Source organism: Halovenus amylolytica (assembly GCA_004015825.1).
GTDB lineage: Archaea > Halobacteriota > Halobacteria > Halobacteriales > Haloarculaceae > Halovenus > Halovenus amylolytica.
In genome coordinates, this window is record SAYS01000016.1 from 55,149 (window position 1) to 110,431 (window position 55,283).

Below are 55,283 nucleotides of genomic sequence, written 5' to 3' on the forward strand. Positions count from 1 at the left end.
TTCCACTATACACTACCAGCCATCAAATCCGATTCCGGCATCTGTATACCGGACAACACGATCCGGGGGCTAGATATCTAAATCATCGTCCGCCTGGTCGTCATCGAACACAACGCCCAGTATCTTCTGTTCGCCTTTCCGGATGTGTCGGCTCGCCGTCGGCTGTGAAATACCCAGCCGTTCGGCGATCTCCTGGCCGGTCTGTTCCCGCGGCCACTCGAAGAACCCGCTGAAGTAGGCTGTCTTCAGTACCTCTTCTTGCCGGGGGGTCAGTATGTCCTTGTATATCGCCTGGAGCTGTTCGCGGGTCTGGACCGGTCGGTTGTACTCCTGTCGGTTGAGCAACTCTGCCCCGGTGTAGGTATCGATGAACATCTGGATGAACGACTGGATATCACCGCTTCTGGGCAGTTCGACGGTGACATGGGCTTCGTCTGCCGATGCAGACAACTCTCTGGGATAGGCTCCGTAGGAGAGCAGTTGTCCGAGAAAGCCCGACTCACTGATCACGCCCTCGAATCTGACACCGTTCTCGTGTTCACTGACCAGAGAGAGGTCCTGGACAGAGCCGACGATGTCACTGTACTCGAAGACGTTCTCCGGATCGACGCCGGTCATTGTAAAGAATACACGGTACCCCCCGTCGGTCTGTTCGAGTATCTCTTCGAAGGTGAACTGCCCGCCCAGTTCCTGTGCGAACCGGACTGCGGGAACATCTGGATCGGTCAGTGCAAACTCCAGAGCCACAGTCACGTCGCTCACCAGCATCTTTTTCTGTTCCATCGCGTTGATCGCGTACCCCACCATCCTGCCGAGTTCCTCGAGCACTGTCACCTCCATCTCACCGAACAGCCCCGGCTCGACAGTGTAGATGTTCAACACACCGTACATTTTTTCGCCGTACACGAGCGGGATGACGATACTCGACTGGAAGTCGCGTTCCAGAGCCGCGACTTCTAGCGGGTCGAAGGGTGGCTCTGCCCGGCGCAGTTCCTGAACCTGGACAGTTCGTTCACGGAATGCCTGGCCGACGGGACCGTCCGTCATCGGCGTTCCACGGCTGTCCGGGGCTGACACCGCGTCGAGATAGCCCTCACCCTCGCCCGCTGCGGTCCGAAAGACCATCTCGTTGCTGTCGACAGATCGTCGCTCCGCGATTACGCTGAACGTGTACGGTCCCCGCTCGGCCAGTTCTTGACAGACCGTCGCTCCGATCTCGTCTCGTGACCTCGCGTAGGGGAGTGACTGAATGACACTCCGAATAACTCGATTGATCCGTTCGACACGTTCGAGCGCTGTATTCTTCTCCTGTAGCCTCTGTTTTTGCGACCGGAGCGTCTGTTCCCGGTCGACGCGGTCGAGCGCTGCCTGCGCATTCGATACGAGTATCTGTGCGACCGTCAACTCGGTCTCATCGAACGCCGCCGGTGTCGTGGCCCCACTGACGAAGACACCGTGTGTGCCGATCGGGAGCATCATCACGCTTGCGACCGGTCGGTTCGCGTCACCTCGATCTACAACGTCAGACAGATCGTCGATCACGCGACCGTCGTTCGCGGCGTACACCTGCCAGGAGAGATCCTGGTCCGGTCCCAGTAACGGCCCATCTCCGAGGAGTTCCCGGACGGCTTCTGTCTGTGCCGCACGGTCGAGGGATCCGGATTCGCTGTCGTACAGGTCGACAGTTGTCAGGGGAAATCCGAGCGATTCCGCGGTTGCGTCGACGACAGTCTCGGCGACTTCCCCCGGTGTCTCGGCGGCCGTCAGCGTCTGTGCCACTTCGTTCAGCGCGGCGATTCTGTTCTCGCGTTCCCGCCGCTCTGTGATATCGGTCGCCAGTCCGATCAGACGCTCCGGGCTCCCGTCGGAACCGAACTTGGTGTACGCTTCCGAGTGGAGCCATCGGGTGTCTCCCCGATCGGGGTGAGACCGAAAATCGTAGTCGAGATGCCAGTCTTCCTCTTCGAGTGTCTCGATGCGCTCGAACTCGCGGACACGCGCCAGATCCTCGGGGTGGATGATGGCTGGCAGTACCTCTTCACTGCTGTCCAGTTCCCCGAGGTCGACGCCGAACAGGCGCTCGTAGGGGCCGTGGTGGACTTCTTCCTGGCTCTGGAGGTCGACGTCATAAATCATCGAATCGGTCGCGTCGAGTGCGAACTCCGTCCGTTCGCGCATCGCTTCGAGTTGCTTTTCGTGTCGCTTGCGCTCGGTTATCTCGTTGCCTTCGGCGAGCAGCAGTGTCACATCCTCTCGCTCGTCGGTGATCGGACGGACCGAGAAGTCGATGATGCGGTCCCTGCTCGTGCTCTCTATCTGGATCTCGTCTCGGAACGGCTCACCGTCGCGGGCCCGATCGACTGCGTCCCGGACCGTCGCCCGAACCTCGTCGGTCGGCCCTGCCCACCCGGTGTTCCAGAGCCGTGTTCCGACCACCTCTTCCCGGTCGAGCCCACCGATCGACAGCGCGGTGTCGTTGACTTCGAGAAGGGTTCCGTCCGGATCTAGCAACGCGATGAACGTGTGGGTGTTTCTGGTGATCGCTTCCAGCCGTCGCTTCTGTTCTCGCCGCTCGGTGACGTCCTGAAACTGGGAGAACACAGCGACGACGTCGCCGTCTGCGTCGGTCACGACGCGGTTGTGCCACTCACAGAGGATTCGCTCGCCGTCGTCGCGCACGTTCTCGTTGATGCTGTGGTAGCCGCCCTTGTTCTCGAGCAGCTCTGCGACGACAGCCGCAACCTCGTCTCTGTCGGACTCGGGGACGATGACATCCCAACCGTCCCCCGCCAGTTCCCCTTCGGAGTAGCCGAGAATCTCCGTTGCTGCGTCGTTCATCCGCTCGAGCTCGAACTGGTCGTCCCACTCGATGACACCGAGCGGGGACTGCTCGAAAAACAGATTGAGACGCTTCTCGCGGTCGCTGAGTTCTGCCTGTGTGCGGTACTTCTTTACTGCGTTCCTGATCCGGTTGGCGAGGACAGTGTACTGACTGGGTCCCGTTTCTTTCTGGAGGTAGTCGGTGACGCCTGCAGATATCGCGTCGCTGGCGACTTCCTCGCTGCCTTTCCCGGTAAAGAAGATGAATGGGAGGTCGGGGTACTCCGCTCGAACGGCTTCGAGGAATTCGATGCCGTTCTGTCCCGGAAGTTCGTGATCCGAGACGACACAGTCGAACTCCTCGTCAGCAAGTCGGTCCAGAGCCTCGCTTGCCCCTCCTGCGATCTCGACGTCGAACCGGTCGTCTTCGCGTCGGACGAACTCTGCAGCGGTCTCCGCAAGCTCCTGATCGTCGTCGACGTGCAGGATGCGGAACGGACCGTCGAACGTCCGAGTTCTCTGTTCACCCATTATATCATCTCTATCCAGAATGATAATAAATTATAGGTCGACATTGGTCACAGGCAGACAGAGCTACGGGTATCTTAATTCTGTCACTACAGTGGTCGTGAACTGGATGTCACGTCGTCTGAACTCCCATTCTCGTTGTATCGGATACGTTCGCTCAGTTGGATGCTTACTGTCTCGGTCGGGATACTCACCGGTCTACGACGCGACCCTCGACGCAACCGACAACTGGTGGGGCCACGCGAGCGGCCCTGGCGGGCCGGACGGACGGTGGAACCCCGCCGGCAGAGAGGTCGGCAGAGGCGACGATATCGAAGGCGATGTCGCGTTCGACCCGTGGCTCCGGCGACCGATCGACAGTCCGTCCCGGTGAGTGCTACGGCAAGCAGTCGTAGACTGCTTCCCGCAGCGCTCGCTCGCGAGGGTCGTCTCTGAGCCGGAATCCCATTCTGTTCGGCGCGTAGGCGAAGCCAATTTCCATCTCGGGGTCCGCGAACGCGAAGGAGCCACCAGCACCCGGCGCACCGAAGGCAGTCGGGCCACTGCCGAACTGGAATCCCGGCAGTGGTTTCGAGTAGCCAAGCGAGTAGGCCGCGTCGAGTTTGAGGATTTCGTCCCTGGAACCGCCCGGCGGTTCGGTAGCCGGCGCGGTGAGTTCCTCCCGTGTGCTGTGGTCGATCCCGAGTCCGGATCCGCTCGTTGCGAGTTTGCCGTATGCTTTCGCGATGTCCCGGACACACCCGATTCCGTTTCCGCCTGGGATTTCCACGCGGCGGTACTCGGGGGAGGCGAGTTCGGCCGGTGAGTCGGTGTCGAAACAGTCGAGTGAGCGTCTGGTCAGCGAACGGGGGTTCAGGAGTGCGCGGTAGAACTGCCACGGGAGCTCGCGAGCCTCGAACAGGAGTTTGAGTGGGCCGAAGCTGTCTATTTCTGCGATCCGCTCGTCGGGAATACCGGTCGGAACGCCGATGTGAAACTCGATCTCGTTGGGGTCTGCGATCTCCGCTTCGAAATACTCCCCGAGCGTTCTCCCCATCGGATCCGTCCGGCGGATGAGTTCACTCTCGTACCAGCCGAGTGTGAACGCGTGATAGCCGTGTCGGTGTCCCGGAGTCCACTCGGGCTCCAGCTCGGCGAGGGAGTCGGCGAGTTCCTCCGTCGCGGCGACGTCGGCAGCACTCAGTTCGTGGGCGGGCGCAGGGAGGCCCGCCTGGTGGGCGAGTAACTCCCGGATCGTCACACCCGATTTCCCGTGTGCCCCGAATGCCGGCCAGTATCTCGCCACACGGTCGTCGTAGTCGAACAACCCTGCCGACCGGGCGTGAGCGACAGCCATCGCTGCCATGCCTTTTGTCGTCGAGAAGACGAGCACCATCGTGTCCTCCTCCCACGGCTCGGTTCGCTCACGATCCCGGTATCCACCCCAGAGATCGACGACTTTCTCTCCCCGGTGGTAGACAGCACAGGCCCCACCGCGCTCACCGCGCTCGGCGAAGTTCTCGACGAACACGTCGCCGACGGCTTCGAACTCTGGTGCGACCGTCCCGCGAATCGGGATGTCTCCCGCGTCCGGTGTCATACTAGACAACTGCCATGGGAACGAATATCTATCTTGGGTGTTCCTACGTCGGGGGTGTTCCTGCAGAGCCTCGTGCGCGCGCACGCGTGCGACCTATAAGGCTACAGCCCCTTCTTACTGGTATGAGTGAAACAGATGCCGCCAGTCCGGCGTACGACCGAGTCGACGTCTCGGTGCTCGTGATCGGTGCTGGGGCTGCAGGTGCCCGGGCCGCCATCGAACTCGCCGAACGCGATGTCGAGGACCTGCTCGTCATCGGAAAGCGCAGCCACGGCGACGCCCACACGACGTGGGCTCGCGGCGGTATCAACGGTGCACTCGGCACACACGACCCCGACGATAGCTGGGAAATCCACGCTGCAGACACCCTCAACGAGGGCCACTTCCTCAACGACCCGGAGAAAGTCGAGACTGTCGCGAAGCAGATGCCCGACAGACTCCGCGAACTCGACGACTGGGGGATGGAGTTTTCGCGGACCGAGGACGGCGAGATCGACCAGCGCTTTTTCGGCGCACAGTCCTTTCGCCGGACTGCCTTCGCGGGCGACCACACTGGCGAGTCGATGTTGAACGCGCTCGTCGACCGCGCCCAGGAACTGGAGATCCCCTACCGCGAGAACGTGATGATCACGAAGCTCCTCTCGGATGGGGTCTCGGTGTACGGGGCCGTCGGATTCGATATGGAGACCGGTGACTTTGTCCTGTTCAACGCTGGGACGGTGGTGCTGGCCGCTGGTGGCCACGCAGCGATCTACAACCGTCACACCTCCCGTGACGACGAGAACAACGGTGACGGCCCTGCACTGGCCTACGACGCCGGTGCCAGCCTGATGGATATGGAGTTCGTCCAGTTCCACCCGACCGGGATGGCCGTCGACGAGAGCGATCCGGAGTGGGAACCGTGGAGCGGCCGCCTCGTCACCGAGGCCGTCCGCGGTGAGGGTGGCCACCTCTACAACTCCGAGGTCCCCGAGTCGGCCGACTCGGGGGCTCGGGAGACGACGTCTCCCGGTGGCGAGCGGTTCATGGAGCGGTACTCGCCGGACCAGATGGAACTCGATGCCCGGGATGTCGTCGCCCGCGCCATCGCACAGGAGATCGCCGAGGGCCGCGGCACCGAAAACGGCGGTGTCTATCTCGATCTCTCGCACAAAAGCGGGGAGTTCATCCAGGAGCGACTGCCGCGGATGTACGAGCGATTCGTGGATCTCGGCGTCGATATGGCCAGCGAGCCAGTCGAGGTCGCGCCGACTGCTCACTACGGGATGGGTGGCGTCGCCGTCGACGAGTACGGCGAGACAGACGTCAACGGACTGTTCGCCATCGGCGAGACGATGGCCGGCGTCCACGGCGCAAACCGCCTGGGTGGCAACTCACTCGCCGAGACGGTCGCTTTCGGTGTCGTCGCCGGCGAACGCATCGCCGAGCGCGTCGATGGCCCAGGCGAGGTGCCCGAGGCTCTCGTCGAGGAGATCGCCGAACCGCAGTTCGCGGACCTCGAATCGCTTGCTGGCCGAGACGGCGAGTACGACGTCATGGCCGTCTACACCGAACTACAGAATCTCATGTGGGAACACGCGGGGATTCTTCGCGATGGCGAGTCCCTGCAGACAGGGCTCGACGAACTCGCAACTCTGCGTAAAAAGGCTGCAGATATGGACGTCGGCCCGGTCACCAGCGACTCCTTCGAGTTCGCACTGGACGTTGGCTTCATGCTGACCGCTGGTGAGGCTGTCCTCCGTGGGGCACTCGAACGGACAGAATCCCGTGGTGCACACTACCGGACCGACTACCCGGAGACTGACCCCGACTGGCAGCGAAACATCTACTTCCAGCGGGCCGACATCGGTGGGATGACAAGCTTCACCGAGCCCGTCGACACGCCGAGCGAGGCCGTGCAGGACGCCCTCGACGAGGGCCACGAACTGGATTACCACCAGCTGGAGTGACCGACCCCGTCTTCGACACGTAGGCGAGAGTCGGGATGGCTGTCGTTTTTTGGCAAACCGTACCTCGGATATATCCCATAGAAATGTCAATGGGTATGTATGCACCATCCTGGTCCACCCCGGGTACTGGCGGTTGGAGAGACGCAGGAACTCGCCCCCAGAGACCCCGACCCTGACGGGACGTACAGCTGGCACGTCGCCGAGGCACCCGAGAGGAGTGCAGTCTCGTTCGGCGACGACCCAGTCGAATCGTTCACACCGGACAGACCGGGCGTCTACACCGTCGCGCTCGACGCACCGGACGGACGCCACGAACTCACACTCCGGGTGTTCCCGTCGGAGATGGCGGTCGCGGCAGGTGGCGGCGCCAGCGGACAGAGCGGCCGGAGCGGGATGAGTGGCCCCGGCGAAAGCGGGGTGAGCGGCAAAAGCGGCTCCGGTCTCGGCTCTGCGCGCGAGGATCCCGTCTCCGGCGGGGGCCGACCCCGACTTACGCTCACTGGCGAGCGTGCGGGTGACGAGGTCGTGCTGACTGCGCACGCACAGACCGCTCCGAACGGCGACGAGGAAGACGAGAGTCTCGACGTCGAATTTTACGTCGACGACCGCGACGAACTGACCGAGTACGAGGTCGACGGCCGCGAGCTCCACATCCCCCTCGACGTGCTCGACGCCCCGGTGCGCATCCATGCCGTTGCCTTCGGGACCCAGTACAGTGTCCCCGATACGGTGCGGGTCCATTCCGGCGGCGACGTCGAACTCCTGAACGAGCCGCCCGAGTGGGGCAAGGAGATGACGCTCTACGAGATCTACGTCCGGGGCTACATCGATCCCGACGAGGGCCAGTCGACGTTCGACGCCATCGCCGAGAACCTCGACCACATCCAGCGCCTCGGCATCAACACGCTGTGGCTGACCCCTGTCCTCCAGAACGACGACTTCGATCACGGCTACAACACCACGGACTTCTTCTCGATCGCCGACGACCTCGGCGGCGAGGAGGCGTTCCGAAACTTCGTCCAGGAGGTCCACGACAGGGACATGCGTATCCTGTTCGACCTCGTGTTGAACCACTCGGCACGGGACCACGAATTCTTCCAGAAGGCCGTCGAGGGTCACGAGAAGTACATCGAGTGGTACGACTGGCAGGACCGCGAGAACCGCCAGCCCGAGACCTACTTCGACTGGCCGTACATCGCGAATTTCAACTACCGCAACCTCGAGGTCCGCCGACACCTGCTCGACGCCGTCGAGAAGTGGGCCGACCTCGTCGACGGCTTCCGGTGTGATATGGCCTGGGCGGTCCCGAAGCCGTTCTGGCAGGAGGTTCGCTCGGTCGTCAAGGACCACGACAGCGAGTTCCTGCTGATGGACGAGACGATCCCCTACGTCGCGGACTTCCACAACCTGTGTTTCGACATCCACTTCGACGCCGGCCTCTACTTCGATCTCATCCAGATCGGCGGCGGCGAGAAACCGGCCGAGCAGCTATATCAGTCCCTCGAAAACCGGTACCGGATCGGCTTCCCGAACCACGCCGGGTTTCTGACCTACATCGAGAACCACGACGAGGACCGATACGTCGAAACGCCCGGCCGCCACGCCGTCGAAGCAGCCGCTACAGCGTCGCTCACGCTGCCCGGCGCGCCGATGATATACGCCGGCCAGGAGATCGGCGAACACTGGGGGCGCGGGAAAATCCACTGGGACGATGCCGACGAGGATCTGCTGGCGTTCTATCAACAGCTCGGTCGGGTGCGCGAGGAGTTCGACGCGCTCGGTTATCGAGCCGACTTCGAGGAAGTACAGGTGGAGTCCACCTCCGAGAACGTCGTAGCCTACGCCCGAGAGAACGACGACGAGCGGGTCGTCGTCGTGTTGAATTTCGGCCACGAACCCGAGGAGGTCGGACTGTCCGGGGAGCGTATCCAGGCGACTGACCGACTCAGCGGTGAGAACGTCGCTGCGGAGGAGGGTGTCTATGTAGAAAACGCGGTCATTCTGCCCGCGGAGCGGACCGTGGCACCTGACCGACTCGGCGGCGAGAGCGTCGCTGCGGGAGGCGGTGTCTCCGTGGACAAGGCGGCCAGTTTGCCCACGGCGGAGCTGGAATCGCGGACTGGCGCTTTCGAATACTCGATACCTAACGAGGACGCGATCCAAGATGGAATGGAAGGCTACATGCAGGCCTACAAGATCTGGATGGACGCCGCAGCGGAGATGTACGAACGGGCGAGCGATGCGGTACAGGGCGAGGACGTCGAGCCCGAAGCGTTCCGCGATATCTGGCTCCGATCGGCGAACGAGGCCTTCTCCGGGGTCATGTCGACGAGTGGCCTCGCCGCCACGAACGGCCAGCTGGTCGAGCAGATCAGGGAGATGCAACAGGAAATCGACGAGATGACACAGGATTGGCTGGCCCAGATCGGGATGGCGACACGCGACGACGTCGGCGAGATCGGCCAACGCATCAGCGAACTCGAACGGCGCCAGCGCACGGTCGAAGACGAACTCGACCGACTCATCGACACTGTCGAAAATCAGTAACCAGATTATCCAACTCCTTCTCTCCAGCACTGAACACACACGCAGACGCGATCGAGCGCATGTGGTTTGCCTAAAAAATATTCCGAGTAAGCCCCGCAATTAGTAGATCAAATTTAATTTCATATCTAAACTATCGAAACATATATTCCGCTCCCGATAGTGATGTTTGTATGTCCAGTAATGATGACAGTAGGACGCAGGGTGTGGAGTTTGGATCACTCGCGGACGATCTAGAGGCAGAAGAGTATCCATTGGACACGGACGAACTTCTCGACGAGTACGGACCTCACCAGATTGAGCTTGGAGAAGATAGTGAATCCCTCCAGGAGATTCTCGGTCAGGTTGGAGAGACGACATACGATTCTGCCGAGGAGGTGATGGATACGATCGTCAGCATGGTCAGTGACGACGCGATCGGGCGAGAGGGGTACTCTGACAGGGGTGAAGAGTTGAACGAGGAACAGCGGGAAGAAGAATCAATCTAATCGATAGAGATCAGGGAGTCTTGTCACCGGCGACAACGTGTCGCTGTAGGATAGCCCGTCAGACGAACTCTTCCGTGAACCGATGAAAGACTCAGCGATGATCTCCGCTAGAGGGGTTCTACGTCTCCCGGTGTGGCTCGTACCGAACCCAACGCCGGGGGCGTAGTCAAGTATAATTCGATAGAATGACACGATGCCACTACAGATACAATGATACAACTCAGTGCAGTTACGCCAGAATCGGACGAAGAATCGAAGAGTAGCCAGTCTAGCGCCGTAGACACTCTCAAAAAACGGACCACGGACGGATCAATTCCGCTTGCTGTGGGCGCGATATTGTTAGTGCGCGCACTCGGGTCGAGCCGACAAACGGAGAAAATCGACGGACAGGTACTCGTTGCAACGGCGCTTGTCGGTCTCGGTCTTCGTCAGCGACGCCGCCACAGTATGACCGGTTCAGATACCGCAGACGAAAGCAACCACCATACCGGCACTGGGACATCGGAACAGCGCGCAGATAGCCACCAGGGCGACAGTAATCCACGGGGAATTGTGGGTGAACCCACGACCGAATCCGACTCTGACACAGAGTCCATTCAGTTTCACGAGGGGCAGATCGATGAAAATCCGTCAGCAGAGGCTGGCGCCAAGTCCACTGGAGATCCACGGATCGACGACGAGACCACCGAAGTCGATCTTTCCGAGGCCTCTCTGGCCGACGAGGCCAGTGAAGCAGCAGGACCCAGCAGTGTCCAATCACAGCCGACACAGACTGACGAAATCGAACCTGAAGAGACACCCGAGGAGGACTCCGCCCGCGAGGGGGCAGACGCCCCCGAAGACAACGAGACGGTGGCTGACGACAAAACGTCGCCCTGATGCTCGACAAAACAAAGCTTACTCGTTGTCCAGTGGGTGTGAAAATAAAAGCCGATCCGTTTCGATACGCCCCTCTGTTTCACTATCATGATATACTCCCAGACAGATTTCCAGGGAACGTCGCTCATTTCTCCAGAAGCGGTAACTCTATCTTATTAATTTCAGATAATAATTCACTCTAAATAACAATGTCTATGGCGTGTCAATATCTAGGTGCGATGCAACGAACAACAATGACTGCCGACGACGAAGGAAAGCCTGTCGTGAACTCAGCGGGCGACGAGATCGGAATCGTGAGTGACGTTCGGAACGGCAATGCACACGTGAAACCAGATCCGAGTCTCACGGACAAAATCAAATCCAAACTCGGCTGGGACCAGGCAGACGAGGAAAGTTACCGCCTGGAAGATGAACGAGTCGATTCGGTCACTGACGACGAGATTCGACTCAAAAACTAGTGTGGGCCCGGGTTGTCGAAGATTCCGACAGATTCTCGCATTTTTGACTTCGGCTGGCGTGCAATCAGTGTTCAGCGCTCATCGTGCCCCGAGAGCGCCGACTCCGTGTGAGATCGCTTCTGGTCACCGCCCCGCCCAAGCAGAATTTTCGGGAACAGACACACTCTTACCCAGATTTTTGTGCTGTACTGTTTTTCATGTTCCTGAATTTGTGAACCGCCCCGTAGAGAATCTGTGTGAACTGGTCGGGGAACCGGCGGACCCTCTGAAAGTCCGTCCGTCCGTCCTCGATGGCATTCACGACCGATTCGGGAGTGAGTTCGTTGGCGTCGAGTTCGGTGATTACCCGCCCGATTTCGAACGCGAAGTGTGCATCGCTTCCGCCTACGATCGGTAGCTGTCGGTCTCTGGCGAGTTCTTCGACCAGCTCTGCAGTCTGTGGGTGCTTTCCGTTCACCTCGACTGCGTCGACAGAGATATCTGCGTCTTTGACCGTGCCTGATCGGAAGGGGTGGGCCATCACTGTCGCACAGTCTCTCCGGTTGGCAAGCTCGACTGTGTCTTCGGGTGAGAGTTTTCCGGGCTGGGTTCGGGCAGGTGGATCCGGCCCCACAACCAGTAGATGCCCCTCGTCGGTAGAGATTTCGACACCAGGAATGATCTCTATCCCACTCGTGTCGACACCGAAGGACGTGAAATAATCGTGATTCGTGACAGCAATCCCATCGAGGTCTCGGGCGCGTGCAACTGCGACGTTCAACTGGAAGCCGACCTTATCGAAGGCTGTCGGTTGTCCCGCAAACGAGTGAAAGAATCGCGAGTGTGTATGCAGGTCAACATCGTACATTGTGGTGGCTCCACCCCCTGTCCTCGTCGGGGAATCCGACACGGTCGGTCACGGAGGTTTCCTCACACGACGAAATTCCAAACGTATTCATGAAATTGTCTCTTTAATCAATACGTCTCCGAGGTACAATAAAAGCCGGACTATCCTAAACGAAAAGCAGCGCGAGTTCCCCGCCTTTCCGAAAACCGCAGGTTTTCGGCTTTCGCAAATCTTCGATTTGCGTCAACACTGTGGGCGGGGGTGAAGCGCGTGCGCTCTGCTGCGTCCCTGTTTTTAACTATCCGGACGCCATACGACAGTTTGGAACCCACGCAATCGGCCTCGCAAAATCCACGCACCCACTTCGGGGTAAGACGCGGTGCGCCGGGCCTGTGTCGCGCCCTCGTGAAGGGGCGGACGCTCACGGACATACCCGCCACGGCAGCAACAGACGACCTCTGTTGCGGTGGCACCTCCGGTGTGTTCGGGTGTTACTGGTTCCACGCGAGTCCCCGCAGGGACGAGCGCGGGCGGAATTAAATTCGCCATCAGTCGTTCAGCTGGCTCCACGCCAGAGACCACGGCGAAGCCACGGGCCACCGCGCCCGTGGTACTTCACACCTGCCGTTTTAATCGTTCGCTCCCTTAGGGTTAGAAGCTTCCGTCTACACCAATGAGCCATGACAGAGACAGAGACTGGAGACTCCGAGACCGTCGTGGTATTGAACCCGAAAAGCGGGAGTGGAGACCACACAGGACTCGTCCGTGACTGGGCCGCCCTCAAAGGGCATACTGTCCGAACGACACAGCGAGAACAGCACGCAATTCAACTCGCCCAGCAGGCAGCAGGGAACGGGGCGTCAGAGATTATCGCCGTGGGCGGGGATGGAACGCTCAACGAGGTCGTGAAAGGGATCCACGCTGCTGGGAAAATCGAAACGGTCACAGTGGGTGTGATACCAGCTGGGACCGGAAACGACTTCGCTACGAATATCGGTATCCCTGGGATCGAACGGGCTTTCGACGTGCTGGAATCCGGCGAGCGACGGCAGCTAGATCTCGGGATGGCTGGCGATGTCCCGTTTTTGAACTCCTGTGTTGCGGGCATCACTGCCGATGCGAGTCAGGAAACGTCTGCCGAGGACAAAACCCGTGTCGGTGTGCTGGCGTACGTTCTCACGACGCTCCGGATGGCGTCAGAGTTCTCGGGGCTCGAACTCACCGCGTCGGTGACCGAGGGGGCAGAGTCTCAGACGGTCTGGGACGGCACTGCGAGCGTCGTCCTGGTGGGAAACGGCCGTCGGTTTTCGATGGCAGGAACCGAACAGGCAGATCTCGAAGATGGGTTGCTGGACGTCACGATCATCAAGGATGCCGCGTCGATCGACCTGGCGACCGACCACCTCTGGGAGCGACTCGTGCAGACCGAGGGTGAGAACCTAGAGCGGTTGTTCGCCTCGTCGATCGAACTGACTGTCGACTCCGAGAAACCCACTGTGTTTAGCCTCGACGGGGAAATACTCGAACTCGATTCGGTTACAGTGACGACCAACCCGAACGTTCTAGAGATGTACGTCGGCGAAGAGTACGAACCACAACCGAACGGTGAGTGACACTGCCGGCTGTACAAAACTGATGAAGTGCGCCACCCCGGGGTAGCGCATCTCTTTACGAATTTACAGCCGGCAGTATCAGTAAACGTTCCGCAGTTGGTGCAGTAAAACCCGAGGTGTTCCTCGCGATCGGTCTGTTCGTAGACGTGCAAGAACTTCGCCTCATCCCCGGAGATGGACTCTTCGGCATCGAGAAACCGCATCTGGCCTTCCACAGTTATCTGTTCGCCCTCTGGAACTGTCTATTCGTCCTCGTCTTTCGGTTCGATGTGCTCGTTGCGGTACAGTTCAACAGTGAGTGTCCGCTCGTCGAACTCGCGGTCGACTGTCTCCTGTGATTCGAATTCGAACTGCTGGAAGAACTCTCCGCCTTCCTGATTATCTGCCAGTACAGTGGCGTGGATTTCGTCGACCATTCGTTCGCGTAGGGCAGTGAGCACTCGTTCGAACAGCTCGGTCCCCACTCCGTAGCCGCGCTCTGTCGGTGCAACGTGTAACCATCTGATCTCTCCGCATCCTTCGTCGGTGACCACCCCCTCGACGAATCCCAGTATGGCTCCGTCGTCCCCTTCCGCAACGAGGATCAGCCCGTCGTCCAGGCGTGAGCCGATCCGGTCGGACGTGAATTCGAGTTGTATAATGCCTTCGATATCTAGCGGACTCAGGGCGTACGAGGCCTGAAACGACTGCTCTGCGATCTCCCTGATGCGGTCGCTATCGCCTGCTGACGCTTGGCGCACATTCATATTATTCCATTGATCAGTCTCGCTGATAAATAGTCGGGTCCCAAACTACAACGTGCTTACGACGGAGTATACTGACGCTCACAAACTGTGATGGAATCCTCCTCACCCCATCGAAAACACTCCTTCCGCGTTCGTGCGTTGTGCCACGGTCGAGAGTCGGAGCATGAACGACGTCAGGACGATATAGGGGAGTAGTGCGATCGCAAACACTGTCGACACTAAACTATGAAGCGGTGGCAGGCCGAGGATCCACCACTCCGGGAACAGATCCGCACTAATCGCGAGGATTGCCGATGCAGTGATCAGGATCGCTGGGAGTGACACGACCAGCAGGACACGGGACAGGCGCGAAACTTCGGCCGTGTAGTACATCGTCTTGAAATACTCCCGCCCGACCGCGAACAACTGAAAGGCCTCGACGAGGGAGTCGAGCGATTCATCGAACGACTCGGAATCGTACTGTTCGTTCCGGCTTCGAAGTCCATGTGTTCGGTCGAGAAGTGGTCCGTACTCGATTTCCAGTGCCATCCAGAGCAACGCGAAATCCCCGCCCTGAATATTATCTATCTCTTCGAGGTGATCGAGGCTTCCAGTAACAGATTCACTATACTGGTTGGCCAGTTCGTCGAAATCGCTCTCTAGATCAGCAGCTTCGTCGGCAATCTGGTCCGCGTGGCGCTGGATTACGGCTGTCATTGATTCGAGAAAGGCCCGAATGTCGGTGGTTCCCTTGTTGGTCTCGGTCAGGTCGTCGACATCTTGCCAGAAATCACCGACACCACGGATACGATCTTCCTGTTTCTCGATCGACGTCATATCCTGGGAGAGGACAATAGAGTTGATCGAGACCACTATGGAGACGAGTAAAATAATCCCACTCAGGAACGTATCGAGGATATTTTCCACGGTCTGGGTCTCAGTGAGAAGGACCCGCATCTCGAACGACCAGAAGGTCCCAATGAACATCAATACGGCATATACGAACGTCAGCAATGCACCGGCGACTGCAATCCGGTTCCCCTCCAGAAGTAACCACCGCCCAACCCTGGGTCTACCATCCATCGTTGGGACGGGAAACCAGTTCCGGAAACGCTGGAGTTGTCTCAAAATCCCCATAGCCAGCCCCGAACGAAACAGTGCTCGCTGTTTGAATGCCAACAAATCATCACGATTGTACATGGTATCGCCCCTACACATAAAGTATTGTCCCGAATTTCAGTAAACCTCTGTAAATCACGCTTATCAGTGACTAAACTGTGGTATAGCTCTCGTCGAAATCAGAACCTGCCCCGACTTTGGGCGGTGAATAGCTGATCTAAATCCGTAGAGCGGGTCGATACAGTGCTGTTGTAGAGATCTCGATCAAGGTAGATGGCCGTGACGCTCGGGTCGTCGAGGAGTTCGAGACACCCGCCGAGGACATCGCTGGTGGTTTCGCCAGCGTATACCGCCTGAGTAGTGTTCATCGACCCTGACAGTGAGGTACTATCGGCTATGGCTCGAAAAAATACCCCTCTCAGATTATCTCGTTGTATATCTGATCTACCGGAATCGTCCGAGAGAACGCTCTTCGCTCGATTTTCACTACAACTATCTCAGAGATACAACGTGAAACACCGAGTTATACAGGCTGGTCGGTGCTGGGGCTCTTGCCGCGTGTCCCCAACGTTCGAAGTTCTAGAAATATTATCGAAGTTAGCTGAACATCTTGTGTATATTCCGGCACATGAGTAATAATAATATGATAACAAACCGGTTATTGCGAGAAACTCAACTCAATATTCGACAATCCGACTGGTAGCACGCGCTTCTCACAAATACGAAACGAGCTGATTTGCCGTCTCGCGTGGCAGACAGGGGCGCGCAGTGACGAAATAAGTCGAATGCAACTCGATAATTTGAATCGAGACGTAAGAGAGATCAAGATCCGATCGTCGAAACTTAACCAGGATGATCACGAGGATCTATATTACCGTTACGTTTTTTACGAGAAATAGATGGATTTAGCGCTTGCTGAATACCTACAGGAGCGCAGTCAAAAAGACCCTGAGCAAGAGTGGCCGTACTTGCTTATGGGGTCGAAAGGCGGGCAGCTAGACTCCGCATGTATCAAAAATAATTAAAAAGAGCGCGTATGAAGCCAATATTCAGCAACCGTTAGTAAGAGACAATGACGGAAGTGTAAGGGGTTGTTATATATGGCACACAGAATGCGCTACGCCCGCATAACCCATTAAGACGGACATGAATTTAAATGTGGTCCGAATGATCCCAGGGCACGCGTCAATGGACACGACACTCTCGTCCATCCAACCAGATTGGGACGAGGCCTGTACGGAGTTTCGTGACGCGGTAGAGGGATTCGTAACTCTGCTAAAATCTAATTCACCAGACTCTCTCTGTAAGAAAACAGCTGTTGCTGAGACGCGTGTGTCACTCACTCAACTGCTGAAACACATGACATTTACCAGTCCGTGTTTCGAGGTTACTCCTCCCGGGTATAGATCACAACACCGCCGATATCGGGATCCTCTGTAAAATTGTACGCCCGGGCGCGACAGTCGACGCTCTGTCCGTTTTTGTGGACAGCCTCAAAGTGGATGTCTGTCGGTGTGTCAGGGTCGCTGAGCCGCTTTTCGAACTGTTCCGTAATGTGATCGCGGTGGTCTTCGTGGACGAGCGCAAACGGCCCGAGTTCCTCGACTTCGTCCGGCGTGTAGCCGAGAATCCGTTCGACCGATCCGGAGACAAATACGATGTCTCCGGTCTCCGAAACGACTGCAATCATGTCTGTGGCATGTTCGAGCACTTTTTCCAAGAACCGCTGTGTTCGAGCAGCCTCTTTCGTCGCCCGATACCGCTCAACACTGTTCTTGATGCGGTTTGCTAGAACTGTGTACTGATCGGTGCCACCCTTTTTCTGGAGGTAGTCTGTCACCCCCTTTGAGATTGCCTTGGCTGCGATCTCTTCTGACCCTTTGCCGGTGAAGAGAATAAACGGGAGGCCGGGGTGTTCTGCTCGGATTTCAGCGAGCAGTTCAAGTCCGTTCATGCCGGGCATATCGTAGTCGCTCACGATACAATCGCAGTCGCTGTCAGCAGCTTCAGGATCCACGTCACGGAGTCGGGCTAGCGCATCCGCCGCTTTAGTCTCTGTCACGACCGAGAACGCCTCGTCTTCCCGCTCAAGCGCAGTAGCGGTCAGTTCGGCGAAACCGGGATCATCATCAACAGTAAGTACACCGATCTTCTGCATGTACTGTCAGAAGGTGTAACAGAACATAACTATTTATTTCAAAATTATAAAAATGTATACTTTGCTTTCGAGAGACCGTGCTTTCGGTGTCTCATAGTGATTGTTGCGGTTATTTTCGCGACCACGTCACAAATATCGATGTTTCACGGCGCCTATCTGACATTTTCTTTCACTGTGGCGGTACAGACTCGCAACAATCACTATCAGCGGATACGCTGCCGCCAATACTGACAGTATGGGATTTCTCACCCGACATCTCTTACGTCTCGACTGTGTAACCTTTGAGCAATGAGCAGATATTCATGACCGCTATCAATGATATTATCACCGTTCTCTATATCGACGACGGCTCGGGGGTGACTGACAGGACTGTCGCCTCGCTTGAACGGGAGGACGAACGCATCACTGTTCGCACTGCCACGAACGCAAAGGAAGGACTTGATCTACTGGCTACCAGTACTGTCGATTGTATCGTCTCGGAGTATGACCTGCCGATGACGAACGGCATCGAGTTCCTCAAAACCGTCCGTAAGGAGTCTCCGGACCTTCCGTTCATCCTGTATACCGAGCATGGTTCAGAGGAAGTTGCCAGTCAAGCGATCTCAGCGGGCGTGACTGAATACCTCGAAAAAGAGAAGCCGGGTCAGGAGAGCGTACTGGTAGACCGGATTCACCATGCCGTGTCAGATCGAGGCCCGGCGATCGATCGTGAGCAACGGAGTAATCGTCTCGAACAAATCCTGAAAACTGTTCCGTCGTGTGTCGTCCAGCTCGATCGAGATGGGCGGTTCATCTTTGCTAACGACCGTGCTGTCGAGGTGCTTGGATTGCAACAAACGGAACTGATGGATCGAGCGTACAACGATCCAGAATGGGAAATCTCTGATCTGGATGGGAATCCAATACCGGACGACCAACTCCCGTTTCGACAGGTTCGTGATACCGGTCAATCACTTCACGGATTCCGACACAAAATACGGTGGCCGGATGAGACCGAAAAGATTCTCTCAGTAAACGGTGCACCATTATTTGACGACGATAGGAGTATCGAGAGCGTTGTTTGTTCGTTAACCGACATCACTGACCGAGTCGAACGTCAATCACGTATCAAAGAAACTACCGCACGTCTCGAAGCGCTGTTCGAGAACTCGCCCGACATGATCAATGTCCACGATACTGCGGGACAGATTACCGAAGTGAATTCGCAACTCTGTGAAGCAACGGGCTACAGCCAGTCGGAGCTCACTGGAATGAAGGTATGGGAACTTGATCAAACAGTCGATCCAGCGGCTATTACGAACCGGTGGGGCGAAATGGCGGTTGGTGATCGACATAGACTTGAGGGGGTCTATCAACGGAAAGATGGAACGACATTTCCAGTGGAAGTTCATCTCAGACGGCTCGATCTGGCGGGTGATGATCGGTTCGTCGTGATCAGTCGGGACATCTCGGCTCGGAAGGAAAGCGAACAGCAACGCCAGCGCGAACACGATCGGTTCCAGGCGGTATTCGAAGACTCGTTCGATGCGATGGTCATTACAGACGACGATGGACAGTACGTCGATGCAAACGAGAGCGCAACCGAGCTGTTCGGCCTCGCAAAAAAAGAATTATTGGGGCGGTCAATCGACGACTTTGCACCCGAGAACTTTGACTTCGAGACTGCGTGGCGTGAGTTCCAACAGGCAGAAAACGACCGTGGAATCTTTCCACTCGTCCGGCCTGATGGAACGGAACGGATCGTCGAATACGCCGCGACAAGAGATATTATGCCTGGCCAGCACCTGTCGGTGATCCGGGACATTACCGAACGGGAGGAGCGCGAACGGGAACTCGAACGGATGCGTGAATTGCTCGAACAGACCGAGCGAATTGCTGACATTGGGGGATGGGAGATCGATACAGAGACGATGGATGTCTTTTGGTCGAAACCGCTGTTCGATCTGCTTGGGATTTATGCCGACGAGGAACCGCCACTGGACAAAGCCCTTGATGTGTACCACAAGGACGACCGTCCGATCGTCGAAGAGGCCGTCGAGACAGCACTGGAGTCGGGCGAGCCATTTGATGTAGAAGCACGATTCCGACGGCCCGACGGAGAGATCCGCTGGCTTCGAGTCCAAGGAACACCCACAATCGAAGACGGTGAGGTCGTCACTCTTCGTGGAACAGTCCATGATATTACCGAACGGAAGGAACGGGAAGAACAACTGGAAGCACAGAATCAACGGTTGTCAGAGTTCGCTGACATCGTCAGTCATGACCTGCGGAATCCGCTCACCACCGCGCAAGGTCGGTTAGAACTGGCCCGGGCCGACTGTGATAGCGCGCACTTGGAATCAATTGAAGATCTTCACGAGCGAATGTGGACATTGATCGATGATCTGCTTGCGCTTGCTCGGACGGATACCACTGTGACTGATTGCAAACCGGTGGATCTCGCAGCAGTCGCGTCGGATTGCTGGACAACCGTCGAGACAGGTGACGCCACTCTCGTTACCAATAGTCACCACACTGTGCAGGCGGATAAAAGCCGATTGAAACAACTGTTCGAAAACCTCATTCGGAATGCAATTGAGCACGGCGGCGAAGACGTCACGGTAACGATCGGTGATCTGGCTGACGGCTTCTACGTTGCGGATGACGGATCTGGTATTCCGGTAGACCAACAAGATGAGGTGTTCGAAACGGGCTATTCGACGAACCCTTACGGAACTGGCTTCGGATTGAGCATCGTTCAACAAGTGGTTGAGGCACACGATTGGATCATCACTGTAACTGACGGATCGGACGAAGGCGGCGCACGATTCGAAATCACTGGTGTCGTTATTCAAGAATAAATCGAAATATTGCCTGAAGAATTTTAACGACTTGTCAGCTGAATTGGGTTTTAGAGACAGTCACCCAACTTATACCTGATACACACGATAATATTATCATATTTCACTATTATTATTAACACATATAGTTCTAAATATATCCTTGTTCGATTTTACAGATGTATTCAATCTTGGCTCTGGTAACTAGCGAAACACGTTTATCATGGCAAAGTCACTAACATACCATGACTGATAAATCAAAACAGAACGTGTTATTCGTCGATGATGTCCCCGAAGATGCCAGTCTCTATGCGGATTATTTCGATCAGGATTCAACGATCCAACCGATAACGGCACTATCGGCCGACGAAGGCCTCACCAGATTAGCACAGTCAGAAATCGATTGTGTCGTCAGTGACAGCGTACACACCGAAGAAGGGGATCCATTGGTCGCTGTCGCCAAACAGCGCTATCCAGATATCCCCGTTCTCCTCCACTCGGGACGATCAGCCGATATGCTCCCGACCGAAATCGTCGATAAATTCCTGCAGAAAGGGACCAGAACAGATGACTCGACAGCACTCGAAATATTGAGTGATAGCATCCGTGAACTTGTCGCCGAAGAGCATCAGCCCACAGCACCAAGGCAAAATGATTCTGATCAGCGGTGGCATTCGCTCGGCACGTTTGATTGGAGCAGGCAGAATAGCCTTGTCGTGACGGTGCTCGAAGCGCTCGCCGCGGAAACAGGGTCGGATATAGAGGATTTGGGGCCGCTGTACGATAGTATCGATCCAGACGCACTGACTGTCCTCATGACTCATGCTGCAACGAAAGGAACAAACAGCACCGCTGAAGTACAATTCGAGATGTCGGGATACACTGTTCGGGTACGCTCGGACGGAACCGTCGAATACAGCGAAGATACCGACCGATAGTGTCCTGTCTAAGGCTGAAGAACTGTACCATCTGAACGATACATCTTCCTACGAATTGCTTTGACCGTTTTGTCGTCTTTGGAGTCCTTCCTCGCGTACTTTAACTCAAGAACGTCCCGATAGACCCCGAAGAGAGTCGTTCCCGTCGAGCAAGTCATAGTGATTGTTGCGAGTCTGTACCGCTCTAGCGACGCAAATTCTGTGTTACACGCCGTGACACGTCGATATCCGTGACTCGGTCACGAAAATAACCGCAACAATCACTATCAGTCGGTCTCTGCGTTTGCACCAAATAGTACACGAGTGCCACGGCCCCGCAGAATCGTCCTTCGTTCGAAGAGCTATGCAAACACATGGATACGGTACCGTTGGCGCTATTCGACCGTCTCTATTTTTCGTTCTTGGAAAATGGCGTCAGTGTGAGCGGATGAATATTGATATGAACAAGAACTGACCGTTACTGCAGTGATTCGGCGTACTTCAAAACGATTGGCGTGGTAATAACCACCAGCGCGATGAGTGCGAAAAACCCCGCCAAATCCAGTAGAGCCATCGGGTTATCTACCAGAGCAAGCCCGATGTTCTCTAACCAGTGGATCCCGTATACATTAGACAATACACTCATGACGAACTGGCAGTCCAAGAGTCAGTACCAGGCCCCTCTCCGAACGACAATAAATGAGGAAGACTGGTCGCAATGGCTTGCTCACCTCCTTCGGATGTCGTCCGGTCCATTCGGACTCGAAACGCCGGAACGGCCACCCTCCAGCGTTCGACGTGAAGTTGTGTTATTCGTCTTCGGATCCTGTCACCCGTCGCCCGAGCAGGTATGCCATGCCTCCAATACCTGCGACTGAGCTCCCGATTCCAAATCCAGGACCAGAGTCATCGGTACTTTCAGATGGACTGGTAGTCGCTGTGTCGTCAGATGCACTAGTACCATCATCTTGTACGACGACCTGTTGAGTCGTCTCGACAGTTGTGCCCTGGTCACTGACAACAGTGAGTGTGACCTGGTATGTCCCTGTCTCCTCATACCTGTGCGTGGTTGTCTCGCCAGCAGCGGTCTGCCCATCCCCAAAGTCCCACGTATAACTCACAAGCGTTCCCACGTTGGGACTGGATCCACCCGCATCGAACTCGATTTGTTCACCCGAACGTGGCTCAGTGGGAGCCAATCGGAAATCTGCGATGACGCCGAGTTGGTCGCCGAAATCACTAATATCTTTCCCATTGATACTGCGTCGATGGAATTCGACGAGTTCGTCATTCTCTGCCGGTCGATGGCCACGGCCCGTATAGATTTTAAATTGTGCGTCAATCCCGGCAGCCTCGTATGCCCTCTGACACTCCGGGAATCGGTCCTCAATCATATCCTCTCCGTAGACGTTCAACGCGAGCTCACGCAGTTCGTCGTTCCACGCATCGTCGTACGGGATCGTGTCGTTCGTGTCTTCACTCCCCATATAGAGCAACTGGTTGACTTCGTTTAGCTGGTCAACATCTATCTGTTTCCCTGTTAACGATCCAAGATCCCCGATCCCAACGTGGTAGTCTAGCGTGTGACCATTCCACTCTTCATGGGGAAGCAGTGCCATTCCGTTTAATCCACCTGCAGTGACGGAGAGCACATGCTCGGGATGCAAAACTGTGAAGCGATCAGCAAAATTCCCCGAGGCTGAAAATCCATTGAGGATGATTTTCTCCCTGAATGTATATGCATCACCGGACAGCCGATCCTTTGCATCCTCGATCATCCGGAGAAGCTGTCGGTCAATGCGCTCAAGATCGTTCCCCTCGATCTCCAATGTTTGACGATCCAGCTGGTGCGTGTAATGTGTCCCGTCAACTGGTTCCCGCATCGGCCGTGGGAACACAGGAATGAGCAGTGGAATCCCGAGTTCCTCACTGATTGGACGCGATGGTCCATTAGCGAGATTGAATTCGGCCCGTGACTTGTGTTGTTCAAAATCATCGGTGGCGGTCCCGGTGTTGTTCGGTTCAACGAGAAGCGGGATTTGACCGTCATTCCGGTCAGTTGGGCTAAAAAGATAATACGGATAATTGAAGCCAGCCTCCGGATCAGCCTCAACAAACGTTTTCCCAAGTGTTGCATCGATATCTTCATTAACAGCGACAATCGCTTGCTGGACAGTAATGACATCCGACGAGTGGACATCTCCGTCCCACAGCCACACTTCGATTACTTGTGTTTCTTCGATCGGCTGGTCTAACTCGACTGTGAGGTTCTGTTCGTTCGTTCCTGCTGGCAGTTCTTTCGTGTCGAATATCGTATTGTTTTGCTCGACTTGATCCTGAATCATTAGCGTCCCCTCGGTATTTACCGAAACCGAGGCGATGACGATCGAATCGCCATCAGATTCCTGCTGTTCAAAAACAAGTGCGTCTGATTGTGCAGTGGTTTCTGTGCTCAGAGAAAAGAGACCAACTGACCCAATCAGCCCCATTCCAGCCGTCTGCATCAACTGACGTCGTCTCAGTTCCGAGAATTCGTCTGACACACTCAGCACCCCTCGGTTTACGGTTATAAAACTAACTGGCAAGTAATCAAAATCGATAAACAACTACCGAACAGTACGACGTCCTTGGCGGACCAATAATCACACCCACACATATTGTGTGAAGTAGATCACTCGGTTGGATCTGATGGAGAATGGATAGATCTCGACGATAAATATCGACAGTCAGCGAAACGGCAGTCAAGAGGTTTGAAACGGATCAGCGAAACCACTGATCGACGAGGTCTCGGAATATCTCAGATTCAGTGAGTGTAAGGTCAATTTTTTTGGATTGGCTCTCTGCCTGAAATTGGTGACTGCAGCGACGATTCGAAGACACAGCGCAATGTCATCCAGCAGTAACCGCCAATTTTCATGATTGATACGTTCAGCGCAACGGTTATATTAACAGTCAAACGAGAAATCAATCACTCAATTATGGATAATCCTGCAGATACCATTTACATTCGTCATGTTGACGACGCACTGGAGTTCACAGACTTGGTGGTTGCATATCTAGAACGCAAGGGCGACCACGTCAGCGTTCAGACCGCATTGAACGGGCGAGTTTGAGACTAGATTAACTAGGCAATCACAAACAATGAACCGACGGACATTATTGAGCGTTGCTGGCGGCGGTATCGCTCTGACGGTCGCAGGATCCACTAACTCCTTCGTTACGAACACCCCACGTTACTCAGACTACGTAGACATCCCTGAGAGGAATATCTCAAACCCATATGGAAAACAAAAACTTACTGTACAACTCTCCCAACAGTCAGAATCGCAATACGATGCATTTGTATTGACTCGTCAAGCGTTAGATTATTGGGAAGAATACAGTGAGAAGTTCGCTGGCTACCCTATTATCTATAATCTCAGCCATAATCACGACACCCCCGATGTTCTCATTCGCTTTGTCGACTCAATTGAGGAATGTGGAAGTGACTCCACAGACAACAAAAACATAACTGGGTGTGCAGATCTTGTAAAAGATGTCGATCTAATAATAACACCAGTTACAGCGCATGTTATAACCGGCCGGGGACGCGATGAGACCCTTCGGACTCTGATACACGAGATCGGGCATACACTCGGGCTCACCCACCATGACGAACCAGCTAACTTCATGAGTAACGACGCCAGTTCCGTCTAATTTGGTACTCAATTTCCGATATTTTGTCACAACTAAACCACAGCGGTACCCGTCACTCAACTACGGGAGAATCTAGTCGAGCTCAACCAGTACTAAATATTTACCGAACTGTGATCGAAATCGAACCTATGGACCGAAACATCGCGGAGATTCAAGAGCACGACCTTCGATCTGTGTGGTAGAACGAAGAGAGGGATTTTACCCGCTGGTTGAGGGAACACATCGAATTGCTAGCAGTTATCAGCGATTGGCATTCAAAATGGTGTTTTGCTCTTCCGGAACTGTGGGGAGTGATCTCGGATGGGCCGGGCATGGATGGGTTCGAATTCTTGCGGGTCGTCCGAGAGGAGTATCCTGACCTCCCGTTTATCCTCTTACCGGCAAGGGAAGCGAGGCCGTTGCCAGCGACGCTATCTCCGCGGGTGTCACTGACTATCTCCAGAAGTGCAGCGGGACCGAACAGTACGAACTCCTGGCAAACCGGATCCGTAACGCCGTCCAGGCCAGGCGCGAAGCACAACTGGCCGACAGACAGGAAGAACTGATGCGTCTAACCGAGTTCGCCGGTGATACGGGTGGCTTCGAGTTAGACGTTGAGACCGGCGACATTCTGCATACTGACGGAGTTCGTCGAATCCAGATGCTTCCAGAAGAACCAGACCTCACGTTTGAAACCGGCATCAAAGAGTTCCATCCGGATGACCAACCGGACATCCAACAAACTATCGACCGCGCACTCCGGACAGGCAAACAGACACACGCACCTGGCGGTACCGGCCCACCGGCGGTGAGGAACGACACCTAGAGATGACGTCACTTCTACGATGGCCAACAGGGACACGACGACAATCCAGGGAGCCATCCACGATGTCACCGACCGCCGGGAGCGCCAGCAGGAACTCAAATCGGAACGTCGGTTCAGTGAGCAGGCACTCAATGCACTGGACGACCTGTTCTACGTCATCAACGCAGACGGCAGCCTTCGACGGTGGAACTGCCGGGTTCCTGTAATCACGGGCTATCCCGAGTCGGAACTCGACGACATGCGAGTGACTGATAGTGTTTGTTGCGGTAATTTTCGTGACCACGTTACAAATATCGGTGTTTCACGCCATGTAACCGATGTCTTGTTACACGACGGCGGTAAAGACTCGCAACAAACACTATGAGGTATTCCCCGAAGACGCACGCGAGACAGTTACCAAGGCGGTTGAAACAGTCCTGGCAGAGGGCCAAAGCACGATTGAAGTAGACCTACTCACCGCTGACGGTGAGCGGATCCCCTACGAGTTCACCGGGGCACGTCCGACCGACCCTGACGGACAGAGGACTGGACTGGTTGGGATCGGACGGAACCTGACTGCCCGCAGACAGCGTGAACATCGGTTTCAAGCACTCGTGGAAGAATCCAACGATCTCATCTCGGTTATTGACGCTGACGGCGTATTCGAATATCAGAGTCCCCGGTCTGCTTATAGGCGGCTGTACAGTGTCCATCCGATGGCCGAGACCGCGACGATGATCCCAATAGCTGCAGGAATAGTGTTCTCAGAGCCGGTGAACGACCAGCCGAAAATCAGATAGCCGACGACCGCAATCAGCGCGACGATCGCTCCGATGGCTCTGACCGCTGCTGACTCCGAGCGACCTGCTCCGGGCATATATAAGCGGAACCCGCATACGATATTAAATCTACGGCCAAAGTTGCGAGTGCTGAAACGTTGTCTGTCTGATTTTATCACATGCTGTATGTTGAAAACCCAATTTTCTATATAGATAATCGGGTAAAATATCCCGTTGATCAGGGGTGTCGATTTGCCGGTGACATATTCAACAGTTAAATAGATCCCATTCAAACGAGAATAAGATGCCCTCCACAAACAGACGGCGGTTTCTTGCATCAGTCGGAGCAGTCAGTATCGGGAGTTTCGCAGGGTGTGCGATGTTCTCTGAGCAGTCACCGCCAGCAGGAAGCCTTCGATTCGAGAACGATTATCATTTGCCGCACTTGATTCGGTTAGAGGTCACGGACATCGGTTCCGAGCCTAGTACGGGTGCCGATGGCGTAACTGGGACTGTCACTGTACCAGCCTCGCAACGCAACGTAACGACAGCAACGACGGTTAGACCCGATAGCAGCCAAACCTTCGAGAGTGTCTTTACCAAGTCCGTGTGGTACGGTGTTCAGTTTACACTTGATGGGGAATTACCGGGGGATAATTCGGGGACAACACGGTTTAATCCAGCCGCCGATGATGGGGGAAGTTACGAATTTCTTACTGGTCATGTGTACGAGTCTGGTGAGTTTTCATGGGAAGTAAGGAAAACCGACGATGCAGGCTCGTTCAATTAATAGCCACACACTCCTGACCACAACCCTCTTTCCGGGAATGAGACAGGGGCCACTGAAGGACGATGACTGTCACCGTATTTGAAATCGGTCGAAACCGTCTCCAAGTTCTATCGTTCGCTGCGGTTATGACTTCCCCTCGCGGTAGCCAATTCCTCCCGCTTTTGCCGTTGTTTTGAGAATTCTGAAAGAACCAACGAAAATTCTGATGAAGAGAATTCCGCCCCCGAGAACAACCAACGTTCTTGAGAGTCCGATTCCCCAAGCTTGAGGAATAAATACTCCGAGGAGGAATAGGGCTAAACCAATCCAGAACACTTCATTTCGTTGGGAGAGGGCTGTGAATGTGTCCACCGTAATTATATGATAGTTGGTGAGTGTATAAGTATCTTCGTCAGCTGGTTTCTACTGGCTATACATCACAGCCACAATTGCTTCAGCGATGACCGACACGCCAGCAATCCCAAGAATTGCCACTGGGGTTGGACTGGCTCAGAAGGTTCTGGTCGAACACGTCCCATTCAAGCAATATACCGAGACCAACAAAGATAGCAGCACATCCGCCAACGAACCCGGAAACTGACCAAAATGAGAGTCCGCTTTGGATGATTGCCAGTGCCAATCGAGATACAAGAAGCATTCCCGTTAGTAGTGGTGCCACGCCAATCGTCTGTCTGGAGGGCATACAGGCGGTTCAATCAACTACCGTTCTAGTGATCGATCTGATACGTACTGATATGAACGATAGCAAACTGTGTGTAACTCGTATGTGAATCACAACCATTAGGTGCTTGCACTAACCGAATAAGACCCACAGATGCCCTCCATCCAGACGAACGGTTTGACGAAACAATTTGGTGACGAGATTGTTGCAGTCGATAATCTCGATCTCACTATTAACGAAGGTGAAATATTCGACTTTCTTGGTCCCAATGGTGCCGGGAAGTCGACGACAATTAATCTGCTACTCGACTTCATCAGGCCAACAAAAGGATCAGCAACGGTACTCGGTATGAACGCCCAAGCGGAACCCGCCGCGATCCGTGACCGGATCGGTGTCCTCCCCGAGGGGTATGGCTTCGACAACTATCTCACTGGTCGTGAGTATGTCGAGTGGGCCATCGAGACGAAAGCCGCGAACGATGATCCTGACGAAATACTCGATATAGTTGGTATTCTTGACGAGGCAGACCGAACGGCGGCCGGCTACTCGAAAGGGATGCAACAGCGACTGGCCTTCGGTATGGCTCTGGTTGATGATCCGGAGTTGTTGATACTGGATGAACCGTCCACGGGACTAGATCCGAACGGTATGCAACAGATGCGCTCGGTGATTCGTGAGCGGGCCGAGGCGGGCACGACCGTCTTCTTTTCGAGTCATATACTCTCTGAAGTTGAGGAGGTGTGTGACCGGGTTGGCGTGATGAACGACGGCCAACTCGTCGCCATGGATACAATCGATAATCTTCGAGCCGAGATGGGCGGTCAGGCCAGTCTCGAATTATTACCGTGTTGTACTATCAGATCAGACGTTATCCAGATATATCTAGATAATTGATGTATCTACGTATTGTCGGCGGAATGAGAAGGTGTGAGTGAAATATTACTTCCGTGATAACATTGTTATCACAGCTATCCGAACATCTTGCGCATCATCGGATGCATCTCCATCAGTTGCTCTTCAGCGATCTCCTCGTAGAGCTTGTAGGTGATCGAGACTGTCAGTAGCAGTCCAGTCCCTGTCACGCCACCGATCGTTCCGAGCATGTTCGCGGAGACGGCGAGCAGGCCGACGAGCGCACCGCCGATGACGGTCACCTGCGGGATGTACTGTTCGAGCACGCGCTCGATACTGCGGACGTTCTGGCGGAAGCCGGGGATCTGCATCCCGGAGCCGTGGATCTGCTGTGCCGTCGCCTCCGGTCCCATATCCGTCGTCTTCACCCAGAAGATGGCGAAGATGGCACCGCCGACGACCATGATCGTCAGATCGATCCCGACCCGGAGCAAGATCTCCCAGACCTCGTTCCCGCCACCGAAGCCAGCGAACCACATCCAGTCCTGTGGGGACTGGACAGGCGAGAGGAAGTAGAACAGGCCGCCCTGTGCCTGTCCTTGGGCGTCGTACGTACCCAGCCAGGCAGGCAAGCTGCCCAACTGCGTGTCGAGGATACGGCCCATGAACTGGACGTTCATCTGGAGCGCCCGGACGAGGATCATCGGCAGGACGCTCGCGTAGATGAGTTTGACCGGGAACCGGCCTCGCGCACCTTTGACCCGCGTGTTCGACAGTGGGATCTCGACACGGACGGATTCGGCGTAGACGACGACCGCGAAGATCGTGATCGTCGTGAAGATGGCGAGCAATCCGAGTTCGAACTCACCACCGGGGCCGAGCAGAATATCCTGCAGGCCAGCAGGTGTGAGGACGCTCCCGGACAGCTCCCGATTACCGAAGGCGACCCGGAGCCAGGTCGCGATGATCCCGTCGGACTCCGGCCCGAGTAGCTCTCTGAACCCGAGCAGGCCACCCATCATCCGCTGGCTCACGCCGGCGATAATGAACAGCCCGATACCGGAGCCGACACCCCACTTGCTCACGATCTCGTCCATGAACAGGATCAGGATACCACCGATGAACACCTGCACGAAGATGATCCACCGCATCCCACCGAGGGAGACGCCGAGATCACCCGCGACGTTCGGATCCGGCGCCAGGAATCCTGCGAACACCATCGGGATCGCTGTCAGCGCGGTCATGATGACCACGAGCAGCTTCTGAAGCCCCTGATAGAGCTGTTGATCACGCGGGTTGTTCTGGGTATCCAGACCGAGCAGATCCGCACCGCCGAGCAGTTGCAGGACGATGCTCGCCGTGACGATCGGACCGATCCCGACCTGCAGGAGCGACCCCTGCGAGCCAGCCAGAATCGATCGGAACTGGCCGAAGACGTCCTGGCCACCTGTCTGAACACCGAACAGCAAAACGTTCGTCAGGAAAAAGTACAACACGAGAATGCCGGCCGTCCAGCCGAGTTTCCGTTTGAAGGGAACGTGTCCCTCCGGCCGGCGGACCTCGGGCATCCGTGTTAGTACAGGTTCAGCGGTATCCTTCCAGCTCATGTTACTCCTCGTTATCGTCGTCTGTTAGTTCGACAGCGCCACCTGCGGCCTCGACTTTCTCGCGAGCGCTCTCGGAGAAGTCGTCTGCAACGACTTCGAGTTCGTTGCGGACCTGGCCGCTGCCCAGTACCTTCACGACGTCAGCGCTGTCGGCACCGTCGACGACGTCGTGTGCGTCGATCCGGTAGCCGCCGTCGGTCTCTTCGGCGAGGTCGTCGGCGACCAGCAACGGGGCGTCCTCGTCGAGTTCCCGGATGTCGATGGTGGCGACTTCTGTCTGCGCTTTCTCGGGCCGCGTGAAGCCGGATTTCCCGAGTGGTGGATGGTTGTGATGCTCGTGTTTGTCTCGCCCTGCCGCACCGCGGCCACCCCGATGGCCAGCACCGCGGCGGTTCTTGTGTGTCCCGCCGCCGTGGGTCCGGGAGCCACGCTGTCGTTTCTTTTTGCTTGTCATTATCTCATCGCCTCCAGTAGTGTATCGATCTCGTCGGTCTCGTGAATACCGAGCTGCCCACCCGTCGTGACCGGCTGTTTGATCCCCTCGTGGCCGCCGCGTGGCGGATGCAGTCGGAGCGTCGGTGAGAGTCCTGCCTCCTGCAGCGTCGTCTCCTCTGCTAGCAGTGCCTCTGCGAGCTCTTCGACGGTGTTGAACCACGTGTTCTCTTCGACCCACTCGTCGTCGATGTCGGCGTCGCCCTCGGCGGGCTCACCGCGGCGCTCGATGAGGAGTTCGACCGTCTCCTGACTCGGTGTGCCGTGTGCAACGTAGTCGTTCACTTTCGTCACCATCCCCTCGTAGCTCGGCTCTTCTGGCACGAGAGTGGCGTGGTTGACGCGACCGAGATTCAGCATCTGCAACGTATCCAGGGTGTCCTGGTTGATATTTACTTCGCCACGGAGCTGGACGAGTGCTTTCATTCCTCGACCACCTCTCGTTGCTGTTCACGCACGCGCTGTGGCAGACGGGCCTCGGCGGCGTTTTGCAACGCGTTGTAGGTCGCTTTCGCGAGGTTGACCGTCGTTCGCGTGTTGCCGTGGCTTTTCGTCCAGGCATCCTCGACGCCTGCGAGTTCGAGAACGTGCCCCGGTGTCTCCGCGGCCGCCAGTCCGAGTCCTTTCGGCGCTGGCTTGATCTCGACCTCGACGCTGCCGGCCTTGCCCGTTGCTTTCCGGATCAGCGAGTGATCGCCACCGGGCTGGTCCTCCCAGGATCCGCTCCCGAGGGGGATCTTCACCAGGTTCAGCTTCCCGATGTCGATGGCTTTCTGGATCGCACCGCCAACCTGGTCGTCACGGCCTTCCGCGTAGCCGATCAGGCCGTCACGGTTGCCCACGACGACGACACAGCGGAACTTGACTCGGCGACCCGAGTCGGTCATCCGCTGGACCATGTTGATATCCAGCACCTCGTCTTCCAGATCTGGAACGAGCTGGTCGACCAGTTCCGGTTCTTTCAGTGGCAGGCCGGAGTTGAGGGCATCCTCCATCGTGTCGATCTCTCCTTCTGCCACTTTCTTTCCTAGGCGGGTCTGTGGGACCCATCCGTCGTCAGCACTCATAGTTCAACCTCATCTTCGAGTAACGTTTCGCGCAGTTCGTCGAAATGCGCTGGTAGCTCTGTTGCGTCGAACTCCCCGCTGTAGAGGCCGTCCTGTTGCTCGGCGTACTCGGCGATATGCTCGCCACGCGTGCGCGGCCAGTCGGCCAGCACGTCGTCGTTGTGGGGAATTTCGAGACCGGCGTCGATCGCGCCTTCCTGTACTGCGAAGACCTTGTTCCCCGGCGTCGGGGAGTTCAGGCCGATATCGAGGACTGCTTCCTCGATGCCTGCGTCGATCGCACGCAGGCCTGCGAGCAGGCCGGTGAGATAGGCGGCGGGCATGTTGCCCGTCGGCGCCTCCCAGCCGTACTCTGCGAGATCGTTCGCGTTCGCACTCGCAACTGTCTCGTCGCCCTGTGGCCCCGTCGTGACCAGCTGCGCCCTGATAGTCGTGTTACTCTTTCGAGCAACCAGCCGTGGTTTGCCGGATTTCAGCAGGCGCAACCGCTGATGGTAATCTGTTCGGGCCTCGCGGCGACGCCGCATCGGCACCGTATATCGTGGTCCTGTTGCCATTATACATCACCTCGTAGTTGGTTCGTTATGTAGCGGTCGATGTCCGCGACGCTGTCGAACTCACCACCGCCGGCCTTGTCGTAGAGATCACGGTAGGTCGAGCGGTCGATTTCGCCCTCGTCACGGAGTTCGCGCAGATGTGACCGCTGTGCGCGAATGCTTGACTGCCAGTTCTCCTTGGGATCCTCGCGGGCACCGGCTTTCCCTTTGCGGGTGCCGGGACCTTTCTGGTGACCGTACGAGCGTTTCTTCTGGCGCTCGCGGGCCTTCCCCCGGGAGTTGCCCTTCGGGGTCTCTGCCCGGATCGCACCTTCGTCGACGAGTTCGCGGATATCCTCTCGGGTGATCGCCTCCGCGATATCGCTCTGGCGTTCCGGATCGAGCCAGATCTTGTTCTTGCCGACGTCGAGGACGTCCCCTGCGAGTCGTTTCTGTGCACTCAGATCTGTCATTCTACTTTGACCTCCTCGTAGGTTGGGTTGAGTACGCGAATGCCTTCGTCTTCGGCGACTTCTTCGATTCGCTCGCGTTTGCGTGCGCCGACTTTCGAAGCGATCCGTACTGCTTCGGTGTCGCCGTCGACACCCTCCAGATCGTCCACGTTGTGGACGCGGACCTCTTCGAAGCCCGAGGGATGTTTGCCCCGGATTGCTTTCGGTGTCCGGAAGCCGGCCTGCACCTTGTCGCCTTTGCCCTTGATGCCGCGTCGCTGTTTCGAGAGCTGGCCGCGTGGTCGCCGCCAGGACGTCGGCACGCGTTTCTTCTTGTGGTAGTCCTGTCGGTTGAACTGCGGTTTGCCCTCACGACGTCGCTGCACGAGCAGTCGTGCGTTCTCGTCGTCCAGGTCGGGGGTCTTCTCGGCCAGTCCCCGGGCCTGAAGTTCGGTCTCGACGTCTTCGGCTTCCTCTTCGGGCTCTTCGTCTTCGATCTCCGCTTCGACTTCCTCGCTGACGTCCAGATCGCCGACGTCGGCCTTGATCCGGGCGGCCAGCGCCATCCCGATCCCGCTGACGTTGGCGAGATCGTCCTGGCTCGCACCACGGACGTCGTCGACCGTCGTGTAGCCGGCCTCTTCCAGGGCCTCGGCTTTCGACGCGCCGATGCCGCTGATGTCGGTCAGCTCGTCGAATTCGTCGTCGTCGTCGTCCTCTTCATCGTCTGCGTCAGCTTCGTCGTCTGCATCAGCGTCGTCGCTTTCCTCGTCGCCGCCGAGTTCGTCCACGTCGGCTTCGACGTCGTCGCTGATCTCGACTTCGTCGGTCTCTGCCTTGAGTCGGGCGGCCAGCGCCGTGCTGACACCGTCGATGGCCTGGAGCTGCTCCTGGCTCGCTGCGGCGACGTGTTCGACCGTCTCGTAGCCTGCATCGCGCAGGACCGTTGCTTTCTCTTCGTCAACTCCGCCGAGGTCTGTCAGTTCGTCTGCCATCAGGCGTCACCTCTGTTCGGTTTCTGTGTAATGTAGACGCCGTCCTGGAAGACCCGCACATCCTTGTCCGTGACGCGCGTCAGCTGTTCGATATCCGCTGCTGTCTGTCCGACTGCCTCGATATCCGGTCCGGAGAGGTGGACGAGTTCGCCGTCGATCTCGACGTCGGTCTCGCCGTGGATCGGCGCCGTCCGCGGCGCTTTCTCACCGAGGAAGTTCTCGATGACGATCTCCTCGCCCTCGACGGAGACATCCATCGGGAAGTGAGAGTAGAAGACTTCCATCTCGTACTCCCAGCCCTCGGTGACGCCGTGGAACATGTTCCGGATGTGACTCTCGAAGGTGCCGAGCGTCGACATCGTCTTGGCGTCGTCTTCGTCGGTTTCGATTACAACCTCGCCGTCGTCGATACTGACGGAAATGTCCGGATACCAGAGCCGTCGGGAGACGCTCCCGTTCGGTCCCTCGGCTTCGAAATCGAGGTGATCGACGGTCGCGGTTACCTCCTCCGGTATCTGTAGTGTTGTTCGTGGCATCTTTAGTAGACGTATGCGATGACCTGGCCACCGATCCCCTGATCGCGTGCCTCGTAGTGGCTCATAACGCCGTGTGAGGTCGTCACGATGAGGGTCCCGTAGTCACGAGCCGGGAGGTATCGCTTCTCCCATTTCTCGAACTCCTCGGCACCGGCCGAGTAGCGGGGTTTGACGGGGCCGCATTCGTTTATCGCTCCTTTCAGTTCGACCTCGAAGTGACCGGCTTTGCCGTCGTCGACGCGCTGGAAGCCGTCGATGTAGTTGCGGTCGTACAGCACTTCCAGCAAGCTACCGATCTCCTTCGAAGCGGGCGCTACGTTCTGCGTCAGGTGCCCGGCGTTCCCGGCGTTGTCGATTGCCGAAAGCGCGTTGGACAGTGGATCGTTTCCTGTCATGAGTATTTCTTGAAGCCCATACTGCGGGACACTTCGCGGAAGCACTGTCGACACAGCCAGATGTCGTACTTGCCGACCAGACCCTGCTTGCGGCCACAGCGCTGGCACTCCCGGAGCTGTCCCGTTCGTTTCGCGGCTTGTTCGCCGGTCTCTTGTTCTGATTCACTCTCGCTCATGCGTTGACCTCCACGTCGAAGTTGTTCTCGACGTACGTCGTCGCGTCCTCGACACTCAGTCGGTGCGCCGCCGGGATCGACCGCGAGGCCTTGTCCCGTTTCGCGACGCGGTAGCCGGGGCGGACGAGGTTGACCGTCACGTCCATCCCGTAGATCCCGATCGTCGGATCGTACTCCTGGCTCGGGAAGTCGGTGTGTTCCTCGACACCGAAACTGAAGTTGCCGGTGTCGTCGAACTGCGACGCCGAGAGATCGACGATCGCGAGTGCGGTTTCGAGGAATTCGTGAGCATCCTCACCACGCAGCGTGACCTTCGCACCGATCGGGTCACCCTCGCGGATGTTGAAATCCGGTTCCGTCGCCGTCGCAGTCGTTCGAACGGACTGCTGGCCGGCGACTTCCTCCAGGATCTCCTCTGCCTGTGCGAGTTCGCGGCCGCCCTGGCCGACGCCCATGTGGACGACGACTTTCTCGACGCGGGGTTCGCGCATCGAGTGGAAACTGCTGTCTGTGTCGGAGCTCATTCGTTATCCTCCGTGAAGTTCTCGTCGATGACGACGATGTACTCTTCGACCGTCTCGAAGCGACTGTCGTCTTCGGAGGCCTCCCTGTCGACGAGGACGTTGTTCTGCGAGCTACCCGGTGTGACCTGGATCTCGTCGATCGTGCCGATATCGCCGGCGTGTGAGCCGTCGACGGCCGTGACGAGTGCGCCCTCCTCGTAGACGAAGTGGGCGACGATCTCACCGTCCTCGTTGTCGACGACGATCGAGTCACCGGCGTCGTACTCGTCTGTCTCGTCGACGAGCAGCGTCTGCCCGTCGTGTAGCGTCAACTGAATGTCCCCGCCCGGGACGTGTCGTTTGTTGACGATCTTGCCGAGTTTGCTCTGTGCTGAATCTTCGTCGATCGGCGTCAGTGCGAGTCGGCCACCCTCGTCCGGGAACACGCGGTAGTACTCCTCGCGTTCGTCGAAGGCGACGATGTCGAACATCCCGACTGGGCGTTCCTCGTCGTTGACCTGCTTGCCGTTGATGACGACGTTGTCCTGGTTCAGTGCGTACCGTGCTTCCTTGCGACTGTCGACGTATCCGAGCACGTCCCGCAGGATGATCAGGAGCGGCACTCCCGACTCACCGTGGGGACCCGCGCCGGCTTTGACCGTGAAGGTCTCCGTCTTCCGCTCGACGGGCCAGCTTTTCGGGACGGACAGTCGTTTCTGGTGGTTTGTCATTCGTTATCCTCCTCCCCCGCGTTTTCGAGACGCTCCTCGCGCAGGTCGTCCGAGAGATCGAGGCTGGTCACACGGAGGTTGCTCGCGTCGAGTGGACGCGGTACCTCCTCGCCGTCGGCTGTTTCGAGGGTCACGCCCTCGACGTGGACGGCAGCGTCTTTGAGGTCGACGGCTACGACGTCGCCTTCCTCGCCGGCGTCGTCACCGCGCATGACCTCGACAGTGTCGCCTTCGTTGACTCGGACGGAACGCGTGCCGTACTCCTCGCGGAGATCGGCCGAAAGCGTTCCCTGCACCTGTTTGTGGCGCTCGTGGAGCGGGGCGTTCCGTGTTGCCTTCCGCTGTTTGTGTGGTTGTTTCGTCATACTATCATCGTCGCTGTGGATGCGATCGACCCGAACCGCTCCGCGACTTCACGAGCGATCGGACCCTTGATTTCGGTGCCACGCGGTTCCTCGTTGTCGTCGATGACGACGGCGGCGTTGTCCTCGAACTGGACTCGGGTGCCATCGGGCCGTCGGATCGTCTGTCGCTGTCGGATGATCACGGCCTCGAGCACCTGCCGTCGCATCTCCGGTGTGCCTTTCGTGACCGAGACGGTGATCTTGTCACCGATTCCGGCCTTCGGATGGCGGTTGATCGTCCCGGAGTAGCCGTGGGTGCTGATCACTTTCAGCTCGCGGGCTCCGGTGTTGTCCGCGCAGGTAATCAGGGAGCCTTTCTCCAGGCCCTGCGTGACGTCTGCTTTGAGTGCCTCCATCAGGCATCACCTCCTTGCTCGCGGTTCCCACCGCTCGCACTTTCCGTGGCCTCGTCGGCCACCACTTCGACTACAACGTGTGATTTCGTCTTCGAGAGCGGCCGTGTCTCCGCGATCTTGACCGTGTCGCCGACCGACAGCGGTCGCAGCACACCCGGCACGTGGGCCGGAATGCGCGAGCGGCGTTTCATCAGTCGGTCGTACTTGGGAACGGTCACGTCGTACTCCCGTTCGACGACGACTGTCTTCGCCATATCCGTCGACACAACCTCGCCCTCGATGACCTGCCCGCGAACGGGGAGATCCCCGTAGAACGGGCACGTCTCGTAGTCGTACTCTTCTGGGTTCTCTGGTTCTGGTGGTTTCGTTACGTCTAGTCCTATCGCCATTTCGAATCACCTCTATGTTCACTGCGGCGCGCCGGTCGCGCGAGCAACGCTTCGCCGGCAGTCTCGACGACGGCACCGGAGGGCAGCGTCCACTCGAACGTGGCGCTGTCTTTCGGGACCTGTCGAACGCGACTGTCGCGCTCGATCCCGACTGTGTTGGTCGTCTCCGAGACGGCCTCGCCGGCCACGCCGGTCAGATCCGGGTTCGACGCCGCAACGACGCGGACGTCGAGTCCGACGAGTTCGTGTCGAGCCAACGTCTCCGGTGTCAGTGCCATTATGCCTCCTCCTCGACTGTGTCTTCGAGGTCGCCTTCCTCGCGCTGGATCGTCTTGATCCGGGCGATCGCTTTCCGGAGTTCCTTGATCCGACCAGGGTTCTCCGGCTGCGCGCCCGCTGCCTTCGCCGACACTGCGTTGAGCAGTTCCGTCTCGAGGTCTTCGAGTTCGACCTCGCGCTCGGGCGGCGTCATGTCACGGATCTCCTCGGTGTGCAAGACAGTCATTTGTCAGCCTCCGTCTCGTCTGCCTCGTCCATCTCGTCCATGAGCTCCTCGGCTTCCGCCTCGGTCTCCTCGTCGAGTTCCTCCTCGACGGCGGCGTCGAGATCTTCGAGTTCGTCTTCGACCTCGTCACCCTCGGGCAGGTCGGGGTCGTCGAACTCCTCGGCTGGCTCCTCGACGACCTCTTCGTCGACATCTTCGGTGTCGGTGTCGGCTTCGGCCTCCTCCTCGGCGTCAGCGTCGGCCGCCTCGGCCTCCGCTGGCTCGCCGGCGAGCAGCTCTTCGACACCTTCCTCGTCGTCGATGTAGTCCTCGACCTGCTTGTCGTCGTAGACCTCGAAGTCGTCGGGCAGTTCTGCGCCCGGTGGGATGATCTTCACCTGGACACCGATGGTGCCAAGCTGGACGACTGCCGTGCCGATCCCGTGGTCGACGATCTCCTCTGCGGGTTCGCCGTTGTGTTTGATGTAGCCGCGGTTGAATTTCTCCACGCGTGAGCGCGCTCCCGTGACCTTCCCGGAGAGGACGATCTCTGCACCGAGCGCGCCCGACTCCATGATCCGGTCGATCGTCGTGTGACCGGCCTTCCGGAAGTACCAGCCCCGTTCGAGGGCGTTGGCGAGTCGGTCCGCGACGATCCGGGCGTTCAGGTCGGGTTCTTCGACCTCCTGGACGTCGACCTGCGGATCGTCGAGCCCGAAGTCGCTTTCGAGCGTGCTGGTTATCTTGCGGATGTTCTTCCCGCCTTTGCCGATCACCATGCCGGGTTTCTCGGCTTTCAGCACGATCTGTGTGCCCATCGGGGTCTTGGCGATGTTCATGCCGCCGTAGCCCGCTCGGCCGAGTTCGTCCTGGAAGAACTCGTCGATCTGCGTGCGCTGGAGTCCGTTGTCGATGAACTGCTGTTCGTCAGCCATCACTCCTCACCTCCCTCTACGAGGACGAGTTCGACGTCGACTTCCGGCGTGTTCCACGGACTCGCTCGCCCCATCGCGCGGGGTTTGCGGCCCTGACTCTCGCCGACCTTGTGGGCTGCGACGTGCATGATCTCCATGGACTCACCGTCGAATCCCTGGTGGTCGGCGTTCCCGATCCCGTTTCGCAGGAGATCGAGGAACGCCTCGCTTGCTTTCTCCGGGAACCGACCGGCATCCCAGCCGTCGATTCCTTTCTTGTGGCCGACGCCCGAGTTGTGCTGTCGGAACGGGACGACGTTGTCGCCTTCGACGACACCTTCGAGAAACTCGACGGCGTCACCGGCTGTCATCCCCTTGATCTCACGGGCGATGGCCTTGCTGTGCTTGTTGCTTATGTGCCGCTCCCGAAGCATCGCTTTCGCCGTGGTCTCCGGGTCGGCATCGACTGAGTAGCTGATTCCCATGATTTATTTGAGGGGTACGAACTTCGAGGAGCGTGTCGCTCCGATACCGGCCTGTCCGTGCTCGACACTCGTCCGGGTCAGCTGGAACTCACCCAGATAGTGCCCGAGCATCTCCGGCTCGACGTTGACTCGCTCGAAGCTCTGCCCGTTGTGAACGGCGAAGGTGATCCCGACCATCTCGGGGACGATCGGCATGTCCCGGAGGTGTGTCCGGATCGGATTGTTCGCCGTCTCCTCCTCGCCGGCCTCGCGGACCTTCTCGAGGAGTTTCTCGTGTTCGACGGACAGACCGCGTTCGATGGTTCGCCGCTGGCGTGCGGGAAGCAGTTCCGCGACCTCGTCGAGCGATAGCTCCTGCAACTCTTCGAGCGTGTGACCACGGTAGGTAAACTCGCCTTCGTGGCCGATCTGATAATCTGAGCTCATCTGTCACCACCTCTGCCGGTGCGTTTCGAGGCGATATCCCCGACCTTGCGTCCCGGCGGTGCGTCTCGCGAGATACTCTTCGGCTTGCCGGGGTGCTGGCGGCCACCGCCACCGAATGGGTGGTCGACGGCGTTCATCGCGACGCCACGCACCCGGGGCCAGACGGTCCCGCGTGATTTGACCTTGTGATATTTCTTCCCTGCCTTGAGGACTGGTTTCTCCGTTCGGCCACCACCTGCGACGACACCGATCGTCGCCCGGCACTGTGGGTCCAGTCGTTTCATCTCGCCGCTTGGCAGCTGGACGACCGCAACCGAACGGTCGTGGGTCAGCAGTGTCGCGTTGACACCGGAGGCGCGGGCGTACTTTCCGCCGTCGCCCGGGTTCGCCTCGACGTTACAGACCGGGACGCCTTCCGGAATCTCCGCGAGTGGAAGGGTGTTGCCCGGTTCGATCGACGCCGAGACGCCGATCTGGATCTCGTCGCCGACTGTGATGCCCTCGGGGGCGAGGACGAGTCGGCGGTCGCCGTCGTCGTACTGGACGTCGGCGATCGGTGCGCTCCGTGCTGGGTCGTGCTCGATGCCGACGACCTCGCCGGAGACGATATCTGCGTCTTCGACCGTCCGATGGTCCATGTTCGCCTTGTAGCGGTGCGAGGGGGCCCGGAACGTCGAGCCACCGCGTCCACGCCGTTGTCCGCGAATTCGCTGTCCCATCGTTAGAACACCCCGATCCGTGACGCGACTTCCTGTGCGTCGTGTTCGTCCGAGAGTGTCAGTTCGGCCTTTTTCTGTCCCTTTGGCGTGATCATCGTGTTAATGTTCGTCGTGTTGAGATCGAACTGCTCCTCGACCTCTTCGACGATCTGCTCTTTGGTCGCGTCGGTCTGGCAGATGAAGACCATCTTGTTGTCGAAGTCCATCTTGTCGACGGTCTTCTCGGTGACGTGTGGATGAAGAATTGCGTCCATCATCGGTCAGCCACCTCCTCGACGGCGCTCTCTGTCCAGACTGTGAGTCGCCCCGGCTGCGTCCCGGGTGCGAGGTCCTCCGCGTTGAGTTCGTTCGCGGTCGCCACGTCGGCACCGGCGAGGTTGCGCGCTGCGCGTGATGGCTCCTCGCTGGTGACGAAGAGGACCGATTTCGGTCGTCGGTACTTCCGGCCGCGGGCAGACCCCTGGCCGGCCTTGATTTTCGTCTCGTCTGCGCGCTCGATATCGGCCGCGAGGCCGAGCGCTTCGAGCATCGCAGCGGCTTCTTTCGTCTTGTTCAGTTCTTCGAACTCGTCGCTGACAACGACTGGAAGGTCGACGTCGTCGTCGAACTCGTGGCCGCGCTCTGCGACGACTTCCGCGTCGGTCGTCGCTGCGATGGCCGAGCGAACAGCGAACTGTCGCTCCTTGTCGTTAATCGAAAGTCCACGGTCTTTCTCGGCTTTCGGGGGGTGTGCCCGGCGACCACCGACGGTCTGTGGGACACGCCGACCCATGCCACCCTCCCGGGGGACGTGGGCCTGGCCGCGACCGCTTCCGAACGATTCCGCCGGGGTTCGCATCCCGGCGTAGTCGTCGGAGCCGTAGTCCTGCTTTCTGTTTGCCTGTGCGGCGAGTACCGCTTTCCGGATCAGATCCGGCCGGTACTCGGTGTCGAACACCGCGGGAAGGTCGATCTCCCCGTCGGATTTGCCGTCAGTTGTGCGTACTGGTACCTGCATTGTTTATCCCTGATTCGATGCTTCGGAGACGTAGCGCACCTCTGGATCGAGGCGCGGCTGGTCGTTCGGACGCACTGCAGGGCGCAGGCGGACGAGGCGTTTGTCCGGTCCTGGCACCGAGCCCTTGACGAGCGTGTACTCGTTGTCGACCTCGCCGTAGTCGATGAACCCGCCCTCGACGGTCGGGTCGTCCTCGGCGATGTCGATCAGGCGTTTGTTGAGTTCGGTGCGCTGGTGGTAGCCCGTCTGTCCCTGCTGTGGGACCGTCGAGCGGACACGTGATGGGTTCCACGGACCGAGGTTGCCGATCCGGCGCCGCCATCCCTGGCGGGCGTGTTTCCCTTTGCGTTTTTGCACACCCCAGCGTTTGACTGGGCCCTGGGTGCCTTTCCCTTTCGTGATGCCCGCGACGTCGGCGTACTCGCCGGCGCGGAACACGTCGTTGATCGAGTACTCGCCGTCGCCGACGAGGTCGAGTCCGTGTTCGACGCGATCGGAGAGCGAGCCACCGCCGACCCGGGTCTCCATCACGTCTGGGCGTTTCTTCGGCACGCCGGAGACCTCGCCTGGGACCGTATGCGTGATTGCGCGTACGTCCGCAAGGTCACCGTTTTCGAGTGCGTCGTGAATCTGTTCCTCGGAAGCGCCCGCGTCACCGTCGGGCAGATCGAGAGCCCGGTCGAGTTCTGGGTGAAAGTCGTCCGCCCAGACCTCGGTCATCGGTCGCTTCCCGTATGGCGTCTTCTCGTAGGCTCGCAGCGCGACAACCCGCATCGGTGGTGTCTCGACGACAGTCACCGGGACGGTCTGTTCCATCCCCTGGCGTGGGGAGTCGGGTTCGTCGTTGATCATCACGACGTGTGTCATGCCAGCTTTGTAGCCGGCAAACCCCTGTACAGCAGGCTGTCCATCGTCGGACGGCCAGCTATTGAAGCGTGGCGTCTCCGAGGACGCACGCTTGCGCGGGCTGAAGCCCATCGAGCCTTTTCGTGGTCGTTCTGGTTGTGGCATGGTGTTACTCCATGAGGTTCAGGCAGGCGAGTGTCGCGAACACCGCTTCTTCGGTGCGCACGACCTGACTGCCCTGGTTCGGAACCGTATTCAGCCAGAGGTCGAACCCTCCAGTCTCTTTGCAGCCGTCTTCGCGAATCTTCTCGGCTGTGATACCGAGAATCTCCGGCAAGCCACGCTCGGGTGCGCCGAACGCGACTGTATACTCGCACTCGGCGTCCGCTGTCCCGGCCTCGCTGGCGTCTGACTCACCTGCGGTGAGCCGACACTGGTCAGCGAGGACTTCGAGACGGCGCGAACCCAGGTGTTCGCCATGCCGCGAAGCGGCGATAGCGAGTCCTGCATCCGAGCGCGACACTGCCGTATCGAGGTCCGAGCGGTCGACAACGTACCCAGACGGGTCGACGTCGACAATCTTTGCTCGGACCGGCTCTCGCGAAGAGACTCTGACGGTGACACGCTCCCACTCCGTAAGCTCCATTCCGGATGGAACGGGGAGAGAGATCGGGTGTTGCAGTCCGCAATTGACCCGGACGTGCCCATCAGTTCCGGCCTTCGTCACGATTCCCTGTCTTAACGACCCCGAATCGTCCGATCCGGAGCCGGTCTGTGAGCGCACGCGGAGCGGCGGCAGGATGCCCGCATACTCCAGTTCGTCCCGCGTCTCCCAGACCTCCTTTCGGAGGTCCGGGGGTGTCGCGGCGTACCGCAAGACGGTCGCAACGAACCCGTCGTCGTACTTCTGCTCGCCTGCAGGGTCCGGATAGACCGTGAGACGGTCGACCCGGAAGATCGTGGCCGCGCGGGCCACGTATCCGATCTTGCGAGTTGCCTCGCGTTTGTCCTCTGCTTCGCGGGCGAGCGACGACGGCACGAGTATGCTGACGGTCATGCCGTAACGCTTCCACGTCGCGCCACTAGACTGTAGCGATTATTCCACGATCCGCACTTAAAAAGCCGCCGTTTCGGTGTCGTGCTGAGAGGTGTTCACACACGTCTTTGGGCCTGCTTACCGCCCATACGCACAGCTTTCCGAGATAGTCGGGACCCGCCCGCGGAGTTTACGGAGTCCGGGAAAACACGACTGCTTCGCTATCCGCGAGCACGAGTGGGGAATCTGCCGCTGGATCGTCCAGTCCCTGTGTCGAGAGGACACTCGTCCAGCCCTCGCCCGTCGTCTCGACGAGCTCTATCGGCGTGACAGTCGTCTCGCGGCCCTCCATGTTGGCGACAAAGAGGAGCTGTTCGCTCCCGTCGGGGGCCGTCCGGAGTCCGTAGTAACAGACCGTCCCGTCCGTGGGATGAAGGTAGTCGAAGACTGCGTCGTCGTCGAGGTCGTCGCGTAACCACGGCCGCTCGTGGCGGAACGCACGGACAGACCGGCCGAAGGCGGCATCCTCGGGGGCGAGTTCGTCGGTCCAGTTTGAGAGCTTGCAGAACTCTCCGACGTCGCGCATCCAGGCGAGCCCGAACTCCTCGAGGGCTGCCGCCGTCACACCGTCCTCGGTGAAGGGCACATCGAGTGTCGAGAGAATCGTCGCCATCCCTTCGCGGTCGTAGTCGGTGATCTCGACTGCACTGGCGAGAGCGTGGACGAACTCGTGGAGGTCGTCACGGCGGTCGAAGCCGAGTTCCTTCAGCCGGGTGAAGTTGCCGGCTCGTTCGTACCGGTCTGCCGGAACACGCCAGTCGACGAAATAGGCGGCCTCGGCGACAACCTTGAGATTCCAGGTGTCGTCTGTATCCCGGACGAAATCCCAGGGCGCGTGCATGTTCGCGTGCGTGAAGTCCATCGGCACTCCGGGCATGAAACAGTAGAAGAGCACGTTCGAGGCGGGGTTGTCGTAGGCCCGTTCGATGGTCTCCTCGATGCTGTCGGCGAGGTAGGGGTTTTCCTGCTCGGCGTTCCACTCGTCGCCAATCTCCGCCTGGACGCCCCGCCGGAGCGTGTCGTGGTTCGCCACTCCGGAGATCCACTGTCCCCCCATGTCGGCAACCTCGCGAACCCGCCACCACTTCGTCGCCCAGAACGTCAGGATTGCGGGTGTGTTGTGTGCGAAGGTGACGGGCCCCCACTGGAAACTGTCCGGATGCTGTTTGATCAGTTCACGGTACGTCGAGGCGAGTTCCCAGTCGGATTCCGGCCACGGACGGCCGTCCTCGTAGATCATCCAGGGGCTGTACTCGGTGCCGGCGACCTCCTGCGTAACCGCTTTCATCTCGGCCAGGAACTCGTCGTCGTGGTACTCGGATTCGGTTTCCGGATCCCAGTTCGTGAAATCCTGCGCCCCGTCGACGCGGATCCCGTCCGCACCCCAGTCCATCTTCCGGCGCTGGAGTTCGAGCAAGATTGCCCGCACCGTCGGCTGCGTGTAGTCGAGTTCCTGGCCGTACATCCCCGGCCCCTCGAAGTAGTAGTCGTTGAGGAGGGGGATGGCGCCGTCGTCCGCGTGGCCGAGTGCGATATCGAAGACGACCCGCATCGGGTCCGGAAGGGTGTGTAGCGTGGCGATGAAATCGACGAGTTCGTCGGGCCGACCGGTTTCGAGGATCGAGGCGTTGACCGCACCGAAGCCGTAGATCACGATATCGTACCCCCAGTTGATCATCTGCGGGCGACGCAGCGTCACGGTAATCTCTGTCGCATCAGCTGTCCCGTCGTTCTCGGATGTCCTGGTCGCCGTCTCCGACTCCGGCAGGTCACTCGTCGGCTCGAAATGCTCCGGCTGGTAGTCGCATTCGGTGATCGGTGCGACCGGCATCAGCTGGACGCCGTCGTAGCCGGCAAACGCCTGTTCGTGAGTTGCGAGTTCGGTTCCGTTCCGCTGTTTCCGTCCGATCGTCTCGAACAGGTCAGTCAATCCGGCGAGTGACCCGGCCTCGGTCGCTGTTCCGGGGTGGATTTCGAGGAGATTCATTGCGGGCTCGATCTGTGGTAGGCCCACCGTTTCCGTGGTCTCGAGCTCCTCGTCCGACGTGCCGAGTGACTCGAAATACTCCCTGTCTGCACGGTTCTCGTCTAGCCGGTCGAGGTCGTAGAGCTCGGCGGGGGCGTACGCACCGAACGGGAGCGAGTACGCGAGCGGGTCACCGATGGTCGTCCAGCGTCCATCTTTCTCGTATCCGAGTCGGTACAGCGTCCCAAGTTCGTCGCGCGTCCCCGGTCTGACGCCCGACACTGCTGCCCAGGTGTACTCGCCTTCCCGCTGTGTCGGCACGCGTTCGTGGCGAAACTGCGCGGTTGTCTCCTCTGCTCCCAGCTCCACTGTTCCAGTGGGTGTGAAAAGCTCCAGATACACCTCCCCTGGTGGGATCCCTTCGTCGTCGAGCGCCGGTGTCCAGAACCCGAACTCGGCGTACTCCCCCTGCCAGTGTGCACCGAGCCGTGGGACGAGCTCTCTCGCAGCGTCGAACGGTGCCTCCCCGTCGAGCGATTGCTGGCACTGTTTGCACAGTCGAGCTGTCTCCGTCTCGCGGACTGTCGCTGTCGTCGAATCTGTCATGGCTGAATTTGTACGTGTCTACCCGCGTGTTCGGACGGTTCTATCCCGAATGGACTCCGAACTCCGAGCCGCTGGGCTTCCGTCATTTGCGACGGGCAACCGGACGGTGTCCACAGGCTTCGCTCGACCCACCCGCCAGAGCCAGCGGTTGGTGCCGGAGATTCCAATATAGTAACAATTATAATTATATACAATAGCTGTTGTGGTTAACTCAATGACCTTTTTTGCGGCCCAAGAGTTCGCAGTGAGCAGACCGCTCCGGTTAGCTACTTCATATAGAAGAGGGTTCGTGTCTGAATCGGAGATACCACAATGCTAAACCAGTCCCCGGAGGTAACTACGAGCAATGCGTGTTAGTATCGTCGGAAGCGGCTACGTCGGCACCACAGTTGCGGCCTGTCTCGCTGATATCGGCCACGAGGTGTACAACATCGACATCGACGAGGAGCTCGTCGACGCGATCAACGCCGGCGAGACGCCGATCCACGAACCCGGACTGGACGCGCTCGTCTCCGCCTATGGCGGGAAGACCCTCCAGGCGAGTACCGACTACGACGTCATAAGGGACACTGATCTGACGATCCTCGCTTTGCCGACACCGAACGAACCCGACGGCAGTATCGATCTCTCTGCGATGAAAGCAGGGATCGAGTCGGTCGGTAAGGCTCTCCGCGAGAAAGACGGCTACCATCTCGTCGTGGTCAAGAGCACGGTCATCCCCGGCACCACCGAGGACGAACTGCGACCGATTCTCGAAGAAGCCTCGGGGAAGACCGACGGCGACGGGGTCGGACTCGCGGTCAACCCCGAGTTCCAGCGTGAAGGCTCCGCTGTGGACGATTTCATGGAGCCGGACAAGATCGTCGTCGGCACCGACGGCGACGAGCGTGCACTCGATCTGCTCGCGACGCTGTACGAACCGATCGTCACCGACTGGGACGTCCCTGTCGTCGAGACTGGCCGGCGCGAGGGCGAGATGATCAAGTACGCCAACAACTCCTTCCTCGCCGCGAAGGTGAGTCTGATCAACGATCTCGGGAATATCTGCAAGGAGTTCGGTGTCGACGCCTACGAGGTGGCGGACGCGATCGGTCTCGACGACCGGATCGGGGAGCGATTCCTCCGTAGTGGGGTAGGGTGGGGGGGAAGCTGCTTCCCGAAAGACGTCGACGCGATCCGGGCGGCTGCCCGCGACGTGGGCTACGAACCGAAGATGCTCGATGCGACCGTCGCGGTGAACGACGAACAGCCAGAACGCCTGCTCGGACTGCTCGAGGACCACGTCGATGTGAGCGGAACGCGCGTTGCGGTGCTCGGTCTCGCGTTCAAACCCGGCACGGACGACATCAGGAACTCGCGGGCGATCCCGGTCATCCAGGGGCTGCTGGACCGTGGCGCCGATGTCGTCGGCTACGATCCCGTGGCGAGCGACGAGATGCGGGAAAAATTCCCGGATATCGAGTACGCCGACTCCCCGGCCGACGCCCTCGACGGCGCGAGCGGTGCGGTCGTCGTGACCGACTGGGACGAGTTCGCCGCCCTCGACGAAGAGTTCGATGCGATGGCCGATGCAGTCGTCGTCGATGGCCGACGGATCGTCAGCCGGCGCGACGGCGTCACCTACGAAGGGTTGACCTGGTAGCCGGTTTCGGCTGAAACCTCATTCATCGCTGCCCAGATTGTGGGTCCACAGCGACTCGATCGATCGGTTCGCCACGATGACCATGTCGCCGTCGTCGGTGTCGATCCGGCTCTTTCTGAGTTCGATAGCCCGGACAGTCCCCGTTGCCGCGTCGGTGCTCAGTCGGTCGCCGACGTTGAAATCCGGATCGCGTAGCAGGTAGATACCGGCGACAGTGTCTTCGATCATCTCCGAGAGTGCGTAGGCGACACCCAGCGCGATGAAACCGGTCGCGGTGCCGAGACTCGCCGCGATCTCACCCAGCCCGGGGATGCTCATACTGCCGGCTGTAAATTCGTAAAGATATGTGCTACCCCGGGGTGGCGCAATTCTTCAGTTTTGTACAGCCGGCAGTATCAAAAGTGTCAGCGCGACACCGAACCACAGGACGATCACGAGAACCGTCACCAGCAGATCGGCGATGAACTCCTGTTGTCCTGCGTAGCGTTTCCGGAGTGACTCCGAACTCGCGGGCCGTTCACCGGGCGTGGCCGACGACGACCGAGACCGATCTTCGGCTTCGACCAATGGCTCTTTAATTCACTGCCGCTACTGGTCGGCCATGCGCCAGTTCATCGTTCACGGTCACGCGGTGCCACCGACAGCGGAAGTCTCGCTCGACGATCTGCCGGGCGCTGGTCGGTTGGATCTCCTCGCACGCTGTGTGACCGCTTCCTTCCTGCTCTCGCACGGTATTCGCGACGACGTTCGCACGCATCTCGTCGTCAACGATGAGTTCACGGTCCAGTTCGACGGGAGCCAACTGCGGGGATTGCACCCCGACGAGCGGTCGACGGCGGCCCTGATCCGGACCGCACTCGAAGAGAAAGCGGAGGCAATCGGGCAGATCCCCGTCGAAACCTCTCCTGGCGTCTCCCTGATCAGACGGGGATTCGAAGGGACGCTCGCAGATGTGGCGAGTTCGGGGACGGTCGTCCAGTTGCACGAGGACGGGGAGCCGGCCGTCGACGTTTCGGTGCCAGCGGAGCCAATCTTCGTGCTGTCGGACCACCAGGATTTCACCGACGACGAGGATGCATTGCTGGCAGCGGAGGCCGACCACAGGCTGCGCGTCGGCCCCGAGGCGCTGCACGCCGATCACACGATCACCGTCGTCCACAACTGGTGTGACACCGACGGCTTTCGCTCCTGCTGATCCGCAACCATTAAATCGAACGCTGGCCTGCCACCAAATGCGGGCCGGTGGGGTAGCTTGGTATCCTTCGGCCTTCGGGTGGCCGTAACCTGAGTTCGAATCTCAGCCGGCCCACTTCTCCCGCAACACGAAAACGAGGAGCGTCAGCGACGAGTTCGTGTTGCGAGTGTGGCACACGCGAGTTTGTTCGAGACAGTCGAGCCCGTGGAAAAATAGTTAAGCTATCATTAACTAGGTAGGGGTAATGACAGAGAACAGCCCCCAGATCGACGATACCGACGGTGACGTGGGGGGGCAAAGTCACAGCGAGGAGACACCGGCCCCCACAGTCGACGACAGTCCGAATCGGTTCGTCGAGGCGATGAAAGGGACGGACGAACAGGAGGGGGTGTTCAGCAGTCGGTTCGCGGAGATCGAGCCCATCCTGCTGTCGTTCGGTCGCGCGCTGGGCGGCAACGCAGAGACACTGGACGATCTCCCCTTCACCGAGGAGTCCGGCACCGAGAAGATGCCCGAACCGCTGTACGTCCGCCACGACGAGGAGATGCTCACGCAGCTGACCAGCTGGCTGCTACAGGGTCAGCACATCGGGCTGATCAGCCCGTACGGGACCGGCAAAACAGCACTCCGGGAGATCGCCGCCAGGGATCTCGGCAAGCGGGACGATTTCCTCGTCGCGAGCGTCAAAAATCCCAACGCGACGACCGAGCGCGGGCTGTACGAGACGATCCTCAAAACTGCCTATTCTGGGGGGTACGAGATCGATCCGGACAACTACTGGCAGGTCCGCAACGGGATTCCGTGGGCGACCGCCGAAACCCGGAAAGCAGTGCGGGAGGTCAGCCGCGCTGCCAGGGCGGACGGTGTGACGATCCTGCTGATCGTCGACGAGATCGAGGATCTCCCGGCCAAACTCCTGCCCCCGTTACAGACGGCCGGTGATCTGGGGATCCGACTCTTCCTCTCTGGCACCCCCGACGGGAAAGACCGACTCCACGAGTTCCGCGAGACGCTCGAATCACGGCTTCGGTACTACGAGGATATCGATCAGTTCTCGCCCGCAGACACAGCAGAGTACATCGCGCGATCGTTCGCCTATTTCAGAGACGAACCCTACGACGGGCAGGGTCCGCCGTTGTTTACGCCACAGGCGATCAAGTTCATCCACGAACAGACCGGCGGCAACCCCAGAGAGACACGTCTCGAGTGTATGGATCTGTTCGCACGGGCGGCGTTTATCTGGCACCGATCCGGCCGGGAGATCGAACGTATCAACATCACACCAGCCCTGCGAAATCGGAGTCTGTCGATGGCTCCGCCGGAGTGAAGATCCCGACGAAACCGTCACGGACGTACTGCCTCATAGTGTTTGTTGCGAGTCTTTACCGCGACGGTGCAACAAGATATCGGTCACACGGCGTGAAACACCGATATCTGTGACGTGGTCACAAAAATTACCGCAACAAACACTATCAGTTACGCCCGCAGATGGAGGAGATCGTGCTCTGTGCCCCCGAGTTCGAACAGTTCGTCGACGGTCGCCGGATCGGTCGTGAAGTAGCTATCGTAGTTACCTCCCGACCGGTGGGCGGATTCTGCGACCGTCGGTATCAGTAACTCGTCTTCGGTGGGACAGTCTTCGGAGATGAGGGCCGCTTTTCGGTTTGGATTGCCGTCGCCGTCGTAGAGCAGAAACCAGTGTCGCTCCAGTTCCCCGTGGTCGTCCTGGATGACGGTAAACGGTACGTCTTCCAGGGTGGCGTCCGGGGCGCCGTAGACGGTGACGTCGACACCCTCCTCGGCGAGTGCCGTGTACATCTCGACGGTCCGGTCGGAGTTCGCGATCTGTGAGAGCTGCTGGAATCCGGCGTGGAGCTCGCCCGACCCTTCCCGTAGTGCCCGGCGCTCGAAATCCCGCGAGAGACGAACCATCTCTTGGATCGTCAGTGCTGGTTTCACACGCACCTCGCTGGATAGCTCTGCCAGCAACTCGGCACCTGGCTGGCTCTCCGATTCGAACCCCCTCTCGAACTCGGTCTGTGCCAGTAACGAGTCGACAGCACAGGCATCGAGTACCGATCCATCCTGGTGGAGGACGGCGATATTCGCCGGTCCCGCGCCATCAGTGCTTGCTGTCTCGAGATGGGCACCGTACCCGTGCACCAGCTCTTCGAGTTCCGCCAGCTGTTCTTGGGTGCCGGAGTAGTCGTAGACAGTCACTGTCTGTGCTTGCTGTCCGAGATAGCCGAGGAGCGCCCTCATTGTGAGTCACCCTGCTGGCGCTGGAACTCGTACCAGCCCGTTTCGGTGTCGCCGCGGACTCTGAACAGGGTCGTGTCGGATTCGTCACGAACCTCGACCACGATCGGAAACAGCTGAAAGAGCGTGTTTCTGTCCTCGCTGTCGATCGCATCACTGTCGAGTAGCTGGACGGTCGAGTCACCGAGCTCCGAGGCGCGGCTGTTCAGTTTCGAAATAAACCGATAGACACGCTCCATGTTGGAGTAGATCAGCAGCGTCGAGATCGTATCGAGTAGAACCCGTCGCCCGCCGCCCCCGTACTGGTCGTACCCCTTCGACAGGCAGACGGCGATTCCTGTCAGATCGACCGGCGAGTTCACCGAGCAACTCGACTGCGAGCTGGGTGTCTGTTCCGTGCAGTCGATCACGTACCGTTCATCGGCGCGGTGTCCGTCGGGGACGAATGACTCGAATCTCTCGCGGAACTGCGCGTCGGTGTCTGTTGCCGTGATGACGAACGGTTCTCGCCCCGCCACCCAGGAATCCGCGAGTATCTCGAAGGCAATTTCATCCTTGTCGGAGAGGGTCGGTCCCATCACTAGCACGTCCGATCCGCCCATACTGTTCGGGAGGACATCGGCGACAGTTTGTTTCCTGATAGTTGTCTCTTCGCTAGTTACTTTTGCCACGTAATCTACCTCTCGGAAATTTCGGAGTGCTCGGGTATAACTTGTTTGCCACCAGCTACGGCGAACCGTTGGTTTTGGCGACAGCTCGTCCCGCGTTTCACTGCCGGAGGTTCAAGACTCTGGCTCGACTCGGGGCAACTCGCTCGTATCCGGGATCGAATCGGGGATCGAATCCAATATACTGTTCCACTCGTCGATATCGTCTCCGGATGCGTCGCCCGACGAAAACCCGTAGTAGTCGTTCGGTTTGTTGTAGTTCATCGTACTGGGATAGCGATCGAACGTAACCTCTGACGGGCCGTCCGGGTGGTGTCTGAGTTCGAGAGAGTGACCCAGTTCGTGCATGAACGTCGAGCCTGTGAAATCATCCCAGGAGTACTGACGGACGATGAACCCCGACTCGCCGATCCAGGCTGCGCCACCGACTTCTCTGCCGTCCATGGTGGCCTCTTCGACGACGAGTGCGTACTGATACCCCTGGTTCCGGTGGTCGAAATACTCCCGTTCGACGGCGTACTCGTCGAGATCTGGCTGGTCGTCGGACGATGCCGACAGCGCGAGTGGTCTCTCTGTCGGAACCTCCTCGTCCATGTCGATATGCAACGAGATCCCTTCCGATCCGTCGGGGTTTTCGACCGGTGCGTCGGCAAAACTGTCTTCCAGGGCCGATTGCTCGGCGTCTGTCAGTCCCGGTGATTCCATGTAGTCGACTTCGACGTAGATATCGACTCTGGTGGGATCGGCGCCGGGTAACGTGTCCTCGAGGTGGACCTCCTCGCCGTCGGTAAACCCATCACCGTCCGTGTCTTTCACCGCTGGATCAGTCCCATACTCGTTTATTTCGGGACCGTCGTCGAGCCCGTCGCCGTCGGTGTCTGCCACCGTCGGGTCAGTTTCGCCGTCGACCTCGAACTCGTCCGACAGGCCATCCTCGTCCGTGTCAGCGACCACCGGATCGGTACCGTATTCGGTTATTTCGTGGGAGTCGTCGAGTCCATCGCTGTCGGTATCTGCGTTCAATGGATCGGTACCGTACTCGTTCAGTTCGATATTATCGTCGAGCCCGTCGCCGTCAGTGTCGGCAGCTGTGGGGTCAGTCCCGTAGTCGTTTATTTCGGCGCCGTCCGGTAACCGGTCGCTATCGGTATCATACTCTGTCGGATCAGTCCCGTAGTCGTTTATTTCGGCGCCGTCCGGTAACCGGTCGCTATCGGTATCATACTCTGTCGGATCAGTCCCGTAGTCGTTTATCTCGGCGCCGTCGTCGATTCCATCCCCGTCGGTATCTGCTGTCGTCGGATCGGTCTCGTACTCCCGCAGTTCGAGACCGTCTCCGAGTCCGTCACCGTCTGTGTCCCCGTCGAGTGGATCTGTTCCGGCCCGCAGCTCCCCCACAATCGGTGTCTCGTCCCCGTCGATGTCGACCAGATTGGTCGTAGCTGTCACACCTCCAGCCGACAGCAAAAGCACCACCACCCCGATCACAGCGACGATCCTGGTATCCATACTATCAGAGGAGTATCCGTATGTTCCAGGTGCTTATACATATTATTCCAGCTGTAAAATAGATAAAAATAGGTTCTGATTGATACGACTGGCCGCTATCGATGATAAACAGAAGTACAGTCGTAGGTACAGTTTTTAATCACGCACGTAATCGTGAGTCGTTCCGCAGAAGGCTTTCACTCGCCGAACCGGCGCTGTCGGTCCTGGAAATCCCGGAGTGCGCGGAGATAATCCCGTCGGCGGAAGTTTTGCCAGTTGACGTCTGTGAAATACAGCTCGGAGTACACCGACTGCCAGATCATGAAATCAGAGAGCCGTTCCGCACCCGTTTTGATGATCAGATCCGGATCGGTCGGGAAGACGAGCTGTTTTTCGATGTCGGTTTCGGTGATCTCCTCTGGGTCGAGCTGTCCGTCGGCGACGGATTCGGCGATCCGGCGGACGGCGGTCGCGAACTCGAACCTCCCGCCGAGTCCGATACTCACCTGGATCGGCGTCGAAACCCGCGATTCGTCGTCAGGGGTTCGGACTGCAAGCGGCCGTGGTGTCTCCATCTGCTGGAACTCCGCTTCGATCGCTGGTACGGCCGACTCTTCGGTCACACTGACGTAGACGACGATTCTCTCGGCACCGAACGCGAAGGCCCACGAAAAGAACTGTTCGAGTGTTCGGTACCCGGTCTCGCCGTGGAGATCACGTTCCGTGATAACGAGTGCAACCGTTTCTGGCAGCGACTCCTCGGCGAGCTGGATCCGCGTCGCGAGATACCGGTCGTACAGGCCCACAGGCTCCGTTTGGGCCTGTCCGACATTTAGGTTCGGGTTCAAACCGAGGGAAGTAGCTACCGCGCCAGCATCGGGGTCGCAGTCTACAGTTCGACGCCGCTGGGGATCAGACTGTCCTGTCGGAGAAGATTGCCGTCGGGGTCGTACGCGAGCATCGAGTCGAGGTCGTAGACGATCGGTTGTCCTTCCTCCCGGTTGATGCGGATTCTGTAGCTGGCCTCTTCCTCGGTTCCCTCCCGTGCTGCCTGCACGAGGTCCATGATATCGTCCGCGTCGGCACTAAATTCGAGGAGGTACTCCCCGGTGATCCGGTGTGTGAGGCTGAATACGCCCGTCGCCGCTGCCTCGTCTGGCTGTTCGTGAAACCGGTAGGCTGCGTCGATTTCGGATTCCGGAACGAGTTCGCCGTCGGTGTTTGTCAGTTGGTCCGTCAATGTCTCTTTCGGGCCGTCGTAGTTGATATCGAGCGTTGGGGTAGCCACGTCTGCTGGGTCCAGGCTTTCCGTCACGACTGTGAAGTGATCACGCCTCATCCGATACGGGAGTCTACGGCGTCCGCTACAATGAACGTAACGGCGCTACCGGTGTCACAAGACTCTACTGTGTGTGGTGCTCGTGATCGACGGTTTCGAGCAACCAGTCGATGTGCTCCCGGAGTCGGTGCTCACCAGCCTCTGTAAGCTGATAGACGTCGTGGATGCCCTCTGTCTCTGTCTCGACGAAGCCGGCCGATTCGAGAGCGTCGAGTGCCCCGTAGAAGGATTTGGGTTCGATGCGCGTGTCGTAGTGTGATTCGAGTCTCGATTTCAGCGCCTGGGCCTGCAGGGACTCGCCAGCCAGGATCGCACAGATATCCCGACGCCGCCCGCTCTGGAGAAACTTCGACATATCTGTAGGGAACTGGTTGACACGTCATGTTGCTTTCGACAGTGTCGCCTTCGTCAGAATGAATGGACGAACTGGAGATACTGACAGCAAGAACGCCCCTCGGGAGACGACGACAACGAAACCACCACTACGAACCACAAGAAAGCCCCCGCCCGCTCGGTGGCTGCGACTCGCT

Annotated in this window: 57 protein-coding genes, 1 tRNA gene and 6 pseudogenes; 19 read left to right on the plus strand and 45 right to left on the minus strand. The window is 58.4% G+C overall.

Annotated features, from left to right (window positions below):
• Window positions 1-69 precede the first annotated feature (69 nt).
• The gene (locus EOW68_RS13020; protein ID WP_128225599.1) at window positions 70-3,351 is read right to left on the minus strand and encodes a PAS domain S-box protein; all 3,282 of its coding nucleotides are present in this window, start codon (window positions 3,349-3,351) and stop codon (window positions 70-72) included.
• 106 nt (window positions 3,352-3,457) lie between these two features.
• Between EOW68_RS13020 and EOW68_RS13025 the strand changes: the two genes are divergently transcribed.
• On the plus strand, window positions 3,458-3,721 hold the full coding sequence (locus EOW68_RS13025; protein WP_128225600.1) for a hypothetical protein: 264 nt from the start codon (window positions 3,458-3,460) through the stop codon (window positions 3,719-3,721).
• Window positions 3,722-3,724: 3 nt separating this feature from the next.
• On the opposite strand, the gene EOW68_RS13030 is transcribed toward EOW68_RS13025, so the two are convergent.
• Window positions 3,725-4,927 (minus strand): serine hydrolase domain-containing protein, encoded by a 1,203-nt coding sequence (locus EOW68_RS13030; protein WP_128225601.1) that lies wholly within the window; start codon window positions 4,925-4,927, stop codon window positions 3,725-3,727.
• A gap of 122 nt (window positions 4,928-5,049) precedes the next feature.
• Here EOW68_RS13030 and EOW68_RS13035 point away from each other — a divergent pair, with 122 nt between their 5' ends.
• The 5 genes from EOW68_RS13035 to EOW68_RS13055 all read left to right on the plus strand — a co-directional run bounded on the left by EOW68_RS13035 (window position 5,050) and on the right by EOW68_RS13055 (window position 11,245).
• The gene (locus EOW68_RS13035) at window positions 5,050-6,876 is read left to right on the plus strand and encodes an L-aspartate oxidase (protein WP_128225602.1); all 1,827 of its coding nucleotides are present in this window, start codon (window positions 5,050-5,052) and stop codon (window positions 6,874-6,876) included.
• Window positions 6,877-6,975: 99 nt separating this feature from the next.
• Window positions 6,976-9,423 carry an alpha-amylase family glycosyl hydrolase gene (locus tag EOW68_RS13040; RefSeq protein WP_128225603.1) on the plus strand — a complete coding sequence of 816 codons (2,448 nt, stop codon included), beginning with the start codon at window positions 6,976-6,978 and terminating at the stop codon, window positions 9,421-9,423.
• A 170-nt stretch (window positions 9,424-9,593) separates the two neighbouring features.
• The gene (locus EOW68_RS13045; protein ID WP_128225604.1) at window positions 9,594-9,908 is read left to right on the plus strand and encodes a DUF5789 family protein; all 315 of its coding nucleotides are present in this window, start codon (window positions 9,594-9,596) and stop codon (window positions 9,906-9,908) included.
• Window positions 9,909-10,355: 447 nt separating this feature from the next.
• Window positions 10,356-10,787 (plus strand): hypothetical protein, encoded by a 432-nt coding sequence (locus EOW68_RS13050; RefSeq protein ID WP_128225605.1) that lies wholly within the window; start codon window positions 10,356-10,358, stop codon window positions 10,785-10,787.
• 218 nt (window positions 10,788-11,005) lie between these two features.
• Window positions 11,006-11,245 carry a DUF8593 domain-containing protein gene (locus tag EOW68_RS13055; RefSeq protein WP_128225606.1) on the plus strand — a complete coding sequence of 80 codons (240 nt, stop codon included), beginning with the start codon at window positions 11,006-11,008 and terminating at the stop codon, window positions 11,243-11,245.
• A gap of 166 nt (window positions 11,246-11,411) precedes the next feature.
• On the opposite strand, the gene EOW68_RS13060 is transcribed toward EOW68_RS13055, so the two are convergent.
• Window positions 11,412-12,092: a PHP-associated domain-containing protein gene (locus tag EOW68_RS13060; protein ID WP_128225607.1), complete on the minus strand. Its 681-nt coding sequence runs from the start codon at window positions 12,090-12,092 to the stop codon at window positions 11,412-11,414.
• 659 nt (window positions 12,093-12,751) lie between these two features.
• On the opposite strand from EOW68_RS13060, the gene EOW68_RS13065 reads away from it, so the two are divergent.
• Entirely contained in the window at window positions 12,752-13,684 is a 933-nt protein-coding gene (locus tag EOW68_RS13065) for a diacylglycerol/lipid kinase family protein (protein ID WP_128225608.1), read from the plus strand.
• A gap of 92 nt (window positions 13,685-13,776) precedes the next feature.
• Here EOW68_RS13065 and EOW68_RS18775 read toward each other — a convergent pair.
• The 4 genes and pseudogenes from EOW68_RS18775 to EOW68_RS13090 form a co-directional block, all read right to left on the minus strand.
• Window positions 13,777-13,887, minus strand: a pseudogene (locus EOW68_RS18775) (DUF5816 domain-containing protein); the annotation flags it as partial.
• A gap of 39 nt (window positions 13,888-13,926) precedes the next feature.
• Window positions 13,927-14,430, minus strand: coding sequence for a GNAT family N-acetyltransferase (locus EOW68_RS13070; protein WP_128225609.1), 504 nt, complete (start codon window positions 14,428-14,430; stop codon window positions 13,927-13,929).
• 102 nt (window positions 14,431-14,532) lie between these two features.
• Complete coding sequence (locus tag EOW68_RS13075; RefSeq protein ID WP_431358920.1) at window positions 14,533-15,492, minus strand: DUF7972 family membrane protein; 960 nt, start codon at window positions 15,490-15,492, stop codon at window positions 14,533-14,535.
• A 1,423-nt stretch (window positions 15,493-16,915) separates the two neighbouring features.
• Window positions 16,916-17,686, minus strand: coding sequence for a response regulator (locus tag EOW68_RS13090; RefSeq protein ID WP_128225612.1), 771 nt, complete (start codon window positions 17,684-17,686; stop codon window positions 16,916-16,918).
• Between the two features lie 302 nt (window positions 17,687-17,988).
• Between EOW68_RS13090 and EOW68_RS13095 the strand changes: the two genes are divergently transcribed.
• Together EOW68_RS13095 and EOW68_RS13100 are read left to right on the plus strand one after the other, a co-directional pair.
• On the plus strand, window positions 17,989-20,526 hold the full coding sequence (locus EOW68_RS13095; protein ID WP_128225613.1) for a PAS domain S-box protein: 2,538 nt from the start codon (window positions 17,989-17,991) through the stop codon (window positions 20,524-20,526).
• A gap of 224 nt (window positions 20,527-20,750) precedes the next feature.
• On the plus strand, window positions 20,751-21,443 hold the full coding sequence (locus EOW68_RS13100; protein ID WP_128225614.1) for a HalOD1 output domain-containing protein: 693 nt from the start codon (window positions 20,751-20,753) through the stop codon (window positions 21,441-21,443).
• A 788-nt stretch (window positions 21,444-22,231) separates the two neighbouring features.
• Here EOW68_RS13100 and EOW68_RS13110 read toward each other — a convergent pair.
• Entirely contained in the window at window positions 22,232-23,965 is a 1,734-nt protein-coding gene (locus EOW68_RS13110; protein ID WP_128225616.1) for a PKD domain-containing protein, read from the minus strand.
• 616 nt (window positions 23,966-24,581) lie between these two features.
• Here EOW68_RS13110 and EOW68_RS13115 point away from each other — a divergent pair.
• The 5 genes and pseudogenes from EOW68_RS13115 to EOW68_RS18785 form a co-directional block, all read left to right on the plus strand.
• Window positions 24,582-25,118: a zinc metalloprotease gene (locus tag EOW68_RS13115; protein WP_128225617.1), complete on the plus strand. Its 537-nt coding sequence runs from the start codon at window positions 24,582-24,584 to the stop codon at window positions 25,116-25,118.
• A 311-nt stretch (window positions 25,119-25,429) separates the two neighbouring features.
• Window positions 25,430-25,668: pseudogene (locus EOW68_RS13120) on the plus strand (response regulator); the annotation flags it as partial.
• Window positions 25,663-25,923, plus strand: coding sequence for a hypothetical protein (locus EOW68_RS18780; protein ID WP_431358927.1), 261 nt, complete (start codon window positions 25,663-25,665; stop codon window positions 25,921-25,923). The pseudogene EOW68_RS13120 and the gene EOW68_RS18780, both read left to right, overlap by 6 nt.
• Before the next feature lie 19 nt (window positions 25,924-25,942).
• Complete coding sequence (locus EOW68_RS13125; RefSeq protein ID WP_128225618.1) at window positions 25,943-26,287, plus strand: hypothetical protein; 345 nt, start codon at window positions 25,943-25,945, stop codon at window positions 26,285-26,287.
• Window positions 26,241-26,438, plus strand: a pseudogene (locus EOW68_RS18785) (PAS domain-containing protein); the annotation flags it as partial. The gene EOW68_RS13125 and the pseudogene EOW68_RS18785, both read left to right, overlap by 47 nt.
• A 152-nt stretch (window positions 26,439-26,590) precedes the next feature.
• Here the strand turns inward: EOW68_RS18785 and EOW68_RS18790 are convergent.
• Window positions 26,591-26,779: a multidrug transporter gene (locus EOW68_RS18790; protein WP_431358928.1), complete on the minus strand. Its 189-nt coding sequence runs from the start codon at window positions 26,777-26,779 to the stop codon at window positions 26,591-26,593.
• Window positions 26,780-27,594: 815 nt separating this feature from the next.
• Window positions 27,595-27,822, minus strand: coding sequence for a hypothetical protein (locus EOW68_RS13135; protein ID WP_128225620.1), 228 nt, complete (start codon window positions 27,820-27,822; stop codon window positions 27,595-27,597).
• Window positions 27,823-28,285: 463 nt separating this feature from the next.
• Between EOW68_RS13135 and EOW68_RS13140 the strand changes: the two are divergent.
• A pseudogene (locus EOW68_RS13140) lies at window positions 28,286-28,972 on the plus strand (ABC transporter ATP-binding protein); the annotation flags it as partial.
• A 128-nt stretch (window positions 28,973-29,100) separates the two neighbouring features.
• Here the strand turns inward: EOW68_RS13140 and secY are convergent.
• The 27 genes and pseudogenes from secY to gghA all read right to left on the minus strand — a co-directional run bounded on the left by secY (window position 29,101) and on the right by gghA (window position 46,162).
• Window positions 29,101-30,591, minus strand: a complete 1,491-nt coding sequence (gene secY, locus EOW68_RS13145; RefSeq protein WP_128225622.1) for a preprotein translocase subunit SecY — start codon at window positions 30,589-30,591, stop codon at window positions 29,101-29,103.
• A gap of 1 nt (window position 30,592) precedes the next feature.
• On the minus strand, window positions 30,593-31,045 hold the full coding sequence (locus EOW68_RS13150; RefSeq protein ID WP_128225623.1) for an uL15m family ribosomal protein: 453 nt from the start codon (window positions 31,043-31,045) through the stop codon (window positions 30,593-30,595).
• Window positions 31,045-31,509, minus strand: a complete 465-nt coding sequence (locus tag EOW68_RS13155; RefSeq protein ID WP_128225624.1) for a 50S ribosomal protein L30 — start codon at window positions 31,507-31,509, stop codon at window positions 31,045-31,047. Before EOW68_RS13155 ends, EOW68_RS13150 begins: the two co-directional genes overlap by 1 nt.
• A complete protein-coding gene (locus EOW68_RS13160) occupies window positions 31,506-32,150 on the minus strand; it encodes a 30S ribosomal protein S5 (RefSeq protein ID WP_128225625.1) in 645 nt (214 codons plus the stop codon). The genes EOW68_RS13155 and EOW68_RS13160 overlap by 4 nt, the downstream gene beginning before the upstream one ends.
• A complete protein-coding gene (locus EOW68_RS13165) occupies window positions 32,147-32,707 on the minus strand; it encodes a 50S ribosomal protein L18 (protein WP_128225626.1) in 561 nt (186 codons plus the stop codon). The genes EOW68_RS13160 and EOW68_RS13165 overlap by 4 nt, the downstream gene beginning before the upstream one ends.
• Window positions 32,707-33,159 (minus strand): 50S ribosomal protein L19e, encoded by a 453-nt coding sequence (locus EOW68_RS13170; protein WP_128225627.1) that lies wholly within the window; start codon window positions 33,157-33,159, stop codon window positions 32,707-32,709. Before EOW68_RS13170 ends, EOW68_RS13165 begins: the two co-directional genes overlap by 1 nt.
• Window positions 33,156-33,827, minus strand: a complete 672-nt coding sequence (locus tag EOW68_RS13175; RefSeq protein WP_431358926.1) for a 50S ribosomal protein L32e — start codon at window positions 33,825-33,827, stop codon at window positions 33,156-33,158. Before EOW68_RS13175 ends, EOW68_RS13170 begins: the two co-directional genes overlap by 4 nt.
• A gap of 153 nt (window positions 33,828-33,980) precedes the next feature.
• Window positions 33,981-34,133: pseudogene (locus EOW68_RS18795) on the minus strand (helix-hairpin-helix domain-containing protein); the annotation flags it as partial.
• Window positions 34,133-34,669: a 50S ribosomal protein L6 gene (locus EOW68_RS13180; protein ID WP_128225629.1), complete on the minus strand. Its 537-nt coding sequence runs from the start codon at window positions 34,667-34,669 to the stop codon at window positions 34,133-34,135. The pseudogene EOW68_RS18795 and the gene EOW68_RS13180, both read right to left, overlap by 1 nt.
• A gap of 2 nt (window positions 34,670-34,671) precedes the next feature.
• Window positions 34,672-35,064: a 30S ribosomal protein S8 gene (locus tag EOW68_RS13185; RefSeq protein WP_128225630.1), complete on the minus strand. Its 393-nt coding sequence runs from the start codon at window positions 35,062-35,064 to the stop codon at window positions 34,672-34,674.
• On the minus strand, window positions 35,061-35,240 hold the full coding sequence (locus EOW68_RS13190) for a 30S ribosomal protein S14 (protein ID WP_128225631.1): 180 nt from the start codon (window positions 35,238-35,240) through the stop codon (window positions 35,061-35,063). The genes EOW68_RS13185 and EOW68_RS13190 overlap by 4 nt, the downstream gene beginning before the upstream one ends.
• Window positions 35,237-35,764, minus strand: a complete 528-nt coding sequence (locus EOW68_RS13195) for a 50S ribosomal protein L5 (RefSeq protein ID WP_128225632.1) — start codon at window positions 35,762-35,764, stop codon at window positions 35,237-35,239. Before EOW68_RS13195 ends, EOW68_RS13190 begins: the two co-directional genes overlap by 4 nt.
• Entirely contained in the window at window positions 35,761-36,474 is a 714-nt protein-coding gene (locus tag EOW68_RS13200; RefSeq protein ID WP_128225633.1) for a 30S ribosomal protein S4e, read from the minus strand. Before EOW68_RS13200 ends, EOW68_RS13195 begins: the two co-directional genes overlap by 4 nt.
• Window positions 36,471-36,839, minus strand: a complete 369-nt coding sequence (rplX, locus tag EOW68_RS13205) for a 50S ribosomal protein L24 (protein WP_128225634.1) — start codon at window positions 36,837-36,839, stop codon at window positions 36,471-36,473. The genes EOW68_RS13200 and rplX overlap by 4 nt, the downstream gene beginning before the upstream one ends.
• On the minus strand, window positions 36,836-37,234 hold the full coding sequence (locus EOW68_RS13210) for a 50S ribosomal protein L14 (protein WP_128225635.1): 399 nt from the start codon (window positions 37,232-37,234) through the stop codon (window positions 36,836-36,838). The genes rplX and EOW68_RS13210 overlap by 4 nt, the downstream gene beginning before the upstream one ends.
• Window positions 37,234-37,623, minus strand: coding sequence for a 30S ribosomal protein S17 (locus EOW68_RS13215; RefSeq protein WP_128225636.1), 390 nt, complete (start codon window positions 37,621-37,623; stop codon window positions 37,234-37,236). Before EOW68_RS13215 ends, EOW68_RS13210 begins: the two co-directional genes overlap by 1 nt.
• On the minus strand, window positions 37,614-37,901 hold the full coding sequence (locus tag EOW68_RS13220; RefSeq protein WP_128225637.1) for a ribonuclease P protein component 1: 288 nt from the start codon (window positions 37,899-37,901) through the stop codon (window positions 37,614-37,616). The genes EOW68_RS13215 and EOW68_RS13220 overlap by 10 nt, the downstream gene beginning before the upstream one ends.
• The gene (rpmC, locus tag EOW68_RS13225; RefSeq protein WP_128225638.1) at window positions 37,901-38,128 is read right to left on the minus strand and encodes a 50S ribosomal protein L29; all 228 of its coding nucleotides are present in this window, start codon (window positions 38,126-38,128) and stop codon (window positions 37,901-37,903) included. The genes EOW68_RS13220 and rpmC overlap by 1 nt, the downstream gene beginning before the upstream one ends.
• Window positions 38,125-39,042, minus strand: a complete 918-nt coding sequence (locus EOW68_RS13230; RefSeq protein WP_128225639.1) for a 30S ribosomal protein S3 — start codon at window positions 39,040-39,042, stop codon at window positions 38,125-38,127. The genes rpmC and EOW68_RS13230 overlap by 4 nt, the downstream gene beginning before the upstream one ends.
• Window positions 39,042-39,506, minus strand: coding sequence for a 50S ribosomal protein L22 (locus EOW68_RS13235; protein ID WP_128225640.1), 465 nt, complete (start codon window positions 39,504-39,506; stop codon window positions 39,042-39,044). The genes EOW68_RS13230 and EOW68_RS13235 overlap by 1 nt, the downstream gene beginning before the upstream one ends.
• Before the next feature lie 3 nt (window positions 39,507-39,509).
• Entirely contained in the window at window positions 39,510-39,932 is a 423-nt protein-coding gene (locus EOW68_RS13240; protein ID WP_128225641.1) for a 30S ribosomal protein S19, read from the minus strand.
• Complete coding sequence (locus tag EOW68_RS13245; protein ID WP_128225642.1) at window positions 39,929-40,651, minus strand: 50S ribosomal protein L2; 723 nt, start codon at window positions 40,649-40,651, stop codon at window positions 39,929-39,931. The genes EOW68_RS13240 and EOW68_RS13245 overlap by 4 nt, the downstream gene beginning before the upstream one ends.
• A 2-nt stretch (window positions 40,652-40,653) precedes the next feature.
• On the minus strand, window positions 40,654-40,908 hold the full coding sequence (locus EOW68_RS13250; protein ID WP_128225643.1) for a 50S ribosomal protein L23: 255 nt from the start codon (window positions 40,906-40,908) through the stop codon (window positions 40,654-40,656).
• Window positions 40,905-41,648 carry a 50S ribosomal protein L4 gene (gene rpl4p, locus EOW68_RS13255; RefSeq protein WP_128225644.1) on the minus strand — a complete coding sequence of 248 codons (744 nt, stop codon included), beginning with the start codon at window positions 41,646-41,648 and terminating at the stop codon, window positions 40,905-40,907. Before rpl4p ends, EOW68_RS13250 begins: the two co-directional genes overlap by 4 nt.
• Window positions 41,649-41,651: 3 nt before the next feature.
• Window positions 41,652-42,659 carry a 50S ribosomal protein L3 gene (locus tag EOW68_RS13260; protein WP_128225645.1) on the minus strand — a complete coding sequence of 336 codons (1,008 nt, stop codon included), beginning with the start codon at window positions 42,657-42,659 and terminating at the stop codon, window positions 41,652-41,654.
• A gap of 4 nt (window positions 42,660-42,663) precedes the next feature.
• A complete protein-coding gene (locus tag EOW68_RS13265; protein WP_128225646.1) occupies window positions 42,664-43,551 on the minus strand; it encodes a putative RNA uridine N3 methyltransferase in 888 nt (295 codons plus the stop codon).
• A gap of 169 nt (window positions 43,552-43,720) precedes the next feature.
• A complete protein-coding gene (gghA, locus tag EOW68_RS13270; RefSeq protein ID WP_128225647.1) occupies window positions 43,721-46,162 on the minus strand; it encodes a glucosylglycerol hydrolase in 2,442 nt (813 codons plus the stop codon).
• Window positions 46,163-46,508: 346 nt separating this feature from the next.
• On the opposite strand from gghA, the gene aglM reads away from it, so the two are divergent.
• Complete coding sequence (aglM, locus tag EOW68_RS13275) at window positions 46,509-47,804, plus strand: UDP-glucose 6-dehydrogenase AglM (RefSeq protein WP_128225648.1); 1,296 nt, start codon at window positions 46,509-46,511, stop codon at window positions 47,802-47,804.
• Between the two features lie 18 nt (window positions 47,805-47,822).
• Here the strand turns inward: aglM and EOW68_RS18800 are convergent.
• Window positions 47,823-48,110 (minus strand): annotated as a pseudogene (locus EOW68_RS18800) (mechanosensitive ion channel domain-containing protein); the annotation flags it as partial.
• 66 nt (window positions 48,111-48,176) lie between these two features.
• Entirely contained in the window at window positions 48,177-48,371 is a 195-nt protein-coding gene (locus tag EOW68_RS18805; protein WP_431358921.1) for a hypothetical protein, read from the minus strand.
• Window positions 48,372-48,405: 34 nt separating this feature from the next.
• Here EOW68_RS18805 and trmY point away from each other — a divergent pair, with 34 nt between their 5' ends.
• The 3 genes from trmY to EOW68_RS13295 all read left to right on the plus strand — a co-directional run bounded on the left by trmY (window position 48,406) and on the right by EOW68_RS13295 (window position 50,326).
• The gene (gene trmY, locus EOW68_RS13285; RefSeq protein ID WP_128225649.1) at window positions 48,406-48,999 is read left to right on the plus strand and encodes a tRNA (pseudouridine(54)-N(1))-methyltransferase TrmY; all 594 of its coding nucleotides are present in this window, start codon (window positions 48,406-48,408) and stop codon (window positions 48,997-48,999) included.
• Between the two features lie 41 nt (window positions 49,000-49,040).
• Window positions 49,041-49,113, plus strand: a tRNA-Pro gene (locus EOW68_RS13290).
• 247 nt (window positions 49,114-49,360) lie between these two features.
• Window positions 49,361-50,326: an AAA family ATPase gene (locus EOW68_RS13295; protein WP_128225678.1), complete on the plus strand. Its 966-nt coding sequence runs from the start codon at window positions 49,361-49,363 to the stop codon at window positions 50,324-50,326.
• A 149-nt stretch (window positions 50,327-50,475) separates the two neighbouring features.
• Here the strand turns inward: EOW68_RS13295 and EOW68_RS13300 are convergent, their stop codons facing one another.
• The 6 genes from EOW68_RS13300 to EOW68_RS13325 form a co-directional block, all read right to left on the minus strand.
• Window positions 50,476-51,261, minus strand: a complete 786-nt coding sequence (locus tag EOW68_RS13300; RefSeq protein ID WP_128225650.1) for a DICT sensory domain-containing protein — start codon at window positions 51,259-51,261, stop codon at window positions 50,476-50,478.
• Window positions 51,258-51,929 carry a DUF7504 family protein gene (locus tag EOW68_RS13305; protein ID WP_128225651.1) on the minus strand — a complete coding sequence of 224 codons (672 nt, stop codon included), beginning with the start codon at window positions 51,927-51,929 and terminating at the stop codon, window positions 51,258-51,260. The genes EOW68_RS13300 and EOW68_RS13305 overlap by 4 nt, the downstream gene beginning before the upstream one ends.
• A gap of 111 nt (window positions 51,930-52,040) precedes the next feature.
• Entirely contained in the window at window positions 52,041-53,435 is a 1,395-nt protein-coding gene (locus EOW68_RS13310) for a hypothetical protein (RefSeq protein ID WP_128225652.1), read from the minus strand.
• Between the two features lie 176 nt (window positions 53,436-53,611).
• The gene (locus tag EOW68_RS13315; protein ID WP_128225653.1) at window positions 53,612-54,220 is read right to left on the minus strand and encodes an undecaprenyl diphosphate synthase family protein; all 609 of its coding nucleotides are present in this window, start codon (window positions 54,218-54,220) and stop codon (window positions 53,612-53,614) included.
• Window positions 54,221-54,303: 83 nt separating this feature from the next.
• Complete coding sequence (locus tag EOW68_RS13320; protein ID WP_128225654.1) at window positions 54,304-54,753, minus strand: DUF5793 family protein; 450 nt, start codon at window positions 54,751-54,753, stop codon at window positions 54,304-54,306.
• 64 nt (window positions 54,754-54,817) lie between these two features.
• The gene (locus EOW68_RS13325; RefSeq protein WP_128225655.1) at window positions 54,818-55,108 is read right to left on the minus strand and encodes a PadR family transcriptional regulator; all 291 of its coding nucleotides are present in this window, start codon (window positions 55,106-55,108) and stop codon (window positions 54,818-54,820) included.
• Window positions 55,109-55,283 lie beyond the last annotated feature (175 nt).

Coding starts and splice junctions, on each gene's coding strand:
- EOW68_RS13020 (WP_128225599.1), bottom strand. CDS start 3,351: ATGGGTGAACAGAGAACTCGGACGTTCGACGGTCCGTTCCGCATCCTG.
- EOW68_RS13025 (WP_128225600.1), top strand. CDS start 3,458: ATGTCACGTCGTCTGAACTCCCATTCTCGTTGTATCGGATACGTTCGC.
- EOW68_RS13030 (WP_128225601.1), bottom strand. CDS start 4,927: ATGACACCGGACGCGGGAGACATCCCGATTCGCGGGACGGTCGCACCA.
- EOW68_RS13035 (WP_128225602.1), top strand. CDS start 5,050: ATGAGTGAAACAGATGCCGCCAGTCCGGCGTACGACCGAGTCGACGTC.
- EOW68_RS13040 (WP_128225603.1), top strand. CDS start 6,976: ATGCACCATCCTGGTCCACCCCGGGTACTGGCGGTTGGAGAGACGCAG.
- EOW68_RS13045 (WP_128225604.1), top strand. CDS start 9,594: ATGTCCAGTAATGATGACAGTAGGACGCAGGGTGTGGAGTTTGGATCA.
- EOW68_RS13050 (WP_128225605.1), top strand. CDS start 10,356: ATGACCGGTTCAGATACCGCAGACGAAAGCAACCACCATACCGGCACT.
- EOW68_RS13055 (WP_128225606.1), top strand. CDS start 11,006: ATGCAACGAACAACAATGACTGCCGACGACGAAGGAAAGCCTGTCGTG.
- EOW68_RS13060 (WP_128225607.1), bottom strand. CDS start 12,092: ATGTACGATGTTGACCTGCATACACACTCGCGATTCTTTCACTCGTTT.
- EOW68_RS13065 (WP_128225608.1), top strand. CDS start 12,752: ATGACAGAGACAGAGACTGGAGACTCCGAGACCGTCGTGGTATTGAAC.
- EOW68_RS13070 (WP_128225609.1), bottom strand. CDS start 14,430: ATGAATGTGCGCCAAGCGTCAGCAGGCGATAGCGACCGCATCAGGGAG.
- EOW68_RS13075 (WP_431358920.1), bottom strand. CDS start 15,492: ATGGATGGTAGACCCAGGGTTGGGCGGTGGTTACTTCTGGAGGGGAAC.
- EOW68_RS13090 (WP_128225612.1), bottom strand. CDS start 17,686: ATGCAGAAGATCGGTGTACTTACTGTTGATGATGATCCCGGTTTCGCC.
- EOW68_RS13095 (WP_128225613.1), top strand. CDS start 17,989: ATGACCGCTATCAATGATATTATCACCGTTCTCTATATCGACGACGGC.
- EOW68_RS13100 (WP_128225614.1), top strand. CDS start 20,751: ATGACTGATAAATCAAAACAGAACGTGTTATTCGTCGATGATGTCCCC.
- EOW68_RS18780 (WP_431358927.1), top strand. CDS start 25,663: ATGCGTCTAACCGAGTTCGCCGGTGATACGGGTGGCTTCGAGTTAGAC.
- EOW68_RS13125 (WP_128225618.1), top strand. CDS start 25,943: ATGGCCAACAGGGACACGACGACAATCCAGGGAGCCATCCACGATGTC.
- EOW68_RS18790 (WP_431358928.1), bottom strand. CDS start 26,779: ATGCCCGGAGCAGGTCGCTCGGAGTCAGCAGCGGTCAGAGCCATCGGA.
- secY (WP_128225622.1), bottom strand. CDS start 30,591: ATGAGCTGGAAGGATACCGCTGAACCTGTACTAACACGGATGCCCGAG.
- EOW68_RS13150 (WP_128225623.1), bottom strand. CDS start 31,045: ATGACAAGCAAAAAGAAACGACAGCGTGGCTCCCGGACCCACGGCGGC.
- EOW68_RS13155 (WP_128225624.1), bottom strand. CDS start 31,509: ATGAAAGCACTCGTCCAGCTCCGTGGCGAAGTAAATATCAACCAGGAC.
- EOW68_RS13160 (WP_128225625.1), bottom strand. CDS start 32,150: ATGAGTGCTGACGACGGATGGGTCCCACAGACCCGCCTAGGAAAGAAA.
- EOW68_RS13165 (WP_128225626.1), bottom strand. CDS start 32,707: ATGGCAACAGGACCACGATATACGGTGCCGATGCGGCGTCGCCGCGAG.
- EOW68_RS13170 (WP_128225627.1), bottom strand. CDS start 33,159: ATGACAGATCTGAGTGCACAGAAACGACTCGCAGGGGACGTCCTCGAC.
- EOW68_RS13180 (WP_128225629.1), bottom strand. CDS start 34,669: ATGCCACGAACAACACTACAGATACCGGAGGAGGTAACCGCGACCGTC.
- EOW68_RS13185 (WP_128225630.1), bottom strand. CDS start 35,064: ATGACAGGAAACGATCCACTGTCCAACGCGCTTTCGGCAATCGACAAC.
- EOW68_RS13190 (WP_128225631.1), bottom strand. CDS start 35,240: ATGAGCGAGAGTGAATCAGAACAAGAGACCGGCGAACAAGCCGCGAAA.
- EOW68_RS13195 (WP_128225632.1), bottom strand. CDS start 35,764: ATGAGCTCCGACACAGACAGCAGTTTCCACTCGATGCGCGAACCCCGC.
- EOW68_RS13200 (WP_128225633.1), bottom strand. CDS start 36,474: ATGACAAACCACCAGAAACGACTGTCCGTCCCGAAAAGCTGGCCCGTC.
- rplX (WP_128225634.1), bottom strand. CDS start 36,839: ATGACGAAACAACCACACAAACAGCGGAAGGCAACACGGAACGCCCCG.
- EOW68_RS13210 (WP_128225635.1), bottom strand. CDS start 37,234: ATGGAGGCACTCAAAGCAGACGTCACGCAGGGCCTGGAGAAAGGCTCC.
- EOW68_RS13215 (WP_128225636.1), bottom strand. CDS start 37,623: ATGGCGATAGGACTAGACGTAACGAAACCACCAGAACCAGAGAACCCA.
- EOW68_RS13220 (WP_128225637.1), bottom strand. CDS start 37,901: ATGGCACTGACACCGGAGACGTTGGCTCGACACGAACTCGTCGGACTC.
- rpmC (WP_128225638.1), bottom strand. CDS start 38,128: ATGACTGTCTTGCACACCGAGGAGATCCGTGACATGACGCCGCCCGAG.
- EOW68_RS13230 (WP_128225639.1), bottom strand. CDS start 39,042: ATGGCTGACGAACAGCAGTTCATCGACAACGGACTCCAGCGCACGCAG.
- EOW68_RS13235 (WP_128225640.1), bottom strand. CDS start 39,506: ATGGGAATCAGCTACTCAGTCGATGCCGACCCGGAGACCACGGCGAAA.
- EOW68_RS13240 (WP_128225641.1), bottom strand. CDS start 39,932: ATGAGCTCAGATTATCAGATCGGCCACGAAGGCGAGTTTACCTACCGT.
- EOW68_RS13245 (WP_128225642.1), bottom strand. CDS start 40,651: ATGGGACAGCGAATTCGCGGACAACGGCGTGGACGCGGTGGCTCGACG.
- EOW68_RS13250 (WP_128225643.1), bottom strand. CDS start 40,908: ATGATGGACGCAATTCTTCATCCACACGTCACCGAGAAGACCGTCGAC.
- rpl4p (WP_128225644.1), bottom strand. CDS start 41,648: ATGCAGGTACCAGTACGCACAACTGACGGCAAATCCGACGGGGAGATC.
- EOW68_RS13260 (WP_128225645.1), bottom strand. CDS start 42,659: ATGCCACAACCAGAACGACCACGAAAAGGCTCGATGGGCTTCAGCCCG.
- EOW68_RS13265 (WP_128225646.1), bottom strand. CDS start 43,551: ATGACCGTCAGCATACTCGTGCCGTCGTCGCTCGCCCGCGAAGCAGAG.
- gghA (WP_128225647.1), bottom strand. CDS start 46,162: ATGACAGATTCGACGACAGCGACAGTCCGCGAGACGGAGACAGCTCGA.
- aglM (WP_128225648.1), top strand. CDS start 46,509: ATGCGTGTTAGTATCGTCGGAAGCGGCTACGTCGGCACCACAGTTGCG.
- trmY (WP_128225649.1), top strand. CDS start 48,406: ATGCGCCAGTTCATCGTTCACGGTCACGCGGTGCCACCGACAGCGGAA.
- EOW68_RS13295 (WP_128225678.1), top strand. CDS start 49,361: ATGAAAGGGACGGACGAACAGGAGGGGGTGTTCAGCAGTCGGTTCGCG.
- EOW68_RS13300 (WP_128225650.1), bottom strand. CDS start 51,261: ATGAGGGCGCTCCTCGGCTATCTCGGACAGCAAGCACAGACAGTGACT.
- EOW68_RS13310 (WP_128225652.1), bottom strand. CDS start 53,435: ATGGATACCAGGATCGTCGCTGTGATCGGGGTGGTGGTGCTTTTGCTG.
- EOW68_RS13320 (WP_128225654.1), bottom strand. CDS start 54,753: ATGAGGCGTGATCACTTCACAGTCGTGACGGAAAGCCTGGACCCAGCA.
- EOW68_RS13325 (WP_128225655.1), bottom strand. CDS start 55,108: ATGTCGAAGTTTCTCCAGAGCGGGCGGCGTCGGGATATCTGTGCGATC.